This window comes from Prescottella equi (assembly GCF_020171745.1).
Lineage (GTDB): Bacteria > Actinomycetota > Actinomycetes > Mycobacteriales > Mycobacteriaceae > Prescottella > Prescottella equi_A.
Map to the genome: position 1 here is coordinate 57672 of NZ_JAIVAH010000022.1, position 57671 is coordinate 115342.

A 57671-nucleotide genomic window follows, 5' to 3' on the forward strand; every position below is an offset into this window, starting at 1 on the left:
CCTCGGTCAGGTGGTAGCCCTCGTCCGGTCCGCACGGCGGCTCCACGTAGGAGTTGTCCCGCACCAGCTCCGGCGCCCAGTGGTTGGCGTCGCCGCGCAGGAAGCCGTAGTAGCGCTCGAATCCGAGCCCGAGCGGCCAGCGGTCGTACGGGCCGGCGGCGGAGCGCTCACCGGACGGCGTCAGATGCCACTTGCCGACGGCCATCGTGTTCCATCCGGCGTCGCGCAGCACACGGGGGAGCGCGGCCGCCGTCGGCGGGATCTTGCCGGTGTAGCCGGGGTCGTCGGTGGGGACGTCGCACAGGAAGCCCATGCCGACGGAATGGTGGTTGCGGCCGGTGAGCAGCGCGGCGCGGGTCGGCGAACACAGTGCGGTCACGTGGAAGCGGTTGTACCGCAGACCGCCTCGCGCCAATCGGTCGATGTTCGGAGTCGCGATGTCCGAGCCGAAGCAACCGAACTGACCGAAGCCGAGGTCGTCGAGGAGGATCATGACGACGTTGGGTGCGCCGGCGGGCGCCTGTGCGGTGGTCATGTGGCGGAGGTCCTTTCGCGGTGGCCCGCTGGGTTCGGTGTCAGACCGCGGCGGGATGCCGGTCGGTCGAGTGGGCGTGGCGACGCGACGGATCGGCCAGCGGCACCGCGTCGATCAGTGCCCGGGTGTAGGTGTCGCGGGGCGCGGTGAACACGGTGTCCACCGGCCCCGCCTCGATCACCGACCCCGACCGCAGGACCGCGACCCGGTCGGCGACCTGGTGGACCACCGCCAGGTCGTGGCTGACGAACAGGCATGCGAAGCCCAGCTCCTGCTGGATCGCGGTGAACAGTTCGAGCACCTCGGCCTGTACGGACACGTCGAGCGCGCTCGTCGGTTCGTCCGCGATGAGCAGCTTCGGTCGCAGCGCGAGCGCGCGGGCCAACGCGACCCGCTGGCGCTGTCCACCCGACAGTTGGTGCGGGAGCCGGTCGGCGAAGGCGGCGGGCAACCGGACGGCCTCGAGCAGCTCGAGCACGCGACGGCGGCGATCGACCGCGGAGCCGACGCCGTGCACGTCGAGCGGCTCGCGGACACTGGCGGCGATCGTCAACCGGGGATCGAGCGATGTCGCGGGGTCCTGCTGGACGAACGCTACGTCGCGCCGCAGGTCGCGGAGGTGCCGGGCGGAGATCTCGCCGAGGTCGTGTCCCTCGACCAGCACCCGGCCGCCGGTGAGCGGCACCAGCCCGACGGCGGTCCGTCCGAGCGTGGTCTTCCCGGAACCGGATTCGCCGACGAGCCCGAGGACCTCGCCGCGACGGACCGTGAGGCTCACCTCGTCGACGGCGCGGAAGGCGGGACTCCCGTGACGCGCGGGGTACGTGACCGTGGCGGCGTCGAACTCGAGCACGACGTCGGTGTCGGGCATCGATGGCGGCGCCACGGCTGCCTGCTCGGGCAGTCGCGGAACCGCCGCCAGCAGCGATCGGGTGTACGGGTGGGTCGGGGCGTCGAACACCGAATGCACACCGCCGGTTTCGACGACGCGGCCGGCGCGCATGACGACGACGCGGTCGGCGTGCTGTGCCACGACGCCCATGTTGTGGGTGATGAGCAGGATGCCCATGCCGGTTCGGCGGCGGATGCGGTCGAGCAGCGCCAGGATCTCGGCCTGCACCGTGACGTCGAGAGCCGTGGTCGGTTCGTCGGCGACGAGCAGGTCGGGTTCGCCGGCGAGGGCGAGCGCGATCGCGACCCGCTGCTTCTGTCCCCCGGACAGCTGGTGCGGGTAGTAGTCCACGCGCCGGTCGGGGTCGGGGATCTCCACCTGCCGGAGCAGGTCGATTGCCGCCGCGCGTGCGTCCGCCTTCGAGATCTTCCGGTGCGCGCGGATCGCCTCCCGCAACTGCCACCCGATGCGGCGCACGGGGTTCAACGCGCTCTGCGGCTCCTGGAAGATCAACGACACCGTGGTACCGCGCACGCGGTCGAGATCGGCCTCGGGTGCGCCGATCAGTTCGGCGCCGTCGAGCACGATCGACCCCCGGACCGCGGCGCCGTCGGGCAGCAGACCGAGGATCGCGCGCGCGGTCATGGACTTGCCGGAGCCGGATTCGCCGACCAGGGCCACGACCTCACCGCGGGCGACCTCGAGTGAGGCGGAGTCGACGGCGGGTCGTGCCCGCCCGAAGGCGATGGTCAGGTCGCGGATGTCGAGTAGTCGAGTGGTCACGAGGAGTCCTTGGGATGGTGGGTCACCGCAGCCTCGACCGGGCGGCGAGGGCTTGCGAGATCAGGAGCAGTCCGAGCACGAGGACGACGACGACGGCGAGCGGGCCGACGACGAAGAACGGTGAGTGGTACGCGTTCTGCGTCCCCTCCTTGATGAGGGAGCCGAGCGACGGGGCCGGCGGAGTGATGCCGAGGCCGAGGAAACTCATGGCTCCCTCGATGAACACCCCCACCGACATCGCCAGCGCGAGTTGCACCGTCAGCGGTTCGAGGCAGTTCGGCAGGACGTGTCGGCGCAGGATCCACCCCTCGTCCGCGCCGAGCGTCCGCGCGGCTTCGACGTAGGGCGCCTGCCGCACCGTGAGCACCGAGGTTCGGGTCAGCCGTCCGAACACCGGGACCTCGGCGAGCACGATCACCGTCGCGATCGTCCAGACACCCGGCCCGATCACCATCGTGAGCGCGATCGCGAGGACGATGGTCGGGAACGCCAGGATCAGGTCGAAGGAACGCTGGAGAACGGTGTCGATCCACCCGATTCGCGTTGCGGCCAGGCCGAGCAGCGAGCCGATGACGGCGCCGAGCGGAACGGCCAGGAAGATCACGATCAGGTCGATCCGGATGCCGTACAGGGTGCGCGAGAGTACGTCGCGGCCGACCGAGTCGGTGCCGAACCAGTGGTCGCTGCTCGGACCGAGCAGGGTGGCGCCGGGCAACTGCGCGTCCGGCTCGAACGGGGCCAGCAGCGGGGCGAGAAGACCGGCCAGCACCACGACGCCGACGAGCGCCGCGCCGACGAGGCCACGACCGCTGCGCAGCGCCGCCCATCGACTGTCCCGGTCCGACCCGTCGTCGGTGGAGATCGAGTCGTCGAGTGCGGGCTCCGCAGTGGTGGTCATTCGTGGCCTCCCAGCCGGATTCGAGGATCGAGCGAGGCGTTGACCAGGTCGGTGACCAACTGAATGACGACGAACAGTCCGACCGAGAAGAGCAGCATCACCTGGACGACGGGATAGTCCCGGCTCGAGATCGCCCGCTCCAGGAGGTTGCCGAGGCCGGGCCACGCGAAGATGGCCTCGACGAGTACGGCGCCACCGAGTAGATGGCCGATCTGGATGCCGAGCACCGTCACCGTCGACGGCAGCGCGTTGGGCAGTACCTGCGTCAGGACGATGCGCCGCCGAGAGATCCCGAGGGCACGAGCGGTGGTGACGTAGGGCTCGGCAAGCTGACTGCGCAGCGACTCGGTGAGGAACCGGGTCAGTGCGGCCGCGATCGGCAGAGCGAGGCACACGGCGGGCAGCACCAGGTATTGCAGGGTGATGCCCGGATCGTCCAGAAAGCCCTTGCGGGGAATGCCACCCGCGGGCAGCACCGCCCACACCACCCCGAAGAGCACCATCAGGATCGCACCGGTGACGAAGTTGGGGATCGCGACGGCGACGGTGCCGAAGGCGGTGGCGAGGCTGTTCAGCCACGGCCGGTCGACGATCACCGAGACGGTGCTCAGGACGAACGAGATGACGAGCGCGAGCAGCAGTGCGGCCACGGCGAGGACCAGGGTGTTGCCCAGCGCGTCGAGCAGCAGTGTGCTGATGTCGCCGCCGAGGATGAGCGAGCGCCCGAGATCGAAGGTGGCAATCCCGCCGAGCCACGAGAAGTACCGGCCGAACTGTGATCCGGTCAGGCCGAGCTCGTCACGGATCGACTCGAGTGCCTCGGGGGAGGAGTCCGGGCCGGCCAGGATCACGGCCGGGTCGCCCGGCACGAGCCGTAGCAGGGTGAAGATCACCACCGAGCCGACGACGAGGACGATCAGAGCGGACGGGATCCGACGCAGGCTGTATCGCAGCACCGTTCGTCACCCGCCCAGGTAGGCGTCGCTCAGGTCGAGCTCGCCCTTCTTGGTCCAGCCCACACCGTGGACATCGGCGGACGTGGCCAGCTCGTTCTCGTGGTTGAACAGGCCGATCACGAAGGCGTTGTCGAGCAGCTCGGCGTTCAGTATCCGGTACGCGTCCTCGGCTTCGGCACTGCTCGGATCGGTTATTCTCCAGACCTTTTCGACGGCAGCCTGGTATGCGGGATCGATGAAGTTCGACGTGTTCTTGTTGGCGTTGTACACGTAGGCGCTGGTCGGCAGGGTGGCCGGGGTGTACTGCGCGAAGGTGTGTTCGGTGATCCACAGGCCGCCGTAGGTGCCCCCGATCAGGTTCTTGAGCGTGGTGGCCTGGTCCTGGGGCTGGAGCGTGGTCTCGATCCCGACCGCGGCGAGGTCGGCCTGCAGGATCTGCGCGACCGCCTCGGATTCGGTGGATCCCGCCGTGTACGCGACGGGGATGACCGGAACGCTGCCCGCCTCGGCGACCAGTGCCTTGGCCTTCTCGACGTCGTGGTCGTAGGTGTCGTTCAGGTCCGCGTCGAATGCGGGGGAGTACTCCGGCCAGGGCAAGGCGGCGACGTTCCCGTGCCCCTGGTAGACGTCGGCGACGATCCGATCACGGTCCACCGCATTGGCGATCGCCTGCCGAACCCGGATGTCGCTGAGCCCCGGAGCCTGCACGTTGGCGCCGATGTACGCGGTGCGCTGCACGCCGGTCTGGTCGATCACCTGGAAGCCGGCGTTGCTGCCCAGTTCGTCGGCGTCACGGGGCGCGACGTTGAGCAGCATGTCGAGTTGGCCGGATCGCAGCTGCGAGACCCGGGTCTGAGCGTCGGGGACGATGACGTACTCGACGCCGTCGAGGTGCGGCGCACCGCCCCAGTACCCCTTGTCTGCGTCGAACGTGATCGACACTCCCGGCTTCCAGGAGGTGAACCGGAACGCGCCGGTCCCGTTGTAGCCCTTGCCGGTACCGAGGTCGGGCAGGGTGTCCTGGTCGATGATCGGCATGACGTCGAGCAGGTCGAAGAAGTTGCCGGCGGGCTTGGCGAGCGTGAGCGTGATCGCGTGCGGGTCACTGGTGTCGAAGCCGGTGACGAGCGCGGCCGTCCGGGCGAGCTGTCCGGACCGGGTGGGGTCGGCGTACGTCCGGATACTGGCTTCCACGTCCGCCGAGGTGAACGGCTTTCCGTTGTGGAAGGTCACGTCGTCGCGCAGTGCCAGGTGCACCGACAGATCGTCCTCGGAGACCTCCCAGGACGTCGCCAGTCGTGGCTGCGGGTCGAGGCTGTCGGCGGGGTAGCGGATGAGGGTGTCGTAGACCAGACCGGTGATGGCGGCCTGCGCGGGGGCGCCCGAGTACAGGGACGCGGGGGTGAGATCGCCGCCGTCGCCGATCCGAAGGACGCCGCCCTCGGTGACCTCGGCGCCGGTGTCGGCGCCGGCCTGGTCGACCGCCGAGTTGCACCCCGTGACACCGAGGACGCCGACGACGGACAGGGCGAGGGCTCCCAGCAGGGAGCGGCGCCGGGGGAAGGCGGGGCGGCTGAACACAGGAGGTCCTTTCGGGGACGTGTGGAGGGTCGAACCTGTTGGGGTGGAGGTGGTTCGGGTAACCGGGCACGCGGTCGAGGGCGGCCCGGAGACGGTACGACCCCAAAGTAAGGGGGGCCAATTAAATTGGGGAGGTATCAGATCTCGATGCGTCGAACCCTTTGCAGGACTGCCGCTGTCGTTCGGCCGTCAGTGCGTGGAGAGCTCCGCTTCGAGCCGCTGGGCGCTGGTGGGCCGGCTGTCGGCGGCCTCGGTCTCGAGGGTGACCTCACCGACCCGGCCGGTGTACGGGTACTCACCGCCGCGGGCGTAGTCGGAGGTGACCGGCGTGCCGGGGTTCGCACCCACGGTCAGTCGACCGGATCCGAACAGGGCCGTGCGCTCGACGCGACCCTCCCCGACGATCCGACCGTCGATCAGGACCTGGCCGGTGCCGCCTCGCCCGATGCCGCCCCCGTCGTAGGTGAACAGGTACTCGACCAGGTGCTCGCCTGCGGTCAGTGGCTGGGTGGCGCGCACGTGCGTGGTAGCCACGCTGCACAGGTTGTGGGCGAACGTCACCAACCCTTCGCGGACGTAGAACGAGAGTCCGTTGAAGGAGTTGCCCAGGCTCACCAGGACGCCGTCGGACCCGTCGCTGTCGGCCACCACAGGCACGCTCACCCGGAACGACGTGTTCGACGTGCTGGGAAACGCCGCGGTCGGCAGCCGGCGAGTGCTTGCCGGCACGGTGACCCGGCCGCCCAGCTCGGGGCTGCGGCGTCCGGCGACGGCCGCGTCCATCCGCTCGATGCCGCGGTCGTCCAGCGGCAGTACCTGGTGCAACCGCGCCTGCTCCAGGAACAGCTCCTGCAGTGCGGCCAGCCGGTCCGGGTACTCGGAGGCCAGGTCGGTGGCCTGGGAGAAGTCGCGGGTGATGTCGTAGAGCTCCCACACGTCCTGGTCGAACGGGATGGGGTCGGTCCGCGACAGGTCCCACGGCGAACGGTGCTTGGTGACCGCGGTCCAGCCCTCGTGGTAGATCCCACGGTTGCCGAAGATCTCGAAGTACTGGGTGAGGTGCTCGTCGGGCGCGTCGCCGTCGCGCAGTGCGTACAGCATCGAGGTGCCCTCGATGGGGCGCTGGTCGATCCCGTCGACGCGCTCCGGCTGCGGGATCCCGGCGGCCTCCAGGATCGTCGGTGCCACGTCGATGACGTGGTGCCACTGGGTGCGGACGTCACCGCGCGCAGAGATCCCCCTAGGCCAGTGCACAACGAGTCCGTTGCGGGTGCCCCCGAAGTGCGATGCCACCTGCTTGGTCCACTGGAACGGGGTGTCCATCGCCAGGGCCCAGCCGACCGGGTAGTTCACATAGCTGGTCGGCCCCCCGATCTCGTCGAGGCGACCACGGATCTCGGCGGCGGTCTCCGGCAGACCGTTGTAGGTCCGCGACTCGTTGAACGTGCCCGTCAGGCGGCCCTCGCAGGAGGCGCCGTTATCGCCCAGGATGTAGAAGACCAACGTGTTCTCGAGCTCCCCGCCGGCGCGGAGGAATTCGACCAGCCGACCGACCTGCGCGTCGGTGTGCTCGGCGAAGGACGCGTACACCTCCATGAGCCGCTCCGCGACGACGCGCCCGTCGTCGTCGAGTTCGTCCCAGTGCGGAGCACCGTCGGGCCAGGCCGACAGGAGGGTGTCGGGCGGGACGACGCCGAGCTCCTTCTGCCTCGCGAGGGTCTGCTCACGCTGCTCGTCCCAGCCGTGTCCGAACTTCCCGCGGTACCGGTCCCGCCAAGAGTCGGGAACCTGGAACGGCGAGTGGGTGGCGCCGAAGGGCAGGTACGCGAACCAGGGGCGCGACTTGTCGACGTCGCGGACCGAACGGATCCAGTCCCGGGCCTTGTCGACAAGGTCCTCGGAGAGGTGGTAGCCCTCCTCCGGCGTCGACGGCGGCTCCACCTGCGTGGTGCCGGAGTACAGGTTCGGGTGGAACTGGTCGTCGGCACCGCCGATGATCCCGTAGAAGGTGTCGAAGCCCTCCCCGGTCGGCCAATGGGTGAACGGGCCGACCGGCGTGATCTCGTCCTGCGGGATCTGGTGCCACTTGCCGAACACGCCGGTCGCGTAGCCGTTCTCCCGCAAGGTCCGTGCCAGCGGCGCGGCGTCCTGGGGACGGATTCCGGTGTAGCCCGGGGCGCTGGAGGAGAAGTCGGTGACGACCCCCATCCCCACGCTGTGGTGGTTGCGCCCGGTGAGCAGCGCGGCCCGCGTCGGCGAGCAGATCGCCGTGGTGTGGAAGCGGTTGAACCTCAGCCCGTCGGCGGCCAGCTGCTCGGCGACCGGCATCGAGCACGGTCCGCCGAAGGCCGACGAGGCACCGAAGCCCATGTCGTCGAGCAGGACCACCAGGACGTTGGGCGCGCCCTCGGGGGCGGTCACCCTCGGGGGTCCGGGGAAGGGTTTCTGCTGATGGCGGACGTCGTGCGCGGCTTCGACTGCTTCCTGGGTGAGGTGGATTGGCAACTGCGTGCGATCCATCGGGATTCTCCTCTGTTCTGTGTGGAGGGCATGCCGGTGGCCGACGAGATCGATGCGCACCTGCGGCGATCTCGTCGCCACCGTCGTCCTCGGCACCGCATGCTCCCTCGCGCTCGTCCAGCGGAGCAGCGTCGTGCACTGATCATGTGCGGCCGTGTGGACCCGATTGTCGTCGCCCGAATCGCCACTCGTGATGGACTTCTGCGACGCAGGTTGATCAGGCGTCGAAGCCGGGGAATCGCTCGGGGCTGTCGACGACCGAGAAGTGCGACGCGTCACCGACACGGATGCGGCTGGTCGTGCCGTCGACGGACACCGGGACGTCACCGGCGAGGGTCACGCGGTGGACGCTGCGCTTGTGGGCGCCGAAGTCCGCGATGCCGTAGTGCTGGGTGGCGCGGTTGTCCCAGATCACCAGGTCACCCGGCGTCCAACTCCAGCGCAGCGTGTTCTCGAGCCGGACGACCCGCTCCTGGAGGAGCTGGAACAACGCGGCCGACTCGGACGTCTTCAGTCCGACGAAGTTCTTCACGAAGTGGCCGAGCAGGAGCGACTTCTCGCCCGTCTCGGGGTGGACGCGGACCACCGGGTGCTCGATCTCGAAGCCGATGCGCGTGAAGTCCGTCATCCGGTCCTTCACCGCCACGGCGATGCCGCGCTTGTCGGCGTGCACGCCCGCGTAGTCGTACTCGTTGCTGTGTACCGCCCAGAGGTTGTCCACGAGAGCCTTCAGCGGCGCGGGCAGCTGGTCGTAGGCCGCGACTGTCGAGGCCCACGTGGTGGCACCGCCGTACGGCGGGATGTCGACCGCGCGCAGGATGGACGCCTTCGGGATCCGGTCGATGAAACTGACGTCGGTGTGCCAGCTGTTCGCGGCCCCCTCGATCACCAGTGTCCGGTTGTCCGCGGACGTCAGCGTGGGGTGTGTCGTGGTCGGGGATCCGAGGGCCGAGGCGAACCGGTACTGCACGTCGTCGTCGACGTGGTGCTGGCCGCGGAAGACGACCACCTTGTTGGCGGCCAGGGCGTAGCGGATGGCGTAGGCGGTCTCGGCGGCGATGTCGCCCGAGACATGGACGCCCTCGATGAGCGCGCCGATGTGCTCACCGAGTTTGGTGACGGTGATGCCGCCGGCGGCGTAGACATCGGACGCGGTGGACGGGCGAACCTCGGTAGTGGTCACGATTGCTCCTTTGCGGGACGGGACGGGACGTTCGGTGCGGGTGGGTGTGATTCAGCGGGCGGGGACCGGTGCCTCGGGAGCGACCTCGATGCGGTGGATCCGGCGCGGCTGATCGCCGTAGTCGTAGATGGCGTTGTGCTGGACGAAGTGGTTGTCCCAGATCGCGATGTCCCCGACGTTCCAGCGACGGCGGACGGTGAACTCGGGCCGGATCGACACGGACTTCAGTAGTCCGAGGAGCGCGCGGCTCTCGTCGTCCGTGACGTCGTTGATCGCGGACGTGAACAGGTCGTTGACGAACAGGGCCTCGCGGCCGGTGTCCGGATGGCGGATCACCAGCGGGTGAACCGCCTCCGGGACGTTCGGCAGCGGCGCGATGCGATGTGTGGCCGTCAGGCCGTACAGCGCTTCGCGGATCGGCGGGGACAGGGCGTCGAGCGCTGCGTACTGGTTGGACCACAGCGTGTCGCCGCCGACCTCCGGCAGCACCTGCATGTGCAGGATGCTGAAGCGCGACGGCTCCGCCCTCCACGCGACGTCGCAGTGCCAGCGATTGGCCTGGTAGGCGCTGCCGTTGTCGGTGCTGATGACGCTGATCTCGCGGTATCCCTCGTCGCCGAGGTGGGCCAGGTGCTCGTGCGGGTACACGATCTCGCCGAAGTGCCGCGCGAACTCCAGGTGGGTGGCCGGGTCGGCCCCCTGTTCGGGGAAGAACAGCACCCCGTGGCGGTGCAGCGACTCCCGGACCAGGTCGACGTCGGCGTCGGAGAGGGCCGCCACACGCAGGCCGCGCACCTCGGCGCCGATCGCGCCGGCCAGGGGCGCGACGGTCACGGTGGGGCGTTCGAGTGTCGTCATCGGTCGTCCTCGAATCTGTTGGGGGACTGGGATGACCGTCAAAGTAATGGCGAGCTATTAATTTCCGGAATGGATGCGATCCGCGTGCGCCCAGGGGTTTACAGATCGACGTCCGCGCGATAGCCGCGCGGGGAACAGTGCGGCGTCGGCGAGCCGGGCCGAGATCCGGCTCGACTAGGGTGAGCAGCCATGACCGCCAGACGCGGCCGCTACAGCGCCGGCCAGGAAACGCGCGTCCTCCTGGTGGATACGGCCGAACGGTTGTTTGCCCAGCGTGGCTACGAGGCCGTCACGCTGGCCGAAATCCGCAGTGCTGCAGGGCAGAACAATTCCTCGGTGATCAGCTACTACTTCGGTTCGAAGGAGAAGCTGCTCGAGGCGGTGCTCGAGCATCGCCTGCCCGCGATAAGTGCCGACCGGGAGGCCATGATCCGTGAACGGTGCGCGCCCGACGGGCGGCTGAGCGTTCGAGATGCCCTCTGGTGCCTGGTCCGCCCGCTCGCCGACAGCCTCCGCGACGGAAACCACTACGTCGGTCTGCTCGACCGGTTGCTGGAGTCGGAGATCCTGGGAACCGTATTCGGATCCGCGGACCCCGTGGTGACGTCGAGTGGGCTCGCGATCGATCAGGCCCTGCACGCCGCCCTCGACGACCTCCCGGAAGATGCGCGGCGGCAAAGGATCATGATCGTCTACGAGAGCGTGCTCGGCACGCTGTCGCGATATGGGCGCTCCGGCAGCCCTCCCGACCAGGCGGAGCTGTCCGCACTCATCGACGCCTGGGAAGGATTGCTCCGGGCACCCACGTCCGCCGAGACCCGCAGTGCGCGCGGTCACTCCTGAGTGTGGCCGGATCGGCGCGTCGGTGCCGGCTAGTAGCGTCGGGGCGTGACTGATTTCTTCGGCGACACGGACCCGGCCGACGATTCGGGCCTGTTCGAGGCGCCGGCCACCGACTCTGAGCCCGAACCGCTCACGTCGGTACCGCGCTCGGTGTCGGCGCCGCATCCCGGTGCGCCTTTGGCCGTGCGGATGCGGCCTGCGGCGCTGTCCGAGGTCGTCGGCCAGCAGCACCTGCTGGCGCCGGGGGCGCCGCTACGTCGGCTCGTCGAGGGCTCGGGAGCCTCGTCGGTGCTGCTCTACGGTCCGCCCGGCACCGGCAAGACCACGCTGGCATCGCTGATCTCCGGCGCGACCGGACGCAAGTTCGAGGCGCTGTCGGCGCTGTCGGCGGGCGTCAAGGAGGTGCGCGGCGTCATCGAGTTGGCTCGGCGCCGACTGCTGCAGGGCGAGCAGACGGTCCTGTTCATCGACGAGGTCCACCGGTTCTCCAAGACCCAGCAGGACGCGCTGCTCGCGGCGGTCGAGAACCGCATCGTGCTGCTCGTCGCGGCCACCACCGAGAACCCGTCGTTCTCGGTGGTCTCGCCGCTGCTGTCCCGGTCGCTGGTGCTACAACTGCAGTCGCTGACCTCCGACGACATCCGCCTGGTCATCGAACGCGCCCGCACCGACGAACGGGGGCTCGGCGGCGCCGTCGAGATCGACGACGACGCGCTCGAGCACCTGGTCCGGCTCGCGGCCGGTGACGCCCGCCGCGCGCTGACCGCGCTGGAGGCCGCCGCCGGGACGGCGCTCGACCGCACCGACGAGCGCCCGGCGCTGCTCGATCTCGAGACCGTCGAATCGAGCGTCGACAAGGCCGCCGTCCGCTACGACCGCGACGGTGACCAGCACTACGACGTCATCAGCGCGTTCATCAAGTCCATTCGCGGCTCCGACGTCGACGCCGCGCTGCACTACCTCGCCCGGATGCTCACGGCGGGGGAGGATCCGCGGTTCATCGCCCGTCGGCTCGTCGTCCATGCCAGCGAGGACATCGGCATGGCCGATCCCACGGCGCTGCAGACCGCGACCGCCGCCGCGCAGGCCGTGCAGCTGATCGGTATGCCGGAGGCGCGACTCGCGCTGGCGCAGGCCACGATTCATCTTGCGACCGCTCCCAAGTCGGGGGCCGTCATCGCTGCGCTGGGTGCCGCGATGGCCGACGTCGCGGCCGGGAAATCGGGCCTCGTGCCGCCGCACCTGCGGGACGGCCACTACGCGGGGGCCGCCCAGCTCGGGAACGCGGTCGGCTACAAGTACCCGCACGATCACGCCGACGGCGTCCTGCCGCAGCAGTACCCGCCGGACGAACTGGTCGGCGTCGACTACTACGACCCGACCACGCACGGTGCCGAACGGGAGATCGCGGCGCGGGTGGGGAAGTTGCGGAGGATCGTGCGGGGACGCTGATCCGCCCCTGAGATTCGTGTCACAATCCGGTTGTGTGCTTCAGCGCAACCGCGAGCTTCGTCGGGGCGGGTGTCGTCACCGCCGCCGGTGTCGTCGCGCTGTCACTCGTGCGCGAACCGCGTCAGATCCCGTTCGCCGCGTTGCCGCTGCTGTTCGGAATCCACCAGGCGCTCGAGGGCGTGACGTGGCTGGAACTCGGCGGGTCGCACTATTCCGAGCTTCGGGGCTGGGGAATTCACGCGTGGGTGATGTTCGCGTGGGCGATCCTGCCGGCCTACGTGCCGTGGTCGGTGCGGCTGATGGAACCCGATCGGCGGCGCCGGACGTGGCTGCTCGGGCCCGCTGTCGTCGGCTCGGTGCTCGCCGTCTACATGGCGTACCTGGCCGTTCAGCCGGTGATCGGCGTCGCGGATTACGGCCACAATCTCGACTACGAGTTGGGTGTGCCGTTCTCCCCGGTGCTGCTCGCGATTCCGTACGTGTTCGCGACCTGCGTCGGGCCGATGCTCAGTTCCTATCGATGGGTCATTGCACTCGGCGTGGGCAACTTCCTCGCGATGTCGGTCGCTGCCTACCTCGAGATCAACGACTATTCGTCGCTGTGGTGCACGTTCGCGGCGTTCCTCAGCCTCATCGTCGTCGGACATTTCGTCGAGGACCGCCGTCGACGCGACCGTCTGTCCCGGGACGCCGCATACGTCGAGTAAATGCATGCGCCGAATAAATGGGACGCGGCAGGGCGTTAAGCTTGCCAATGGCTGATTCGCACCTCGTAGGCGAAATCGGCGGACGAACACTGTTTCACTCGACGGACATACGTAAGGACGAACCCCGGTGCAGACCCACGAGATCCGTAGGCGCTTCCTCGACCATTTCGTCAAGGCGGGCCACACCGAGGTGCCCAGCGCCTCGCTGATCTTCGACGATCCGAACCTGTTGTTCGTCAACGCCGGCATGGTGCAGTTCAAGCCGTACTTCCTCGGCCAGCAGACGCCGCCCTACGACACCGCGACCAGCGTGCAGAAGTGCGTGCGGACCGGTGACATCGAGAACGTCGGCGTCACCACCCGCCACAACACGTTCTTCCAGATGGCCGGCAACTTCAGCTTCGGCGACTACTTCAAGCGCGGGGCGATCAAGCACGCGTGGGCGCTGCTGACCAACAGTGTCGAGGACGGCGGCTACGGCTTCGATCCCGAGCGCCTGTGGGTCACCGTCTACCTCGACGACGACGAGGCCCGCGACATCTGGAAGGAAGAGGCCGGCATCCCCGACGAGCGCATCCAGCGCCGCGGCATGGCCGACAACTACTGGTCGATGGGCGTCCCGGGCCCGTGCGGCCCGTGCTCGGAGATCTACTACGACCGCGGCCCCGAGTACGGCGCCGAGGGCGGCCCCGAGGCAGACGAGGACCGCTACCTCGAGATCTGGAACCTCGTGTTCATGCAGAACGAGCGCGGCGAGGGCTCCGGCAAGGACAGCTTCGAGATCCTCGGCCCGCTGCCCAAGCAGAACATCGACACCGGCATGGGCGTCGAGCGCGTCGCGTTCCTGCTGCAGGGCGTCGACAACGTGTACGAGACGGACCTGGTCCGTCCCGTGATCACCAAGGCCGAGGAACTGTCGGGCCGCACGTACGGCGCCGACCCCGAGGCTGACGTCCGCTTCCGCGTGATCGCCGACCACGCGCGCACCGCCGTCATGCTCATCGCCGACGGCGTCAACCCGGGCAACGAGGGCCGCGGCTACGTGCTGCGCCGCCTGCTGCGCCGCATCATCCGCTCGGCGAAGCTGCTCGGTGCCGAGAAGCCGAGCATGCTCGACTTCGTGACCGTCGTGCGCGACACGATGTCGCCGTCGTACCCGACGCTCGCCACCGACTTCGACCGCATCGCGGGCGTCGCGGTCGGCGAGGAGACCGCGTTCCTGCGTACGCTCGCGGCCGGCTCGAAGATGTTCGAGTCGGAAGCCGACGAGGTCAAGGCCGCAGGCAAGAAGGTCTTCGGCGGTAGCGAGGCGTTCGTGCTGCACGACACCTACGGCTTCCCGATCGACCTCACGCTCGAGATGGCGGCCGAGGCCGGCCTGAGTGTCGACGAGGCCGGCTTCCGCTCGCTCATGGCCGAGCAGCGCAAGCGCGCCAAGGAGGACGCGCAGTCACGCAAGCATGCGCACGCCGACCTGACCGTCTACAAGGAGTTCGTCGACCGCGGCGCCACCGAGTTCACCGGCTTCAACGAGCTGGTCTCCGAGGCGCACGTGCTGGCACTCATCTCGAACGGCGTGCGGGTCCCCACCGCGACGGCCGGCCAGGACGTCGAGGTCATCCTCGACCGCAGCCCGCTGTACGCGGAGGCCGGCGGCCAGATCGCCGACATCGGCACGATCACGGCGAACGGCCTGCGGGTCAAGGTCAACGACGTGCAGAAGATCGCCAAGAAGGTGTGGGTCCACAAGGTCACCGTCAACGAGGGCCAGATCACCGAGGGCGACGTCGTCCTCGTGCAGGTCGACCCGGAGTGGCGCAAGGGCGCGACGCAGGGTCACTCCGGCACCCACATGGTGCACGCCGCGCTGCGACAGGTGCTGGGCCCCAACGCGGTTCAGGCCGGCTCGCTCAACAAGCCGGGCTACCTGCGCTTCGACTTCAACTGGCAGGGCCAGCTGTCGGAGTCGCAGAAGCAGGAGATCGAGGTCGTCACCAACGAGGCCGTCGCCGCCAACCACTCGGTGAACACCTTCGTCACCGATCTGGACAAGGCGAAGCAGATGGGCGCGATGGCGCTCTTCGGCGAGAACTACGGCGACGAGGTGCGGGTCGTCGAGATCGGTGGACCGTTCTCGATGGAGCTGTGCGGCGGCACGCACGTGCAGACGTCGGCGCAGATCGGCCCGGTCACGCTGCTCGGTGAGTCCTCGGTCGGCTCCGGTGTGCGGCGCGTCGAGGCCTTCGTCGGCCTCGACTCGTACCGCTACCTGGCCAAGGAGCGCGCACTGCTCGCCGGTGTCGCGTCGTCGCTCAAGGTGCCGTCGGAAGAGGTTCCGGGTCGCGTCGAGGCGCTCGTCGAGCGACTGAAGGCTGCCGAGAAGGAACTCGAGGCGACCAAGGCGGCCGCGGTGCTCGCGTCCGCGGGCACCTTCGTCGACAAGGCCCACCGCTTCGGTGAGGTGTTGCTCGTCGCCGAGCAGGCACCCGACGGTGTCGCCGGCAACGACCTGCGCGGCCTCGTCACCGACATCCGCGGCCGTTTCGGCACGCAGCCCGCCGTGGTGGTGCTGCTCGGCAACGCCGACGGCAAGGTCCCGTTCGTCGTCGCCGCCACGAAGGCGGCCCAGGATCTCGGCATCAAGGCCGGTGAGCTGGTGTCGAGCTTCGGCCCGCAGATCGGTGGCCGCGGCGGCGGCAAGGCCGACATGGCGCAGGGCTCCGGCTCCGACGTCTCCGGTATCCCCGCGGCGCTCGAGGGCGTGCGGGGCCGGGTCGCCGAGCTGGCAGGAAACTCCTAGAGGTGCCCGCGGCCTCGTCGGGTCCCGACAAATCTGCCCTGTCGGGTCCCGACAAATCTGCCCTGTCGGGTCCCGATCGGCCCGGGAGCGATGATCCCGGGCGCGGACGACGGATCGCCGTCGACGTCGGGAGCGTGCGGATCGGGGTCGCCTCGTGCGATCCCGACTGCATCCTCGCCACGCCGGTGGAGACCGTTCCCCGGTCGAAGGAGAAGGGGCCCGACGCGCCGGACATCCGGCGGATTGTCGCGCTTGTCGAGGAGTACGAGGCCGTCGAGGTTATCGTCGGTCTGCCGCAGACCCTGCGCGGCGAACGCGGCAAGGCCGCGGACCTGGCGTCCGCGTTCGCGCGGCGACTCCAGCGCGCTATCGAGCCGATCCCGGTACGGATGGCCGACGAGCGCCTCACGACGGTCACGGCGTCGCGGGCACTGCGCGAGAGCGGTGTGAGGGCCAAGGGTCAGCGGCCGATGATCGATCAGGCCGCGGCGGTGGCGATCTTGCAGGGATGGTTGGACGAGCGGAGCAGAGCGGTGAACGTGTCGGATCCGGAAGGTGGCGATCGACCCACGGGAGACGCCCTGTGAGCGATCAGCGGCCGCCGTCGGGTCGTCCCGAGTACGAGTCGGACCCCCGGTACGCCGGTGATCGCGACGGCGACTACGGCTACGACCACGGCCAGCCGTACGAGCCCGGGTACGCCCCCGAGTACGGGCAGCCGTACGACGGGGATTACAACCAGGGCTACAACCAGGACTACACCTCGGACTACGGGTACGAGCCCCAGTACGACCGCTACGAGTACGACGACGGGCGTCGCGCGCTGCCGACCGCGGTCGGCACCCACCCGATCAGCCGGGGCGAGGCGCGCCGGCTGCAGGCGGCGGCGCGACGCAGGCGCCGCGGCCGGATCATCGGCGTGCTGGCCGGTGCCGTACTGCTCGGCGGCATGGGCGCCGCCGCGGTCGCGGTGTACGACAAGGTGTCCGGCCGTGACGTCGCCGACTACGCCGGTCCCGGTGGTCCCGAGGTGGTCGTGCAGGTCCATCCCGGGGATACGGCGAACCAGATCGCCGACGAAATGGCCGCCAAGGACGTCGTCAAGAGCGAGGCTGCGTTCTACCGCGCGGCGCTGCGCAACGACGCCATGAGCGCGGTCCAGCCCGGCTACTACTCGATCTCCACGCAGATCTCGGGCTCGGACGCGGTGTCGGCACTCGTGTCTCCGGACGCCCGTGTCGGCGCGCTGGTGATCTCGGAGGGGCGCCAGCTCCACGACACCCGCGACGTCCAGACCGGCGCGGTCAAGAAGGGCATCTACACGCTCATCGCCGAGGCCAGCTGTGTCGGTCCGGTAGAGGCGCAGAAGTGCCTCACCTACGACCAGCTCAACCAGGCGGGTGCGGGCCCGGACCTCGCGGCGCTCGGCGTGCCGGACTGGGCGCGCGCAGCCGTCGCGAACGTCCCGGACCGGGACCGTCAGCTCGAGGGTCTGATCGCCGCCGGCAGTTGGGACTTCGATCCCACGCAGACGCCTGCCGAGATCCTTCGCCAGCTCGTGAGCTCGAGCGCCGAGAGCTACGAGGCGACGGGACTCGAGACTGCCGGTGGCAACGTGGGACTCGCGCCCTACCAGATGCTCATCGTCGCGTCGCTCGTCGAACGCGAGGCGCTGCCCTCGGACTTCGACAAGGTCGCGCGCGTCGTGGTGAATCGCCTCGCGGTGAACCAGCCGCTGCAGTTCGACTCGACGGTCAACTACGCCCTCGACACGACCGAAGTCGCCACCACCGACGCCGACCGCGCCCGGGTGACGCCGTGGAACACGTACGCGATGCCGGGCCTGCCCGCGACGCCCATCGCGTCGCCGAGCATCAACGCGCTTCGCGCGGTGGAGAATCCGGCGCCCGGTGACTTCCTGTACTTCGTGACGATCGACAAGAAGGGCACGACGCTCTTCACCCGCAGCTACGACGAGCACCTCGCGAACATCGAGTTGGCTCAGAAGAGCGGCATTCTCGACAGTGGAAGGTGATCGACGTGTCTGCTCGTGAAGCCAGGAAGGCTCGGAAGGCTGCGGTGCTCGGGAGCCCGATCGCGCACTCGAAGTCCCCGAACCTGCACCTGGCCGCGTATCGCGCGCTCGGGCTGGTCGACTGGACCTACGAGCGGATCGAGTGCACCGGCGAGGAGTTGCCGGGACTGGTGTCGGGACTCGGACCCGAGTGGGTCGGGTTGTCGGTGACGATGCCCGGCAAGGTCGCGGCCCTCGAGTTCGCGACCGAGCGCACCGACCGCGCCGTCACGATCGGATCGGCGAACACGCTGGTGCGCATCGACGGCGGTTGGCGGGCCGACTGCACCGATGTGGACGGGGTCCGCGGCGCGCTCGTCGAGGGCGGGGTCGGTGACCTGACCGACGCGTCGGCCGTCGTGGTCGGTGCCGGTGGCACCGCACGGCCCGCGCTGGTGGCGCTCGCCGATCTCGGCATCGGCTCGGTCACCGTCGTGGCCCGCGATGCCGGCCGTGCCCGCGAGACCCTCGACTGCGCCGAGGCCGTCGGTCTGACCGTGCGGCACCTGACGTTCGACGACGACCGGCTCGGCGACGTGTGTGCGGGGTCCGCGGCCCTCGTGAGTACCGTGCCGGCCGGGGGTGCCGCGCCCTACGCCGCGTCGATCGGCCGGGCACCGTTCGTGCTCGACGCGATCTACAACCCGTGGCCGACGCCGCTGGCGGAGGCCGTCGAGCGGGCCGGTGGCACCGTGATCGGCGGGCTCGCGATGCTCCTCAACCAGGCGTACGGCCAGGTGGAGCAGTTCACCGGCATGCCGGCGCCCCGTGCGGCGATGGCCGCCGCGCTCGATTCCTGACTTCGCCGACGGCGCGGTCACCGCGTGACACCTGCCTGTGGCGGGTGTGACGAGTGCGACCGACGGCCCGCTGTCGAAGGTGACCCTACGGACGTGGAAAGATGCTGGATGTGTTGCGCTGGATAACTGCTGGAGAGTCCCATGGTCCCGCCCTCGTCGCGATGCTCGAGGGGATGGTCGCCGGTGTCGAGGTGACGTCCGACGACATCTCGGCGCAGCTGGCGCGCCGCCGTCTCGGCTACGGCCGCGGTGCCCGCATGAAGTTCGAGGCCGACAAGGTCTCGATCGTCGGCGGTGTGCGGCACGGTCGTACCCTCGGCGGCCCGATCGCGGTCGAGGTCGGCAACACCGAGTGGCCCAAGTGGGAGACCATCATGTCGCCCGACCCGGTGGACGAGGCCGAGCTCGCCGGTCAGGCGCGTAACGCGCCGCTGACGCGTCCGCGCCCCGGGCACGCCGACTACTCGGGCATGCTCAAGTACGGCTTCGACGACGCCCGCCCGGTCCTCGAGCGCGCCAGCGCCCGCGAGACCGCGGCCCGTGTCGCCGCGGGCACCGTGGCACGCCAGTTCCTCCGCCAGCTGTTCGGCGTCGAGGTGGTCTCGCACGTGATCTCGATCGGTGCGTCCGACCCCTACGTCGGCGTGGGCCCCGAGGCCGGCGACCTCGAGGCGATCGACGCCAGCCCGGTGCGGGCGTTCGACAAGGCCGCAGAAGACTCCATGATTGCCGAGATCGAGGCCGCCAAGAAGGACGGCGACACCCTCGGCGGCGTCGTCGAGGTCATCGTCCACGGCCTGCCGGTCGGGCTCGGCTCGTTCATCAGCGGCGCCGACCGCCTCGACTCCAAGCTGGCCGCGGCCCTCATGGGCATCCAGGCGATCAAGGGCGTCGAGGTCGGTGACGGCTTCGAGACCGCACGCCGTCGCGGCAGCGCCGCACACGACGAGATGCGTCCGGGCCCCGACGGCATCCTGCGCTCGACCAACCGCGCCGGTGGCCTCGAGGGCGGCATGACCAACGGCGAGGCCCTGCGGGTCCGCGCCGCGATGAAGCCGATCTCCACGGTCCCACGCGCGCTCTCCACGATCGACATGGCGACCGGTGAGGAAGCCGTCGCGATCCACCAGCGCTCCGACGTGTGCGCCGTCCCGGCCGCCGGCGTGGTGGCCGAGGCGATGGTCGCGCTGGTCGTGGCCCAGGCCGCGCTCGACAAGTTCGGCGGCGACTCGATCGCCGAGACCCGCTCGAACTTCCAGCGCTACGTCGACGGCATCGCGGCACGTCCGCCGCGGTGATCGGATGACACCCCGCGCGGTGCTGATCGGGCCGCCCGGTGCGGGCAAGTCGACCATCGGTCGACGGCTCGCGCAGGCGCTCGACCTGGAACTGCTCGACACCGACGTCGAGATCGAACGCCGGACCGGTCGCACCATCCCCGAGATCTTCGCGACCGACGGGGAGCCGCACTTCCGGGAGATCGAGGAGCAGGTCGTCGGGGAGGCGCTCGAGACGCACGACGGGATCCTGTCCCTCGGTGGTGGCGCGATCCTGTCCGAACACACCCGCACCCGGCTTGCCGGGCATACCGTGGTGTATCTGGAGATCAGTGTTGCGGAGGGGCTCAAGCGAACCGGCGCGACCACCGGTCGGCCGTTGCTCAACGGGGGCGACCCGAAGGCGAAGTACCACGCGTTGATGCGGCGGCGCAGGCCGCTGTACCGGCAGGTGGCGACCATCCGGATGCGAACCGACAGCCGGAGCCCGAGCAGGGTGGTCCAGCAGTTGGTGACGAAGTTGACCGACGGGCCCGCAGCGGGCGCCCCGGCACACGACGAGACAGAAGCGGAGCAGTAGAGAAGTGACCGAACCGGTACGCGTCGAGGTGGCCACGGCCGATCCCTACCCGGTGATCATCGGGCGGGGTCTGCTCGGTGACCTCGTCGAGGAGCTCGAAGGCACCCGCACGGTGGCGATCTTCCACCAGCCGCCGCTCGCCGAGACCGCGGAAGCGGTGCGAGCGGCTCTGGCGGAGAAGGGGATCGATGCACACCGCATCGAGATTCCGGACGCCGAGGAAGGCAAGGACCTCGCGGTCGCGGGCTTCTGCTGGGAGGTCCTCGGCCGCATCGGTCTGACCCGCAGCGACGCGATCGTCAGCCTCGGTGGCGGTGCTGCCACCGACCTCGCCGGTTTCGTGGCCGCGACGTGGATGCGCGGCGTGCGGATCGTGCACGTGCCGACGACCCTGCTTGCGATGGTCGACGCCGCCGTCGGTGGCAAGACCGGTATCAACACCGAGGCCGGCAAGAACCTGGTCGGCGCGTTCCACGAGCCGTCCGCGGTCCTGATCGACCTCGCGACGCTCGAGACGGTGCCGCGCAACGAGATCGTCGCGGGCATGGCCGAGGTCATCAAGACCGGCTTCATCGCCGACCCGGTGATCCTCGACCTCATCGAGGCCGACCCGGAGGCCGCCCTCGACCCGACCGGAACAGTGCTGCCGGAGCTGATCCGCCGCTCCGTCGAGGTCAAGGCCAAGGTCGTCGCCGCCGATCTGCGCGAGTCGGACCTGCGCGAGATCCTCAACTACGGTCACACCCTCGGCCACGCGATCGAGCGGCGTGAGCGCTACCGCTGGCGTCACGGCGCCGCGGTCGCCGTCGGCCTGGTGTACGCCGCGGAACTCGGTCGTCTCGCGGGTCGGCTCGACGACGCCACCGCCGACCGGCACCGGTCGATCCTCGAACTCGTCGGCCTGCCCACCACGTACGACGGGGACGCGTTCGCGGACCTGCTGAAGGGCATGCAGACGGACAAGAAGAACCGCGCCGGCCTGCTGCGTTTCGTCGTGCTCGACGGGCTCGCCAAGCCGGGCCGGCTCGAGGGTCCGGATCCGTCGCTGCTCGTCGCGGCCTACGGTGCGATCGCGCGTGACGCGAGCCCGAGCGGCGGGACGGTACTGCTGTGAGGGTCCAGGTCGTCAACGGCCCCAACCTCGGCCGTCTCGGGAAGCGTCAGCCGGAGGTCTACGGCTCGACCACGCACGACGACCTCGTCGCGCTGTGCGAGCGGACCGCGAAGGAACTCGGCATCGAGGTCGTCGTCCGGCAGTCCGACAGCGAGGGTGAGCTGCTGGGCTGGATCCACGACGCCGCCGACGCGGGCGAACCGGTGATCCTCAACGCCGGGGGCCTGACCCACACGTCCGTCGTCCTGCGCGACGCGTGCGCCGAACTCACGGCCGGCCTGGTCGAGTTGCACATCTCGAACGTCCATGCGCGCGAGGAGTTCCGGCACCACTCCTATCTGAGCGCGGTCGCGACCGGGTCGATCGTGGGCCTGGGTGTAGCGGGTTACGCGCTGGCGCTGCGGTTCCTCGCCGAACGAGGCTGACCGAGCCGACAGATTTCCGAGTCCGACGAGAACGGGCCGGGGCGGTGAATCCGCCCCGGCCCGTCCTCGTCCTGTTCTCGTCCGGTCCGCCCGTCGCTGCTACTTGCCCGCGCGGTGTGCCCCGCCCTGCCCGCCGTCCGGATCGACCGGGCTGAAGACCTCGGTGGCGGATTCGTCGGCCGCGGGGTTGTAGCCGCTCTCGGTGCCGTGCTCGTACGACCACTCGCTGCCGACATGGTTCTCGGCCGCGTCCTCCTCGACTGCGAGGTCCGCGTCGTGCTCGTACGCCACCGAGTCGTGGGCGTCCTTCGATTCGCGGCCGGCGAGGAAACGGCCCAGTGCCACGGCGATCGACGCGGGAACGAAGACCAGCAGGACCGTGAACGCGGCGCCGGAGGTGACCTCGAAGAACAGCGAGCCGTTGGTGACAGCGATGTCGAAGACGAGTCCGACGAACCACGACACCGCCCCGGCGAGGATGCCGGCCACGAAGGCCGCCTTGAGCCACATCATCGTGAGATCCGCGGAGTCGTCGGGATCGGGATGGGCGCGCCGGTCCCGAATGCCGTCCAGGGCGCCCCACAGGAAGGCGGCGAGGATCACGACGATCAACGAGAACCACCGCAGGATGCTGCCCTGCTGGGGCCACTGCGTCACCGCGGCGCCCAGGAAAGTGCGCACCACAGCGTGTACCAAAGCCAGACCGAGACCACGTACGACCCACCCATTCATGTGACACAGCGTAACCAGCAGGATTCCGTGCTTGTGTCGTAACCCACACAAACGCCTCGAAGAGGCGTCGGACACGTCAGGGTGTCGGGGTAGTTTCGGTACATGTCGATCCATGAGGTGACCACGTCGACCGCGGCGCGTCGGGCCAGGCTCCGGGCGATCCTGCGGGAGCGGGAACTCGATGCGCTGCTCGTGACCGACCTGCTCAACATCCGGTACCTGACAGGGTTCACGGGATCGAATGCCGCGCTGATCGTTTCGGCGTCCGACGAGGCCGGGTCCGAGGATCGGACCGTCATCGCCACCGACGGCCGGTACCTCGTGCAGGTGGGGGAGCAGGTCGCCGATCTGCGTGCCGAGATCGCCCGGGCGTGTGCGCCGGGTCTCCTGGAACTCGCGACATCGTGGGGCGCCGGCCGACTCGGGTTCGAGAGCCATGTGGTCACCGTCGATCAGCACGCCGCGTGGCGCGACACGGCGCCGCGGGTCGAACTTGTGCGCTCACCCGGGATCGTCGAGCGACTGCGCGAGGTCAAGGACGAGGACGAGGTCGACCTGTTGCGGCGCGCGTGTGCGGCCGCGGACGCTGCGCTCGCTGCGCTGATCGAGCGCGGGGGACTCCGTCCCGGTCGTACCGAGCGGGAGGTGGCTCGCGAACTGGAGTGGCTGATGTTCGAACGGGGCGCCGACGGCATCTCGTTCGAGACGATCGTTGCCGCCGGTCCCAACTCCGCCGTGCCGCATCATCGGCCCACGGGAGCGGTGCTGGCCTCGGGCGACTTCGTGAAGCTGGACTTCGGCGCCCAGATCGGCGGCTACCACTCGGACATGACTCGCACGTACATCCTCGAGAAGGCAGCCGACTGGCAGCGCGACCTCTACGACCTGGTCGCGCGGGCGCAGGCGGCCGGTCGCGCGGCTCTGACGCCGGGCGTGCCGGTCGGTTCGGTGGACGCGGCGGCCCGGTCGGTGATCGAGGACGCCGGATACGGTGACCTGTTCCTGCACGGATTGGGGCACGGCGTCGGACTCGAGATCCACGAAGCGCCCGGGATCGGCAAGCTCGGCACCGGTACACTGCTTGGCGGTGCGGTGGTGACCGTCGAGCCGGGTGTGTACTTCTCCGGGCGCGGTGGCGTCAGGATCGAGGACACGCTCGTCGTTCGCGAGCAGGGGCCGGAACTCCTCACTCTCACCAGCAAGGATCTCGCAATCGTCTGAAGGAGACGCGAACTAAGTGGCAGACACCAGTGATTTCAAGAACGGGCTCGTACTGAAGATCGAGGGCCAGCTCTGGCAGATCATCGAGTTCCAGCACGTCAAGCCGGGCAAGGGCCCTGCGTTCGTGCGCACCAAGATGAAGAACGTCCTGTCCGGCAAGACTGTCGACAAGACCTTCAACGCGGGTGTCAAGGTCGAGACCGCCACGGTCGACCGCCGCGACATGACCTACCTGTACCACGACGGTAGCGACTACATCTTCATGGACGGCGACACCTACGACCAGATCCCGATCAGCGAGGGCACCGTCGGTGACGGCGCGCGCTTCCTGCTCGAGAACATGCAGGTCCAGGTCGCCACGCACGAGGACGCCCCGCTGTTCGTCGAGCTCCCGGTCACGGTCGAGCTCGAGGTCAAGCACACCGATCCGGGTCTGCAGGGCGACCGCTCCACGGGTGGCACCAAGCCGGCCACGCTCGAGACCGGCGCAGAGATCCAGGTTCCGCTGTTCATCAACACGGGCGACAAGCTCAAGGTCGACTCGCGTGACGGCAACTACCTCGGGCGCGTGAATTCCTGAGTGTCGGGCACGCATAAGAAACTCGGAGCACGTCACAAGGCCCGCAAGCGGGCCGTCGACTTCCTGTTCGAGGCCGAGGCGCGCGACGTCGATCCGGTCGACCTCGCGGACGAGCGGTCGGATCTGGCGGGCCGCGACGATTCGGTGGCGCCCGTCGCCCCGTACACGGTGACGGTCGTCCAGGGTGTCGCGGAGAACCTGGACCGGCTGGATCAGGTGATCGAGTCGCACCTGCAGGACTGGACTCTCGACCGCCTGCCTGCGGTGGACCGGGCGATCCTGCGGATCGCCGTGTGGGAGCTGTTCCATGCAACCGACGTGCCGCCCGTCGTGGCCGTCGACGAGGCCGTCGAACTGGCCAAGGAACTCTCCACCGACGATTCGCCGGGCTTCGTGAACGGGGTGCTGGGCCAGGTCGTCCTGGTCGCCCCCCAGGTTCGGGCTGCTGCTGCCGCGACCTCGCAGCGCTCGAACACCGAGAACACCGAAGACGACGAGTCCTGACGTGTCGACGCTGCCGCCCATTCCCGTCACGGGGTGGGCGGCAGCGTCGTCCGTACGACCCTGGGCGTAGTGGCGTCCGGGGCCGTGGAGTCGCACTACCCGGAATCTGGCGCGGCCGCGGCCGCTGATAGGCTGAGCCGCGTCAGACATCCTTTAACGATCCGTCCAGAGAGGCGGAGAAGGAGGTCGCTGTATGCCTACGCCCGAAGGGCCCTCGTCCGGCATTCCTGCGAACGCTCGCGAGTTGTTGTCCCCGGCCGATGTCGGCAGGACCATCGCCCGTATCGCACACCAGATCATCGAGAAGACCGCTCTCGACGCCACAGACGGCTCCGCCCCGCGCGTCGTCCTGATCGGAATTCCCACCCGCGGCACGACGCTCGCCGCCCGCCTCGCCGACAAGATCGAGGAGTTCGCGGGTGTCCGTCCGCCGGTCGGTTCCCTCGACATCACGCTCTACCGTGACGACCTGCGGACCAAGCCGCACCGTCCGCTCGAGCGGACGTCGGTGCCGGACGGCGGCGTCGACAACGCGCTCGTCGTCCTCGTCGACGACGTCCTGTTCTCCGGCCGCACGGTCCGCTCCGCACTCGACGCGCTGCGCGACCTCGGCCGACCGCGCGCAGTCCAGCTGGCGGTCCTGGTCGACCGCGGTCACCGTGAGCTGCCGCTGCGCGCCGATTACGTCGGCAAGAACGTGCCCACCGCACGCACCGAGGACGTCGCCGTGCTCCTGGCCGAGCACGACGGCAAGGACGGCGTCGTGCTGTCGAGTGGGAACGCAGAGGAGATCGAGAAGTGAAGCACCTGCTCTCCATCGCGGACCTGAACCGGGATTCCGCGACCGAGCTACTCGACGAGGCCGAGCGTTTCGAGCAGGCCCTGCTCGGGCGTGAGGTCAAGAAGCTGCCGACCCTGCGCGGCCGGACGGTGATGACGGTCTTCTTCGAGAATTCCACCCGCACGCGGGTGTCGTTCGAGGTCGCCGGCAAGTGGATGAGTGCCGACGTGATCAACGTCAGCGCGTCCAGCTCGTCGGTCTCGAAGGGCGAGTCGCTGCGCGACACCGCGATGACGCTGCGCGCGGCCGGCGCCGACGCGCTGATCGTCCGGCATCCGGCGTCGGGTGCGGCGCACCAGATCGCGGCGTGGACCGGTGCGGCCGAGGACGGCGGCCCCGCGATCATCAACGCCGGCGACGGCACGCACGAACACCCCACGCAGGCACTGCTCGACGCGCTCACCCTTCGTCAGCGTCTCGGTGGCATCGAGGGCCGCCGCATCGTGGTCGTCGGCGACATCCTGCACAGCCGGGTGGCGCGGTCGAACGCGCTGCTGCTGTCGATGCTCGGCGCCGAGGTGGTCCTGGTGGCCCCCCGGACGCTGCTGCCCGCCGGTGTCGAGACGTGGCCGGTGCGGGTGTCGCATTCCCTCGACGCGGAACTGCCCGGTGCCGACGCGGTCCTGATGCTGCGCGTGCAGGCCGAGCGGATGAACGGCGGGTTCTTCCCGTCGCCGCGCGAGTACTCGATCACGTACGGACTCAACGAGAAGCGTCTCGGGCTGCTCGACGATCACGCCGTGGTGCTGCACCCCGGTCCGATGCTGCGCGGCATGGAGATCGCGTCGTCGGTGGCTGATTCGCCGAAAGCTGCCGTGCTGCAGCAGGTCACGAACGGTGTCCACGTCCGGATGGCAGTGCTGTTCCGGTTGCTGGTGGGAACGGAAGAGGTCGCGTGAGCGACCTGAACACAACAAGTATCGAAAAGACGAGAAACGAGAAGGTGGCGCCGCAGATGTCCGCGAGCGGGAACGTGTTGATCCGAAACGTTCTGGTGTACGGGGAGGGCGAGCCGACCGATCTGCTGCTGGGCGGCGGCCAGATCCTCGAGATCGGCACCGGTCTGAGCGCAGGCGACGACGTCGAGGTGATCGACGGCGCGGGCCAGATCCTGCTGCCCGGCTTCGTCGACATGCACACGCACCTGCGTGAGCCGGGGCGCGAGGACACCGAGACCATCGACACCGGTTCCGCGGCGGCGGCCCTCGGTGGGTACACCGCGGTCTTCGCGATGGCGAACACCAGCCCGGTCGCCGACTCGGCCGTGATCACCGATCACGTGTGGCGTCGCGGCCAGGAGGTCGGCCTCGTCGACGTGCACCCGGTCGGTGCGGTCACGGTCGGCCTCGCGGGCAAGCAGCTCGCCGAGATGGCGACGATGGCCGCCGGTGTCGGCAAGGTGAAGCTGTTCTCCGACGACGGCCACTGCGTCGCCGACCCGCTGATCATGCGCCGCGCGCTCGAGTACTCGGCCTCGCTCGGTGTCCTCATCGCGCAGCACGCGGAGGAGCCGCGCCTGACCGTCGGTTCGGTCGCACACGAGGGACCGACCGCGGCGCGTCTCGGCCTGACCGGCTGGCCCCGCGCCGCCGAGGAGTCGATCGTCGCGCGCGACGCGCTACTGGCCCGCGATGCCGGTGCTCGCGTGCACATCTGCCACGCCTCCACCGCGGGCTCCGTCGAGCTCGTCAAGTGGGCGCGCGGTCAGGGCATCGCCATCACCGCCGAGGTCACCCCGCACCACCTGCTGCTCGACGACTCGCGTCTCGAGACTTACGACGCGGTCAACAAGGTCAACCCGCCGCTGCGCGAGGCCTCCGATGTCGCTGCGCTGCGCAAGGGTCTGGCCGAGGGGATCATCGACTGCGTGGCCACCGATCACGCGCCGCACGCCGAACAGGACAAGTGCTGCGAGTTCTCCCAGGCGCGTCCCGGCATGCTCGGGCTCGAGACGGCGCTGTCCATCGTCGTGGACACGATGGTCCGTCCCGGTCTGCTCGACTGGCGCGGCGTCGCCCGCGTGATGAGCGAGCGTCCCGCCGAGATCGTCGGACTCGACGACCAGGGCCGCCCGATCGCGGTGGGTGAGCCGGCCAACCTGGTGCTCGTCGACCCCGACACAGAGTGGACGGTGCACGGGCCGGAACTGGCCAGCGTCGCGAACAACACGCCGTACGAGTCGATGACCCTGCCGGCGAAGGTCACCGCTACCGTGCTGCGCGGCCGCGTCACGGCTCGCGACGGCAAGGTGCGGCCGCTCGGAGAGGCTCGGTAGTCATGGAACGAATCCTGTGGGTGGTCGGCTGCATCGCGGTATGGGCACTGCTGGTGTTCCTGATGTATCGCGGGTGGAAGGGCCGGGCCAGGCGCCAGGCCGACCGGATCGGCGAGCTGCCGCAGGTGCCCGCGGATCTCGGTGATCGGTTGATCGCGCCGAGCACGGGCCTGTACGTGGGCAGCACACTCGCCCCGAGCTGGCAGGACCGCGTCGCGGTCGGTGATATCGGATTCCGGGCGACCGGCGAGATCAGCCGGTGGTCGCGAGGCATCCTGCTCGAGCGCGACGGCGCGTCGGCGATCTGGATCCCGGAGGCGTCGATCCGGGCGATCCGGACCGAACGCGGACTGGCCGGAAAAGTTATGACGAAGGACGGAGTCCTGGTGATCCGGTGGGAGTTGCCCACCGGCACCGAGATCGATACGGGATTCCGTGGAGACGACAAGACGGTGTACCCGGACTGGGTGCGCGAGACAGACAGTGATGACACAGCGAATGCGGCGGGCTCTGGTGAGGTCGAGCAGAACGGAGAAGACGCATGAGCGGCTTTGACAGCAATACAGCGGTCCTGGTTCTCGAGGACGGCCGCGTCTTCCGCGGGACCACCTTCGGCGCCGTGGGACAGACCCTGGGCGAGGCGGTCTTCAGCACCGGCATGACCGGCTACCAGGAGACCCTGACCGATCCCAGCTACCACCGTCAGATCGTGGTGTCGACGGCACCGCAGATCGGCAACACCGGCTGGAACCAGGAGGACAACGAGTCGGTCGGCCCGACCGGCAAGTCCTCCGAGTCGAAGATCTGGGTGGCGGGCTACGTCGTGCGCGATCCCTCGCGCCGCACCTCCTCGTGGCGCGCGACCGGCTCGCTGCAGGACGAGCTCGAGCGTCAGGGCGTCGTCGGCATCGCGGGCATCGACACCCGCGCGCTGGTCCGCCACCTGCGCACCCGCGGCTCGATGCGCGCCGGCGTCTTCTCCGGCGAGGCCCTGGCCGACGTCGACGTCCTGCTGGATCGGGTCAAGACTCAGCCGTCGATGCTCGGCGCCGACCTGGCCGGCGAGGTGTCCACCCCGAACGGCTACATCGTCGAGCCCGCCGGCGGCGAGGCCCGCTTCACCGTCGCGGCCATCGACCTCGGCATCAAGACCAACACCCCGCGGATGTTCGCCGAGCGCGGCATGCGGGTGCACGTGCTGCCGTCCACCGCGACGCTGCACGACATCCTCGACATCAAGGCCGACGGCGTCTTCCTGTCCAACGGCCCGGGCGACCCGGCCACCGCGGACGGTGCGGTCCACCTCACCAAGGAGGTGCTGGGCCAGGGGCTGCCGCTGTTCGGCATCTGCTTCGGCAACCAGATCCTCGGCCGGGCGCTGGGCATGAGCACCTACAAGATGAAGTTCGGTCACCGCGGTATCAACATCCCGGTCGTCGAGCACGAGACCGGCCGTATCGCGATCACCGCGCAGAACCACGGCTTCGCCCTCGAAGGTGAGGCCGGCCAGGAGTTCGACACCCCGTTCGGTCGCGCCGTGGTCAGCCACACGTGCGCCAACGACGGCGCCGTCGAGGGCGTGCGCCTGCTCGACGGCTCGGCGTTCTCGGTGCAGTACCACCCCGAGGCCGCGGCCGGTCCGCACGACGCCGCGTACCTGTTCGATCGTTTCGCCACCATGCTCGAGGGAGTCAAGAAGTAATGCCACGTCGTACAGATCTCGAGCACATCCTGGTCATCGGCTCCGGCCCGATCGTCATCGGACAGGCCTGCGAGTTCGACTACTCGGGCACACAGGCGTGCCGCGTCCTCCGTGAGGAGGGCCTGCGCGTGAGCCTGGTCAACTCGAACCCCGCCACGATCATGACCGACCCCGAATTCGCCGACTCCACGTACGTCGAGCCGATCACGGCCGAGTTCGTCGAGAAGGTCATCGCCCGTGAGGCCGCGAACGGCCACAAGATCGACGCGGTCCTCGCGACGCTCGGTGGCCAGACGGCGCTCAACACCGCCGTCGCACTGCACGAGCAGGGCATCCTGGAGAAGTACGACGTCGAGCTGATCGGCGCCGACTTCGACGCGATCCAGCGCGGCGAGGACCGTCAGAAGTTCAAGGACATCGTCGAGAAGGTCGGCGGCGAGTCCGCGCGCTCGCGGGTCTGCTACACGATGGAAGAGGTCAAGGCCACCGTCGCCGAGCTCGGCTACCCGGTGGTCGTGCGCCCGTCCTTCACGATGGGCGGCCTGGGCTCGGGCATGGCGTACGACGAGGTCGACCTCGAGCGCATCGCCGGCGGCGGCCTGGCCGCGTCGCCCACCGCGAACGTCCTGATCGAGGAGTCCATCCTCGGCTGGAAGGAATACGAGCTCGAGCTGATGCGCGACGGCCGCGACAACGTCGTGATCGTCTGCTCCATCGAGAACGTCGACCCGGTCGGCGTCCACACCGGTGACTCGGTCACCGTCGCCCCGGCGATGACTCTGACCGACCGCGAGTACCAGGACATGCGCGACCTCTCGATCGCGATCCTGCGCGAGGTCGGCGTCGACACCGGCGGCTGCAACATCCAGTTCGCGATGGATCCGAAGGACGGCCGCCTCGTCGTCATCGAGATGAACCCGCGCGTGTCGCGTTCGTCGGCGCTGGCGTCGAAGGCGACCGGTTACCCGATCGCGAAGATGGCGGCCAAGCTGGCCATCGGCTACACGCTCGACGAGATCGTCAACGACATCACGAAGGAGACGCCGGCCTGCTTCGAGCCGACGCTCGACTACGTCGTCGTCAAGGCCCCGCGCTTCGCGTTCGAGAAGTTCCCCGGCGCCGACGGCACGCTGACCACGACGATGAAGTCGGTCGGCGAGGCCATGTCGATCGGCCGCAACTTCACCGAGGCGTTCGGCAAGGTCCTGCGCTCGCTCGAGACCAAGCGGGCCGGCTACTGGACGGGCCCCGAGGTCGAGGGCACCCTCGACGAGCTGCTCGAGGCCATCAAGGTCCCGACCGACGGCCGCATGTACCAGATCGCGCAGGCCTTCGAGCTGGGCGCGACGCTCGAGCAGCTGTTCGACGCCACCAAGATCGATCCGTGGTTCCTCGACCAGATGCAGCAGATCATCGAGCTGGGGGACAAGGTTCGCGCCGCGGAGACGTTCGGCGAGACCGACCTGCGGTTCGCCAAGCACCACGGCTTCTCGGACCGTCAGATCGCCGCGCTGCGCCCGCAGCAGTTCGGCGGCGACGGACAGTCGGGGGAGGACGCGGTCCGCGCACTCCGCAACGAGCTGAACGTCCACCCGGTCTACAAGACCGTCGATACGTGTGCCGCCGAGTTCGAGGCCAAGACCCCGTACCACTACTCGACCTACGAGCTCGATCCCGAGGCCGAGACCGAGGTCGCGCCGCAGACCGAGCGCCCCAAGGTCCTGATCCTCGGCTCGGGCCCGAACCGCATCGGTCAGGGCATCGAGTTCGACTACTCGTGTGTCCACGCCGCGCAGACGCTGTCCGAGGCCGGCTACGAGACCGTCATGGTCAACTGCAACCCCGAGACCGTCTCGACCGACTACGACACGGCCGACCGCCTGTACTTCGAGCCGCTGACGTTCGAGGACGTGCTCGAGGTGTACCGCGCCGAGACCCTGTCCGGCACCGTCGCCGGCGTCATCGTCCAGCTCGGTGGCCAGACGCCGCTGGGCCTGGCCAAGCGTCTCAAGGCCGCCGGTGTCCCGATCGTCGGCACCAGCCCCGAGGCCATCGACCTGGCCGAGGACCGCGGCGAGTTCGGCCGTGTCCTCACCGAGGCCGGTCTGCCGGCGCCGAAGTTCGGCACCGCCACCACCTTCGAGGGTGCGCGCGACATCGCGTCGGGCATCGGGTACCCGGTGCTGGTGCGTCCGTCGTACGTGCTCGGCGGCCGCGGCATGGAGATCGTGTACGACGAGAAGTCGCTCGAGAACTACATCTCCCGCGCCACCGAGATCTCCGACGACCGGCCGGTGCTGGTCGACCGCTTCCTGGAGGACGCGGTGGAGATCGACGTCGACGCGCTGTGCGACGGCACCGAGGTGTACCTCGGCGGCGTGATGGAGCACATCGAGGAGGCCGGTATCCACTCCGGTGACTCGGCCTGTGCGCTGCCGCCGATCACCCTCGGCCGCGCCGACCTCGAGAACGTGCGCCGCTCCACCGAGGCGCTCGCCAAGGGCATCGGCGTCAAGGGCCTGCTCAACGTGCAGTACGCGCTCAAGGACGACATCCTCTACGTCCTCGAGGCCAACCCGCGCGCGTCGCGGACCGTGCCGTTCGTCTCGAAGGCCACCGCGGTGCAGCTGGCCAAGGCGTGTGCTCGGGTCATGCTGGGCGAGTCGATCGCCGACCTGCGGGCCAACGGCATCCTCCCGGCCGAGGGCGACGGCGGCCACGCGCCGATCGACGCTCCGGTCGCGGTCAAGGAAGCGGTGCTGCCGTTCAACCGGTTCCGTCGCGCCGACGGCACCGGCATCGACACGCTGCTGAGCCCGGAGATGAAGTCCACCGGTGAGGTCATGGGCATCGACGCGGACTTCGGTACCGCGTTCGCCAAGAGCCAGACCGCGGCGTACGGCTCGCTGCCGACCAGCGGCTCGGTGTTCGTCTCGGTCGCCAACAAGGACAAGCGTTCGCTGATCTTCCCGGTCAAGCGCCTCGCCGACCTCGGCTTCCGGATCCTGGCCACCGAGGGCACCGCGGACGTCCTGCGCCGCAACGGCATCACGTGCGAAGAGGTGCACAAGCAGTCCGGTGAGGACCTGCCCGAGGGCGCCCGCACCATCGTCGACCAGATCAAGGCCGGCGAGGTCGACATGGTGATCAACACCCCGTACGGCAACTCCGGCCCGCGCGTCGACGGCTACGAGATCCGCAGCGCCGCGGTGTCGAAGAGCGTTCCGTGCATCACCACCGTGCAGGGTGCGTCGGCGGCCGTCCAGGGCATCGAGGCCGCCATCCGTGGCGACATCGGCGTCCAGTCGCTGCAGGACCTGCACTCGCGCCTGCGTCAGCCGGCGTCGCAGTGATGACCGCTCACAAGTCGTTCGGGGCGCGGCTCCACGAGGCGACGGGCCGGCACGGCTCGCTGTGCGTCGGCGTGGACCCGCACCCCGAGTTGCTCGAGGCGTGGGGTCTGCCCGACAGCGTCGAGGGTCTCGAGCAGTTCAGTGAGATCTGCGTCGAGGCGTTCGTCGGGCAGGTGGCGCTGGTGAAGCCGCAGGTCGCATTCTTCGAGGCGTACGGTTCCGGCGGCCTGGCAGTCCTGGAACGGACCGTCTCGGTGCTGCGGGAGGCCGGGACGCTCGTGCTGTCCGACGCCAAGCGGGGCGACATCGGGACCACCATGAACGCGTATGCGCGGGCATGGCTGGGCGCGGGGTCGCCGCTCGAGTCGGACGCGGTGACGGTGTCGCCGTATCTGGGATTCGGGTCGCTCGAGCCTGCGCTGGAGTTGGCGGAGCGCAACCACGGCGGACTGTTCGTCCTGGCGGCGACGTCCAATCCGGAGGGCGCGCAGGTCCAGCTGTCCACCGCGGCGGACGGCCGCAGGATCAGTCAGGTCATGGTCGACGAGGCCGCCGCCCGCAACGCCGGCGCGGACGTCCTCGGATCGATCGGTGTCGTCGTGGGCGCGACGCTGACCGAGGCACCCGACCTCGGTGCACTTCACGGCCCGATCCTGATGCCCGGCGTCGGGCATCAGGGCGGCACCGCGGACGACGTCCGACGACTCGCGGGCGCCAGCCTGCGCTCAGTCGTCCCGAGCGTCTCGCGTGAGGTTCTGCGTGCGGGACCGTCCGTGACGGCGCTACAGGAGGCCGTGGGCCGTTCGGTGGACGCCTTCGCATTCCTCCAGGACTGACCGCGCCGATTCGAGCGTGAAATCCGGCAGGGGCCGGGCCCGGTGAACTCACCGGGTCCGGCCCTTTGTCGTTGTGGGGGTGTCGTTTCCGGCACGATGCGGACGCGCGACACGCACACCGGCCGACGGATTTCCGTGATTTCTTCCGAATTTTTCCGACACGTCGTGCCGTTGTGACCCAACTGTGTGCCACGCCACGTCGAAAAGTCGGGTCTCGGGCGGTCCGGCGGTCGCAAAACACCACTTCACCTGCGATGTTGTTGTCAAACAGACTTTCGGGTCCGGCGTCGATGCGTGAATCGGCCGGCGTGTGGACAGCCATTCGAACACGCCATCGAACGGACACATATCCCACCCGAATCGGGCGTCTACGTCGGGGGGTGGGTTAGCAATCGTCGCCCCACGTGGGTACGGTCGCTATCGCCCCTGGTTATCCGGGGGTTGTAGACCATATGTGCACACGATGAGACGGAGGAACCGTGGCCCTTCCCCAGTTGACCGATGAGCAGCGCGCTGCTGCTTTGGAGAAGGCGGCTGCCGCCCGTAAGGCCCGGGCTGAGCTCAAGGAGCGCCTCAAGCGCGGCGGCACCGACCTGAAGCAGGTCCTGAAGGATGCCGAAGAGGACGAGATCCTCGGCAAGATGAAGGTCTCGGCACTGCTCGAGGCTCTGCCCAAGGTGGGCAAGGTCAAGGCTCAGGAGATCATGACCGAGCTGGAGATCGCCCCGACCCGCCGCCTGCGTGGTCTCGGCGACCGTCAGCGCAAGGCTCTGCTGCAGCGCTTCGATTTCGAGGCCTGAGCGCGACACGTGAATTCTGACGCAGAAAACGTGTCAGGCGGCAGTGTCGTCTCGGTTGAGTCCGAGACAGGCAGCGCAGTGCGGAGGGGTCGGCTGGTAGTACTGGCCGGCCCCTCGGCCGTGGGTAAGTCCAGCGTCGTGCGGCTGCTGCGGGAGCGTTTCCCCGAGGTTGTCTTCAGCGTCTCGGCCACCACCCGCGACCCGCGTCCGGGCGAGGTGGACGGTCAGGACTACCACTTCGTCACGCGCGAGGAGTTCGACCGCATGATTGCGGCGGGTGACCTGCTCGAATGGGCGGAGATCCACGGCGGTCTGCAGCGTTCGGGAACGCCGGCCGAGCCGGTTCGCCGGGCGCTGAGCGAGGGCAAGCCGGTTCTGCTCGAGGTGGATCTGGTGGGTGCGCGTTCGGTGCGGGCCGCGATGCCGGAGGCAGTGCTGGCGTTCATGGCGCCCCCGAGCTGGGACGTGCTGGTCGCTCGTTTGACGGGCCGTGGAACCGAACCCGCCGACGTCGTCGAGCGCCGACTCCAGACCGCGAAGGTGGAACTCGCCGCGCAGGACGAGTTCGACACGGTCATCGTGAACGAGGACGTCAGCGACGCCTGCGACGAGTTGGTATCCTTGTTGGCTGGACGACAGGTCTAGGCACCGTCGCCCCTATTTCCGACATTTCGATTTGCCAGTTACCCAGTCCAGTTCAGGAGAAACCGAGTGAGCAGCACCGAAGCAGTTGTGTCCGACACCGCAGGTCGGGGCGCCCTGCCTGCCTACGACACCCCGCTCGGCATCACCAACCCGCCGATCGACGAGTTGCTCGAGCGCACGTCGTCGAAGTACGCCCTGGTCATCTACTCGGCCAAGCGCGCACGGCAGATCAACGACTACTACAACCAGCTCGGTGACGGCATCCTCGAGTACGTCGGCCCGCTCGTCGAGCCGGGTCTGCAGGAGAAGCCGCTGTCGATCGCGCTGCGCGAGATCCACGCCGACCTGCTCGAGCACACCGAAGGCGAGTGAGCGGAGTAACGCCCGTGTCAGATCGGGAAGCCGATTCGGCGACCGACGAGTCGGGGGTTTCCCCGGCGCGCAAGCGGATCGTCGTCGGCGTCGGTGGCGGTATCGCCGCGTACAAGGTGTGTGCGCTCATCCGCAGCTTCACCGAGAGCGGCCACAGCGTCCGGGTGATCCCCACCGAGGCCGCGCTGCAGTTCGTGGGCCGCGCGACGTTCGAGGCTCTGTCGGGCAACCCGGTGCAGACCGGGGTGTTCGCGGACGTCCCGGAAGTGGCGCACGTGCGCCTCGGTCAGGAAGCCGACCTCGTCGTCATCGCTCCGGCCACCGCGGACCTCATGGCCCGCGCCGTGGCGGGCCGTGCCGACGACCTGCTGACCGCGACGCTCCTCACGGCGCGTTGCCCGGTGGTGTTCGCGCCCGCGATGCACACCGAGATGTGGGAGCACGCGGCGACCGTGTGGAACGTCGCGACGCTGCGTGAACGCGGCAACGTCGTCATCGAACCGGCTTCCGGCCGGCTCACCGGCAAGGACACCGGCGCGGGCCGGATGCCCGAGCCCGAGGAAATCTTCGCGCTGGCCTCCCTGCTCCTCGAACGGACCGAGGCGCTGCCGCGGGATCTCGAGGGCCACCGACTGGTCGTGTCGGCCGGCGGGACGCGCGAACCTCTCGACCCGGTCCGTTTCCTCGGAAACCGCAGTTCCGGCAAGCAGGGCTACGCGATCGCGCGCCTCGCCGCCCAGCGCGGCGCCCAGGTGACGCTCGTCGCGGGTGCGGTTGCCGATCTCGGGGACCCTGCCGCGGTCGACGTCGTCCGCGTCCGCACCGCCGAGGAGATGCGCGAGGCGGTCATGAAGCATGCCGTCGAGGCAGACGCCGTGATCATGTCGGCGGCCGTTGCGGACTTCCGTCCCGCAACCGTGGCCGCCAGCAAGATCAAGAAGGGTGCGGCGGACGAGCCGGATTCGATTCCACTGGTCCGGAACGAGGACATCCTTGCCGGACTCGTGCAGGCCCGTCGCGAAGGCACGATCGCGTCGTCGACAGTGATCGTCGGATTTGCGGCCGAGACCGGTGACGAGACCGGCGGGGTGCTCGACCACGCCCGCACCAAACTCGCCCGCAAGGGTTGCGATCTGCTGGTCGTCAATGCGGTCGGCGACGGCAAGGCGTTCGAGATGGACCACAACGACGGCTGGCTGCTCGGTGCCGACGGCACCGAGACGACGATCGAACCGGGTTCGAAGTCGCTGATGGCAAGTCGCGTCCTCGACGCGCTGGCCGGTCTGCTGGTCCCCGAGTAACACACTGCGCGAGCAGTTGCCGCCGGGGACGGCTTCCTGGCACTAGGGTCGTCCGCGGTATTGAATAGAAGTCGAAATCAAAATCAGCTCAGGTGTCGTATCGAGTCCCCGGAATCCGGTAGCCCGGGTTCGGCGAGGTGAGATTCGGGCAGAACGTCGAGAGGGAGATCTGTGAGCACGTCCGGCAAGCGGCTATTCACCAGTGAGTCCGTGACCGAAGGTCATCCGGACAAGATCTGTGATGCGATCAGTGACTCCATCCTCGACGCGTTGCTCGAGAAGGATCCGCGCAGCCGCGTCGCGGTCGAGACCCTGGTGACCACCGGGCAGGTTCACGTCGCCGGCGAGGTCACCACGGCCGCCTACGTCGACATCCCGAAGATCGTGCGCGACAAGGTGCTCGAGATCGGCTACGACTCCTCGGCCAAGGGCTTCGACGGCAACTCGTGCGGTGTCAACATCGCGATCGGCGCCCAGTCGCCCGAGATCGCCCAGGGTGTCGATCACTCGCACGAGGCCCGCGTCGACGGTGTCTCCGACGACGAGATCGACCGCCAGGGCGCCGGCGACCAGGGATTGATGTTCGGGTACGCGTGCACCGACACGCCGGAACTGATGCCGCTGCCGATCGCGCTGGCACACCGCCTGTCGCGTCGACTGACCGAGGTCCGCAAGACCGGCGTGCTGCCGTACCTGCGCCCGGACGGCAAGACCCAGGTCACGATCGAATACGACGGTGACCGTCCGGTTCGCCTCGACACGGTGGTCATCTCGACTCAGCACGCCGCCGACATCGATCTCGACAACCTGCTGACCCCGGATCTGCGCGAGAAGGTCCTCGGCCACGTCCTGTCGGAGCTGACCATTCCGCTCGATACCTCCGACGTCCGACTGCTGGTCAACCCGACGGGCAAGTTCGTGCTCGGCGGTCCGATGGGCGACGCCGGTCTGACCGGCCGCAAGATCATCGTCGACACCTACGGCGGCATGGCCCGCCACGGCGGCGGCGCGTTCTCCGGCAAGGATCCGTCGAAGGTGGACCGCTCGGCCGCGTACGCGATGCGCTGGGTCGCCAAGAACGCCGTCGCGGCCGGTCTCGCCGATCGCATCGAGGTCCAGGTAGCCTACGCGATCGGCAAGGCCGCCCCGGTCGGCCTGTTCGTCGAGGCGTTCGGCACCGAGAAGGTCGACATCGCGAAGATCCAGCAGGCGATCAGCGAGGTCTTCGACCTGCGTCCCGGCGCGATCATCCGGGACCTGGACCTGCTTCGCCCGATCTACTCGGACACCGCGGCGTACGGCCACTTCGGTCGCACCGACGTGGACCTGCCCTGGGAGCGCACCGACCGCGCGGAGAAGCTGCGCGCGGCCGCCGGCCTCTGATCGCGACCGAGAGATCGGTTCGCTGACCGGCACCGACAAGACAGCGGCAGCACACGCGCCCGTGGCGCGAGTGCTGCCGCTGCTTCCTGTTGCGCACCTGGACCGGGAGTTCGACTACCTGATTCCCGCCGAGCTCGACGATCAGGCACAGCCAGGAGTGCGGGTGCGGGTCCGGTTCTCGGGCCGCCTGGTCGACGGCTACCTCCTCGAACGGATCGAATCCAGCGATCACCCCGGCAAACTCGGCTGGCTGGACCGCGTCGTCTCGGCCGAACCCGTCCTCACCACCGAGGTTCGGGGCCTGGTCGACGCGGTGGCCCAGCGGTACGCCGGCACCCGGACCGACGTCCTGCGGCTGGCCGTCCCGCCCCGACACGCCAAGGTCGAGTCGGAGGAGTGGGCCCCGCGGCCGGCGCCGGAGCCCCCGAAGGCGGACCGGGAACCGTGGTCCGTGTACACCCACGGCGTCAACTTCCTGGAGGCACTCGAGGCGGGGCGTGGGCCCCGCGCCGCATGGCAGGCCCTCCCCGGCGAGGACTGGACCGCGCGGTTGGCCGAACTGGCCGGCGTAGTCGCCGCGACCGGCCGCGGCGTGATCCTCGTGGTACCCGACCAGCGCGACCTCGACCGACTGCTCGCGGCGTGCGAGAGCGTCGTCGGCGCCGATCACGTCGTGGGACTCGCGGCGGGCCTCGGCCCGGCAGCCCGGTACCGCCGCTGGCTCGCCGCCCTGCGGGGCACGGCACGGATCGTCGTGGGCACCCGGGCCTCGGTCTTCGCGCCCGCACCGGATCTCGGTCTGATGGTGGTCTGGGACGACGGCGACAGCAGTCTGTCGGAGCCGCGCTCGCCGTATCCGCACGCCCGGGAGGTCGCGCTGTTGCGGGCCCACTCGACCGGGTGCGCCGTGGTGATCGCGGGTCACGCGCGGACCGCGGAGGCGCAGGCCCTGGTCGATTCCGGATGGGCACACGATCTCGTGGCGTCTCGGGACGTCGTGCGGGCACGGGCGCCGATGATCACCGCGCTCGCGGACAGCGATCATGCGCTGGCCCGCGACCCGGGTGCGCGCGCGGCCCGGCTGCCGGGCATCGCGTTCGCGGCGGCCCGTCAGGCCCTGGCCGCGGGACACGGTGTGCTGGTTCAGGTTCCGCGTCGCGGCTACGTGCCCTCGCTGGCGTGTGCCAAGTGCCGGGCGCCTGCACGATGTCGTCGGTGCAACGGCCCGCTGTCGTTGCCGGCGGCCGCGGGACCGGACGGCGCGGGCTCGCCGACCTGCAAGTGGTGCGGTGTCGCCGACACCAACCACCGTTGCCACGCGTGCGGTGCCCGGGCGCTGCGGGCAGTCGTCGTCGGCGCCGGCCGCACCGCCGAGGAACTGGGCCGGGCGTTCGCCGGGTTCGCGGTGCACACGTCCGGCGGATCCGACGTCAAGACCGAGATCTCACAGGGGCCCAAACTGGTCGTATCGACGGTCGGTGCGGAACCGGTGATGCCCGGCGGGTACGGGGCGGCACTGCTGCTCGACGGCTGGGCGCTGCTGGGCCGTGCGGATCTGCGGGCCGCAGAGGAGACGCTGCGCCGGTGGATGACGGCGTCGGCGCTCGTGCGGCCGCACGGTGACGGGGGACAGGTCGTGGTGGTGGCAGACTCCGGGATCCCCACCGTGCAGGCGCTGGTGCGTTGGGATCCGGTGTGGCATGCCCGCGCCCAACTCGAGGAACGGACCGAGGTCGGCTTCCCCCCGGCCGTGCACCTCGCGGCGATCGACGGGACCGTCGCGTCGATCGGGGAGATACTCGACCTCGCGGCGCTGCCCGAATCGGCAGAGGTGCTCGGGCCGGTGCCGCTGCCCCCGGGTGAACGACTTCCGTTCTCGAGCGACGAACCGGAACCGGAGGATGTGGAGCGGATGCTCGTCCGGGTGCCCCGCGCCGACGGGCGGGCGCTCGCGAAGGCGCTGGCCGAGGCGCGGGCGGTGCGCAGTGCTCGCCGATCGACGGGGCCGGTGCGCGTGCAGGTGGACCCGCTGCGGATCGGCTGAGATGATGTCCGGACGGCGAGGAGGTGCACCGATGAAGCGTCAGCGTTTACGTCGAGCGGTCGTCGTTGCCGGCGCCGCGGCCGCGCTGTCGTTCGTGGCACAACCGGCGACCGCCGCGCCGACCGACACTGTCTTCCCGATTCCCATTGCAGGGTTCGGAATCTCTTCGCCGGGCCTCCCGGCCGCGGGTGCCGGCTACTTGATCGCCGGCACCGACCCGGAGACGCCGGGAGTCACCCGGTTCCGCCCCGCCGGGACGTACTGCTGCGTCCTCGTCAATTGGCGCAACCTCTCGACCGGAGCTGCCGACACCGTGTACCTCGGATATCCGAGTGTCGATGCCCGCACCGGCTCCGGGATCGTGGTCGCGACCGTCACGGCACCACCCCCGGCGCCCGGGTACCAACTCCTGGCAATGCTCCCGGGCGCCGGCGTCTGGACGGTGCCCTGACCGTCAGAACTGTCCCGGTGGTGCCTCAGCCGACGTCCGGAATCCCGGGCATCCCATCTAGCTCTCGTGGACCTCGACGATGTACATGCGGTTGCGGGACCGATCGAGGAACTTCTCCTCGTCGGCCTCGATCGCCGCGGCCACCTCGGGCTGCGAGTGCGTGGCGATCATGGCGTCGTAGGCGGCCCGGTCGGCGAAGAAGAACTCGCTGATCACGTCGAAGTCCGGATCCGGGGCGCCGGCCGCGCCCAGCATGTTGCCGCGGTCGAGGTAGTTGCGGCGGTACTCGCCGATCTGCGGCAGCAGGCTCCGGATGAGCTTGGCGTGGTTGTTCTCGTAGTAGTCGACGAACTCCGCGTGCGTGAGTTCGGGCTTACGGGCCAGGAGCGCAACGGCTTTGATCATGTCGGCACGCTAGAGGCTTCACGGCAGCATCGGCAGGTGTGATCCCGCTCACCGGTACGGGCTACGTGTCAGAGCCAGCGCTGGCGTTTGAACACGAGATACAGCGTCACCGAGGTCGCGACCATGAGCAGGACGGCCATCGGATAGCCGAACTGCCAACCGAGTTCGGGCATGTGGTCGAAGTTCATCCCGTACACGGTGCCGACCAGCGTCGGTGCGAAAAGTATTGCGGCCCAAGCGGAGACCTTCTTGACCTCCTCGTTCTGGGCGAGGCTGGTGAGCGTGAGACGGCGCATCTCCTCGTTCTGCTGCTGCGCAACGAGGGTGGCGTGCACTGTCAGAGCGGTCTGCAGGTGGGCGCGTGACGAGTCGGCGCGCTCGACGATCCGGAGGGTGTGGTCCAGCACGTCGCGCAGGTGCCGTCGGAGTTCGAGATCGACGTGGTACTTGTCGGATCCGCGTTCGAGGGCCTCGAGGATCGACACGAGCGGATGGGTGGCGCGCTGGAAGTCGATCACCTCGCCGGAGAGGTCGTAGATGCGCCGGGCCACGGCGGGGTCGCCGGTGAAGACCTGGTTCTCGATCTCGTCGATGTCGTTCTCGAGGCCCGCCGCGACGGGCAGGTACTCGTCGACGACCTGGTCGAGGATCGCGTACAGGACCGCCTCGGGCCCCAGTTTCAGCAGGTCGGGGGAGCCTTCGAGGCGGTGTCGGACCTGCGCCAGGTCGGGGGACTCCGCGTGGCGGATGGTGACGACGAAATCCTGTCCGACGAACAGGTGCACCTCGCCGAACTCGACCTTCTCGACGTCGTCGAGGTAGCGGGCGGGGCGGAGCACCACGAACAGGGTCTGGTCGTAGCGCTCGAGTTTGGGACGTTGATGGGCGGCGATGGTGTCCTCGACCGCGAGGTGGTGCAGGCCGAATTCGTGGGCGAGCGAATCGACTTCGGCCGCGTCCGGGCGGTACAGGCCGATCCAGGCCATGCCGTCGTGGTCCCGCATGCTGCGGTAGGTGCAGTCGAGAGACGTCGGCGTGTCCACACGCTTGCCGTCGACGTACACGGCGTTGTCCACGATGGCCATCAGTGCCCCTGATTCTCTCGCGCAATGGCCATATTCCACCACGTTCAGGGTCCTGCCGGTCCGATCTCCGAGGGGTGGTCGTCGGTGCTGTGGTGTCGTTCCGCGATCGTGATCTCATCCACCGGCCTGCAATGCGGCACCACGGGAACGATCTTGATAGACACACACCAGGAGTTCCTGTCGGGGGAGGTGCGCATGGGCCGAGTGATGCGAATGGTCGCGGTGAACGTGGGATTCGTCCTCGCGGTCGGTGTCGGGGGCGCTGGTGCGACCGCCGCTGCGGATCCGGTCGGGTCCGCCTCAGCAGTACCGTCCTACGTCGTCCCCGTGGAACCGGGGCCCGTGCAGACCCGGCACGCGGCGGCGCTGGCGTACGCGGAGGAGCATCCGGACTCGGCGCCGCCCGGCGCGAACGACTTCGGGTGCCGTCCGGTGCCCGCGCACCCGAATCCGGTCGTCCTCGTCCACGGAAGCGATTCCGACTCGTACACCGATTGGGCGGCATTGTCGCCGATGCTCGCCGATCGCGGCGCCTGCGTGTTCACGCTCAACTACGGTTCCGACGGCAAGCCCGGCAAGTACGCGCGCGGCGACATGGCCGGCAGTGCCCGCGAGGTCGGCGAGTTCGTCGACCGGGTTCGTGCGGCGACGAACGCGACGAAGGTCGACCTGGTCGGCTACTCGCAGGGCGCCACCGTCGCGCGGTACTACGTCAACCGTCTCGGTGGTGCCACCGTCGTCGATCGGTGGGTGGGCGTTGCGTCGCCCACCTACGGCGGAAACATGTACGGCATCGTGACACTGCTCAAACTGTTGCCGCGCCCCGACCGCATCGTCGAGTGGCTCACCTCGGAGGCGATCAGTCAGCAGATGCAGGGATCGCCGTTCCTCGCCGCGCTCAACGCCGGCGGCGACACGGTGCCCGGCGTCCGGTACACGACGATCGGGTCGCGCTACGACGAGATGATCCAGCCCCACGGCAACATCGCGTTGCGGGACCCGGGCGCGACGAATCTGCTGGTGCAGGACCTGTGTTCCGAGAACCGGGGCGGGCACTTCAACATGGTCTACGACCCGTTCGCGCTCGCACTGGTGGCGCGTGAACTCGACCCCGCGGCACCCGCGCCGGTGTGCCGCCCGGTTCCGTTGGGCACCGGGATCCTCGAGATGATCGTCGTCAGCAACTCCTGACGATCAGCTTCCGGCGGCCGCTGCGGTCACTCGGCGAGTTTCGCCACGGCCTGTGCCCAGAGGAAGAACTTGTTGGTGCCCAGGTCTCGCACGGTCCGGATGCCGAAGGCGGCCAGCAGGTGTTCGGCGTCGGAGTCGCTGACCCCCTGCAAGGCCGAGACCGGTGCGTCGGCGAGGTCGTCGACCGAGCGTGATTCGAAGGCCTTGTCGAACTTGCTGGCGATTCCCGTCATTGTCGACCTCCACACGGTGGGTTACGGTCAGGTTCGGCACTCGCAGTAGAGCGCAGGACACGGCGGACGCGCCGAGGTTGCGGCGTCGAAACGGTGTCGAGGCCTTATCGTTCCGGCCATGACTGCAGCTATCCGGGCATCCGACCCGGGTGCGGACGGTGCCGACGGCACCGCGGACGCACCCGGCGACGACGGTGCCGCCACCTTGTCCGTGAGTCGTCGTGCCGTGAGGCGGCTGCGGGACTACGGACGCGGGCTGCACCCGGTGGGACTCGCTGTCGCGCTGGTGCTGTTCACGTGGTCGATCAGCCCGTCGCTGCTGCCCCGGGCCTGGTATCTGCAGGGGGTGGCGACCGGTATCTCGGTCGCCGCGGGCTACGGCTTCGGTTGTCTCGCCGCGTGGGTGGTGCGCTCGTGCGGCGTGCAGCCGGCCTGGTCGGCGCGCACCAAACGGATCGGCTGGTGGATTCTCGGCGCCGCCGCCGTGATCCTCATCCCCGTATTCCTGGTACTCGGAGGGGTGTGGCAGAACTACGTCCGTGACCTCGTCGGAATCGAGCGCACCAATCAGGCCAACGTGCTGCTGGTGGCGCTCATCGCTCTCGTGGTGTGGTTCGTGCTGCTCGAGGCGTCGCGGGGGATCCGGGTCGGGACCCGGAAGCTCGCCGCGCTGGCCCGGCGCCTGATTCCGCGTCCCGCGGCCAATGTGGCGGGCCTGACGGTCGCCGTCGTGCTTGCCGTCCTGCTCGTCAACGGCGCGCTCTACAACGGCCTGGTCGCGTTCGCGAACTGGAGCTTCTCGGGCGCCGACACCGCGACCGCTGCGGGCGTCGAACAGCCGACCGTGCCCGAACGGAGCGGGTCACCGGCGTCCGCGCAGGCGTGGGACACGCTCGGGCAGGAGGGACGCACGTTCGTCGGCCGTGGGCCGGGAGCCGCCGAGATCACCGCCGTCACCGGGCGTCCCGCGAAGGAGCCGATCCGGGTGTATGCCGGACGGGAGTCGGCCGAGTCCGTGCCCGCGGTCGCGAACCTGGTCGTCGCCGAACTGGATCGGACGAAGGCCTGGGAGCGAAAGGTCCTGGCCGTCAACACCACGACGGGACGCGGCTGGGTCAACCAGAGCGTGGCGTCGTCGCTCGAGTACATCGAGGCCGGCGACACCGCGATCGCGTCCATGCAGTACTCGTTCCTGCCCAGTCCGCTGGCGTTCATCGCCGACCGGGAGAGCCCGCAGATCGCCGGGCGCGCCCTCTTCAACGCGGTGTTCTCGCGGTGGATCGACCTGCCCGTCGAGACGCGGCCCAAACTCGTGGTGTTCGGCGAGAGCCTCGGGTCCTACGGTGGCCAGAACGCCTTCGCGGGCTTCCAGGACATGGCCGCCCGTGTCGACGGCGGACTGTGGGTGGGAACCCCGAACTTCACGCCGCAGTGGCAGGAGGTGACCGCCGAACGGGATCCCGGCTCGCCCGAGATCCTGCCGATCGTCGGGGACGGCGCTTCGGTGCGGTTCGCGTCAGATCCCGAGGACCTCGATCTCGGCACGCCGTGGAAGCCGCGGCGGATCGTGTACTGGCAGCACGCGAGCGACCCCATCGTGTGGTGGTCGCCGAGCCTGCTGTTCAACCAGCCCGACTGGCTGAAGGAGCCGCGGGGCCGCGACGTGGATCCCAACATGACGTGGATGCCGTTCGTGACCTTCTGGCAGGTGACGCTGGACATGGTGTTCTCCGCCGACGTCCCGGACGGGCACGGTCATTCGTACGGGCCCGAGGCCACCGGAATCTGGGCGCGAATTCTGCAGCCCGAGGGGTGGTCCGACGCCGACACCGCGCGGGTGCAGGCGGCGCTGACCGGCGAGGAGAGCGCTCCGTAGAATCGCGGGGTGAACCCTCTTCCGGCACCGCCGGGATTCGACGCTCCGGGAGCCGCCCTCGTGAACTCTGTGACCACCCGCCCTCCGTGCAGGGAGGTCCGGCGCTGATGCGGATCGTCTTCGCCGGGACACCGGAACCGGCCGTGCCGTCGCTGCGACGCTTGATCGACTCCGAGCGGCACGAGGTGGTCGCCGTCGTCACCCGGCCCGACGCCGTCGCCGGCCGGGGCCGCAAGCTGGTGCGCTCGCCCATCGGGCAGCTCGCCGACGAGCACGGCATCGAGGTGCTCACCCCGAAGTCGGCGTCCGACCCGGAGTTCCTGGCCCGACTGCAGGAGCTCGCGCCCGACGCCTGCCCGGTCGTCGCGTACGGCAACCTGCTGCCGCGCCCGGTGCTCGACGTCCCGCGCTTCGGGTGGATGAACCTGCACTTCTCGCTGCTGCCCGCGTGGCGCGGAGCGGCGCCGGTGCAGGCCGCCATCAACGCCGGGGACGAGATGACGGGTGCGACCGTGTTCGCGCTCGACGAGGGCATGGACACGGGACCGGTGTACGGCGTGGTCACCGAGGCCATCCGCACCACCGATACCGCGGGCGTGCTGCTCGGCCGGCTCGCGGAGAGCGGTGCGATTCTGCTCGAGAGCGTGCTCGACGGCGTCGAGGACGGTGCGCTGCAGGCGGTCCCGCAGCCGCGCGACGGTGTCTCCCACGCCCCGAAGGTGTCGGTCGAGTCGGCGCGGATCCGCTGGGATCAGCCCGCGCTCGCGGTGCACCGCCACGTGCGGTCGGTGACCCCGGCGCCGGGCGCCTGGACCATGATTGGTGACCTCCGGGTGAAGATCGGTCCCGTGACGCTGGCGCAGGAGACGCTGCCGCCCGGCCGGATCGAGGTCCGCAAGGACGGCTTCTACGTCGGGACGTCGACGACCGCGGTTCGGCTGGATCAGGTGCAGCCGCAGGGCAAGAAGCAGATGGCGGCAGTGGACTGGGCGCGCGGTGCGCGCCTCGACGGAGAGGTTCGGGCACAGTGAGCGACGAGAAGCGGCCGGCACGGCGATCCGGTGGATCGGGCGGTCAGGGTGGTCGGGGCGGACGCCCCACGGGACAGGGACGGCGCAACGAGCGTCCCAAGCAGGCCCGTCGCCCGGATCCCGCGCAGGCCGGGATCGATCAGCCGCGCCGCGCGGCGCGTGATGTGCTGCGCGCCGTCCGTGAACGTGACTCGTACGCGAATCTGGTTCTGCCGGGTCTGCTTCGGGATCGTCGGATCGACGGCCGCGATGCCGCGCTGGCCACCGAACTGGCGTACGGCGCGGCCCGGGCCCGTGGCCTGCTGGACGCGGTGATCGCGCAGTGCGCGGGCCGTCCGGTCGACGAGATCGACGGGCCGCTGCTCGACGTGCTCCAGCTCGGCGCGTACCAGCTGCTGCGGACTCGCATCGCCCCGCACGCGGCCGTCGCCACGTCGGTGGACCTGGTCCGCGCGGAGGCCGGCCCCGGCAAGGCCGGGTTCGTCAACGCAGTGCTGCGCCGGGTGTCCGAGAAGACCGAGGACGAGTGGGTCGAGGCGCTCGCCCCGGACGCCGTGGCCGATCCGGTGGGCCATCTCGCGTTCCGTTACGCGCACCCGAAGTGGATCGCGCAGGCGTTCGCGGACTCGCTCGGCGCCGACGCCGCCGAGTTGCAGGACGTGCTGATCGCCGACGACGCACGTCCGGGCGTGCATCTCGTCGCGCGTCCGGGTGAGATCTCCGCCGAGGAGCTCGCCCTGGTCACCGGCGGCGAGGTGGGCCCGTACTCGCCGTATGCGGTGCACCTCGACGGCGGTGATCCCGGTCTGCTCGACGCCGTCCGTGAGGGACTGGCCGGTGTGCAGGACGAGGGCAGCCAGCTGGTGGCCCGCGCGCTGACGCTGGCGCCACTGGAGGGTCCCGACGGTGGCCGGTGGCTCGACCTGTGCGCCGGACCCGGCGGCAAGGCGGCCCTGCTCGGTGCGCTGGTGGGCATCGAGGGCGGCCGGCTGGACGCGGTGGAGCCGTCGGAGCACCGCGCGGATCTGGTGCGCAAGACGACCCGGGACCTGCCGGTCGACGTGCACGTCGCCGACGGCCGCGACCCTGGTCTGGAAGGCGGCTACGACCGGATCCTCGTCGACGCTCCCTGCACCGGCCTGGGTGCGCTGCGCCGGCGCCCGGAGGCGCGGTGGCGGCGACAGCCGTCGGACGTGGCCGGCCTGGTGAAGCTACAGCGGGAACTGCTGGCGTCGGCGCTGCAGCTGGTCCGACCCGGTGGCGTGGTGCTGTACTCGACGTGCTCACCGCACGTGTCCGAGACGGTCGCGGTCGTCGCCGACGCGGTCCGCCGCCACGGTGCCGTCGCGCTCGACACGCGCGAACTGGTGCCCGGCGTGCCGAACCTGGGTGACGGCCCGGGCGTCCAGCTGTGGCCGCACCGGCACGGGACGGACGCGATGTTCATGGCGGCGCTACGCCGGCCTCTGGACAGCTGAGCCAGCTGACGAACCCCGGTCGGGCAGGCGCGTTCTGCCCGACCGGCGACCGTGCGGAGATCAATTCGTCAGTGCGCGATAACCTTTCGCTCCGGCGCGGTCGACGGCAGCCTTGACGACGGCGAAGACGGCGCCCTGGAGCGCTGCGGCGACGAGGACTTCGCGGTTGGACCGTGCGAGGTCCTTGGGATCGGGAGCGTGGTCGTCGTCTCCGACGCGCTTCCAGATCTGACGGAACGCGGCGCCGGCCAGGATTCCCCCGAGCACGCCGGTGGCGAGGGACAGCGGCTTGTACAGCGCCTTCGCGGTGGTCTTGTTCATGTCGTTCTCCTCGTCGTTGTTGCGTATCGGTCGTATGCGGTGGTGGGAATGTGGCGGGTCACCCGAGCAGTCCTTCCCTGGCTGCGACGGATCCTGCATCCGGGGCCTGCGGTTCGAACGTCTCGACGAGGACGTCCGGATCGGCGTATCTGGCCGTTCGAACCAGATCGGATCGGGCGGCCAGAAGCTCGTGGACGGCGTCGCCGGTCTGGGGATACTCGGGGACCGCATGGCGCCAGTGCACCGCGAGGACGACGCCGTCGTCGGCCAGGTGTTCCCACAGCTCGTCGAGCGCCCGGTCCAAGGCCTCCGGCGAGAGGTAGTACGCGACTTCGCTCAGGACCACGAGGTCGAAGGTCGCGTCAGGCCAGGGATCGCCGAGGGCCCAGCGACGGAACGTGACATCGGCTCCTTCGAGTCGTGCCCGTGCACGTTCGAGTACGTCGTCGACGATGTCGGTTGCGAGGACGTGATCACAACGTGGTGCGAGCACCTCGGTGAGGTTGCCGATGGAGCACCCGGGTTCGAATGCCGACCGGAATCGTCTGCGGGGCAGAACGGCCGCGGTGAGGGCGCGCTTGCGTTCCTCGTACCAGCGCTCGTCGAAGCCCCACGGATCCGGGGATTCCGAGTACATGTCGGTGAAGTACTCGTCGGGCAACCGGTTCACGGGACGAACACCGTCTCGTGGTCCCGCAGCAGTCGGTCGAGGACGTGCCGCGGGAGGATGGCCCGATCGGCCGGCGCAGGGGACAGATCGGCAGTCTGACTGGTGAACTCCGACACGGCATCGCGCTTGCGCTGTTGCCGGTGCCGAGTCGGGTGGAAGGTCCGGGCGCGCGGCCACGGCACCGACGGATCGCGCGGATTCGACCAGTGCCACATCCACACCGGGTACTCGATCAACACGGCGCCGGAGCGTCGCGCGGCCTCCGCCGCGGCGCGCCCCGAGGCCTCGTGATCGGGATGCCCGTCGTGTCGATACGGTGCAGCGCACCAGGTGCCGCGGTGCAGGCGTTCGGCGATCGTCGTCGCAAGGTCCGTCTCGTGGTCGGCGACTCGACCGTCGGGCAGTCCGAGTGGGATCGCGGTGGGCAGCCCGAGACGCTCCGCCGCGCGGACGGACTCTGCGCGTCGAATCCCCGCCAGCTCGGTGGGCGTGAGGGTCGGCGAATCCGGATGTGACGCTTCGCCGTCGGTGACGGAGAGGATCGTGACCGGGACGCCGCGCGCCGCGAGTTCCGACGCGAGCGCCCCGACTCCGAGGACTTCGTCGTCGGGGTGCGGCGCGACGACGAGCAGCTCCGGACACGTGTGAACGTCGAGTTGAGCGAACGAGGTGTGCCCCGCCCACATCGACTCGGGGGTTCCTTCGGATTCGACAGGTGTGGCGGCGAATCTTTCGGCGGCGCTACCGGATCGGTCCGTCACGGAATTCTCTCTTCGTTGCGGCTGACAGCGGATCCCAGATCTGCGAGGTCGTGTTCGGCGTGGCTCTGCCGGAGATAGACGGTGAGGTCCGCGACCAGTTGGGCGTGCGTCGGATCGCCGCACAGTGGACCCGCGCCGAGTGCGCGTCCCACCCGATCGACGGTCTCGGTCGCGGCCGCCTCCACGACCGCCCTGACGCGGCGGGCACGGATGCGGGCTGCGTGATCGTCGGCAGGATCGCGGTCCAGTTCCTCTGCGGCGACGTCGAGAACACAGTTCGCCGCGTACAGTGCGGCGTCCACCGCGCCGAGATGTGCAAGCCGGTGGGGATCGTCGCCCGTGTTTCGCCGGAGTGCGTCCGCGACGGCCACCGCGCCGCCGTACCAGCACGCGGCCACACCGATCGCCCCGTGCCAGAAGCCGGGCCGAGTGAGATACGCGCCGGGTTCGCCGACCCGGACGGCCGCGGCGCCGACGAAATCGACGGCGCCGGAGTCGCTCGCGCCCATCCCGACCGCGTGCCACGTGTCGGGTACGGCGGCCGTCCCGGGGCCGCGGAGATCGACCGCGAAGAGTGCCCGTTCTTCTCCGGTACGGGCCGTCACGAGAGCGTGCGTGCAGGAGTGGGCGCCCGAACACCACAGCTTCCGGCCGTCGAGCACGTATCCGGTGTCGCTCTCGCGCGCAGTGAGTGCGGGCGACGGCGGCTCCGCGGCCCACACGCCCCACAGCTCGCCCGGCCGGGGTCGCGGTCCCTGCAGCTCGGCGAGTATCGCGACGGCGTCCGCGTGCGCCTCGAGAAGGCGTCCACCGACGAGGTCACGCCGGGCCGCATTCGCCAGCTCGGTCCACCGTGTCCTCGTCTCGCCCGATCCGGGCAGCGGCCACCGGGCGGCGTCGTCGGGAGAGACCGCGGGATGCACTGTCGCCGGACTCGTGGTCATCCCTCCTCCGAAGACGTTGCCGTGCCGACCAGGGTCGAACCCGAGCAGCCGGACCCGGCTGCGACGGAGCGCAGGTGATCACCGAATCCGCGGGGTGCGCGTGGGTCGCGCCGATCCGATGTCGTCACGACGGTGTGCTCGTCCCACGCGATGCGGTGTCCCGCACTGTCGAGACGAGCGACGAGGTCCACGTCCTCACCCGTCACGAGATGGCGAAATCCGCCGACGGCGTGATAGACGTCGGCGCGGACACCGAGGTTCGCGCCGTGGACGTGACCGTGTACCGGACCCCGGCGCCGCCGGTAGCCGCGGTCGTATCGTGTGCGGGTCTCGTCGTCGTACGCGGCCCAGTCGACGCGTACGGTGCCGGCCATCGCGTCGTGATCCGCCCAGTAGGCCAATTGGTCGAGGAACCAGGTTTCCGGAACGACGGAATCGGCGTCGGTCGTGGCGAACCACACGTCGCGTCGGCCGGACAGCCCGCTCGCTGCGAACCCGGCGGCCCGCGCGGCGCCGACGTTGCGGCGCTGCAGGTCCAGGCGGGCCATTCCGGCGGGGACCACCAGTTCTGTGCCGTCCGTGCAGGCGTCGAGCACGACCGTTGTGCGGACCGGCACCGGGGAGCGCCGTGCGGCAGCCTCGAGCGCACTCAGGCATCGGGGGAGGAGGTCGCGTTCGTCGTGGGCCGGGACGACCGCGACGATGCACGTCGGCGCGGGTGCGGCGCCCGTGGTGGGAGTGGGTCTCGGGTGAGTGCTTGCCATGTCGGACACAGGGACTCCTGTCGAGGCGATCTGGTGCATCTACGGGAGATAATCTGTGTCAAATGTTGCATATCGCAGTCGTCGGCGCACGGCAACGGGTGTGGTCACACCGGTTCGGGCCACACCCAGTTCCGGACCTCGGGCATGTCCTCGAGGTGCTCGCGCACGTAGCCGTGGTGGCGTTCGAGCATGCGCTCGCAGTAGCCGGTGAGGTCGTCGGCGCCGTCGGGGGTCCGGCGGGATCGGCGCAACGCCTCGATCGCCAGGTGGTAGCGGCTCATGTGGTTGAGCACGACCATGTCGAACGGCGTCGTCGTCGACCCCTGTTCGGTGTAGCCGCGGACGTGGAACCGGTTGGGCCGCATCCGCCCGTGCAGCAGCTGGTGGAACGAGCGGGCGTAGCCGTGCCATGCCACCACGACGTCGACGTCCTCGGTGAACAGGCGCGCGAAGTCCTCGTGCGAGCGACCGTGCGGGTGCACGTCGGGCGGGGCCATCGACATCAGGTCGACGACGTTGACGACCCGCACCCGCAGATCGGGGACGTGGCCGCGGAGCAGGGCCGCGGCCGCGAGGGTCTCCTCGGTCGGCACGTCGCCGACGCAGGCCAGCACGATGTCGGGTTCACCGGCCGCGGTCGTGTTCTCGGTGCCCGCCCAGTCCCAGATCGAGGCGCCGGCGCCGACGTGTTCGCGGGCCTGCTCGAGCGTCAGGTACTGCGGGTGTGACTGTTTGTCGACGACCAGCAGGTTGACGCAGTCCCGCGCCCTGAACACGTGCTCGGCCACCACCAGCAGCGAGTTGGCGTCCGGTGGCAGGTAGACGCGGGTGACCCCACCGGACAGCGAGAGCACCGTGTCGATCAGGCCGGGGCCCTGGTGCGAGAACCCGTTGTGGTCGTTGCGCCAGCAGGTGGAGGTGAGCAGGATGTTCAGGCTCGCTACGGGCGCCCGCCAGTCGAGGGACCGGGCGCGTTCGAGCCACTTGGTGTGTTGGATGGTCATGGACGCGCTCACCATCGCGAACGCCTCGTACGTCGCGAACAGCCCGTGCCGACCGGTGAGAAGGTAGCCCTCGAGCCAGCCCTGGCACAGGTGTTCCGACAGCACCTCCATCACCCGGCCGTGGTGACCGACGTGATCGTCGTCGGGAATCAGGGTGCCGGCGGAGCACCGGTCGGTCACCTCGAACACTGCACCGAGCCGGTTGCTGTTCGTCTCGTCCGGGCAGAACAGCCGGAAGTCGTCGGGGTCGGCGATGTAGATGTCGCGCAGCATCTCGCCGAGGGGGCGCGTCGTCTCGTGGTGGATCGCGCCCGGCGCCGGGACGTCGAGGGCGTAGCGGTCCGGCGCCGGGAGATTCAGGTCGCGCAGCAGGCGGCCGCCGTTCGCATGCGGGTTCGCGCCCATCCGCTTGTCGCCCGTCGGGGCCAGCGCCGCGAGTTCCGGCACCAGACGTCCCTGCGGATCGAACTGGTCGTCCGGCGCGTACGACCGCATCCACTGCTCGAGCATCTGCAGGTGCTCGGAATTCTCGCGGACGTCGGCGACCGGCACCTGGTGAGCGCGGAACGTCCCCTCGATCTGGAGGCCGTCGACGACGTCCGGTCCCGTCCAGCCCTTCGGGGTGCGCAGCACGATCGCCGGCCACCGCGGTCGGTCCGTCAGCCCGGACTCGCGGGCGTCCCGCCGGATGCGGGTGATGGCGGTGTGGGCGCGGTCGAGCGTCTCGGCGAGGTCGCGGTGCACCTCCATCGGCTCGTCACCCGCGACGAGCACCGCGTCCCAGCCGAACGCGCGCAGCACCGCGAGCACCTCGTCGTCGGTGCGGCGCCCCAGCACCGTCGGGCCGGAGATCTTGTAGCCGTTGAGGTGCAGGATCGGCAGGACCGCGCCGTCCCGGGAGGCGTCGAGGAAGAACGGCACCTTCCACGACGCGGCCAGCGGGCCGGTCTCGGCCTCGCCGTCGCCGACGACGCACGCGACGATCAGGTCCGGATTGTCCATCGCGGCGCCGGCCGCGTGCGCGAGGGAGTACCCGAGCTCGCCGCCCTCGTTGATCGAACCGGGCGTCTCGACCCCGGAGTGGCTCGGGATCCCGCCCGGCGTCGAGAACTGACGGGCCAGCCGGCGCAGCCCGGCCTCGTCGGGCGTGACGTCCGGGTACAGCTCCGAATACGTGCCCTCGAGATACGTGTTGGCGACGACTGCGGGGCCACCGTGCCCGGGGCCCGCGACGAACAGCACGTCGGCGTCGGTCTGCCGGATCAGCCGGTTGAGGTGCGCGTACACGAGCGACAGCCCTGGGCTGGTGCCCCAGTGTCCGAGCAGTCGGGGTTTGATGTCCGGCGGCACGAGTGGCCGTCGCAGCAGGACGTTGTCGCGCAGGTAGATCTGCGCCACCGTCAGGTAATTGGCCGCCATCCAGTACCGGTGCAGCAGGCGGAGTTCGTCGTCGGTCGCGGGGTCGTCCGGGCGTGGGGCCATCGAGCGAGTCCTCCGTTCGGGGGCGAAGGTGACTCCATCCTGACTGCTGGTTGCAGTCCGCGCACGGGAACTGCCGTCGAGCCGACCGGTTCCTCCGGTTCCCCCTTGTTGTGGGCGTGTCGAAGCAGGCATCCTGGTAGGTGGCGACCGCGGCACCGTCCGACGATGCCGTGTTCCGGTTCCGCCGGCGCCTCAGCGACGAAGTACGGATCTTGTATGCGGACGGACAACTCGCGCACCTCGGCAACGACGATGCCGGCCACCACTATGCGGGCCTGGCGGACGACGAGACCGGGCCCACTCACCGACCGTCCGCTCGAGCTGGGGCGTGAGCTGCTGCCCCGCCCGACGAGCAAGGACCTGTTGGTCAAGGTTCTGGCGTGTGGCGTCTGCCGGACCGACCTGCACGTCGTCGAGGGTGAGTTGCCACCGCACCGGCTCAACGTGGTGCCCGGGCACGAGGTGATCGGTGAGGTGGTCGGGGTCGGTGACGAGGCCGGTGGCCGTTTCTCGGTGGGGCAGCGGGTGGGTGTCGCGTGGCTGCGGGGCACGTGCGGACACTGCCGGTACTGCGTGCGCGGCGACGAGAACCTGTGCCCCTATTCGACGTACACCGGCTGGGATGCGGACGGCGGCTACGCCGAATACACGACGGTGCCCGCCGACTATGCGCTCGAACTGCCCACGGGCTATCCGGTCGTCGAGTTGGCGCCGCTGCTGTGCGCGGGCATCATCGGCTACCGCTCGCTGCAGCGGGCGGAGCTGCCCGAGGGCGGTCGGCTGGGGATCTACGGGTTCGGGGGGAGCGCCCACCTGACCGCGCAGGTCGCCCTCGCCCGCGGCGCACGGGTGCACGTGATGACCCGGGGCGAGGAGGCCCGCGAGCTGGCGTTCAGTCTCGGTGCGGCGTCCGTGCAGGGGGCGGCGGATCCGCCGCCGGAACCGCTGGACTCGGCGATCCTGTTCGCGCCCGCCGGCGACCTCGTGCCGCCCGCGCTCGAGGCGCTCGACGCCGGCGGGACGCTCGCGCTCGCGGGCATCCACCTCAGCGACATCCCGCCGCTGAACTACCAGCGCGACCTGTTCCGGGAGCGGCAACTGCGCAGTGTCACCGCGAACACCCGCGAGGACGCGCGCGAGTTCCTCGCCTTCGCGCAGCAGCACCGGCTGCGGGTCAGCGCGCACCGATACCCGCTCGACTCGGCCGACAAGGCGCTCGCGGACCTCGCGGGCGGAGTGTTCGGCGGCGCCGCCGTTCTCGTGCCGTGAGCGCGTCGCTGTCCTAGCGTGGACTGAGCGGTCCGATCACAGCGGACCGTGCCCCCGAGTGGGAGGACGGCCGCATGATCACCCATCCCGCCTTCACCGTCGAACCGTGGAGCCTGCGCGCCACCAGCCTGGACCTCGACGTCCTGGCGCAGAGCGAGTCGCTGTTCGCGCTGGCGAACGGCCACCTCGGGTGGCGCGGCAACCTCGACGAGGGCGATCCGCACGGGCTCCCCGGCAGCTACCTGTCCGGCGTGTACGAGGTGCGGCCGATGCCGTACGCCGAACCCGGCTACGGCTACCCGGACTCGGGCGAGACGATCATCAACGTCACAGACGGCAAGATCGTGCGCCTGCTCGTCGACGACGAGCCGTTCGACGTCCGGCGCGGGAAACTGCTGCTGCACGAGCAGGAACTGGATCTGCGGGCCGGCGTGCTGCGGCGGAAGGTCGAGTGGCGATCGCCCGCGGGCAGAACCATCCGTCTCACCACGACGCGGCTGGTGTCGTTCACCCAGCGCACGATCGGAGCGATCGAGTACGTGGTGGAGCCACTCGACGGACCGACTCGGGTGGTGCTCCAGTCGGAACTGGTGGCGAACGAACCGATGCCCCAGCAGGAGGCCGATCCGCGCGCGGCGGCGGTGCTGGCGGAACCGTTGTGTGCCGAGGAGCATTTCGACCACGAGGCGCTCGTCCAACTGACCCACACGACCGCGGGTAGCGGCTTGCGGATCGCCGTCGCGATGGACCACGAGGTGACCGGGCCGGATGTGCAGATCGACGTCGAGAGCTACCCGGACCAGGGGCGGGTGACGATAAGTTCGGAACTGGCGAAGGGCGAGCGCGTCCGCATGGTCAAGTACGTCTCGCACGCGTGGTCGGCCCGCCGCACCCCGCCCGCGATGCGGGACCAGGTGGCGGGGGAGTTGACGCTGGCTCGCGAGAGCGGCTGGAGCGGACTGGTTTCGGAGCAGCGCGCCTACCTCGACACGTTCTGGGCACACGCGGACGTGACCGTCGGCGGCGATCCCGAGGTCCAGCAGGCGGTGCGCTTCGCGCTGTTCCACATCCTGCAGGCGTCGGCCCGGGCCGAGGGGACCGCGGTCGCGTCGAAGGGGCTCACCGGCCGTGGTTACGACGGTCATGCGTTCTGGGACACCGAGATGTTCGTGCTGCCCGTACTGACGTCGGTGCTGCCGCAGGCCGTCGCCGATGCGCTCGGCTGGCGGCACTCGACGCTCGATCAGGCCCGCGACCGCGCCCGGCAGCTGGGATTCGCAGGCGCGGCGTTCCCGTGGCGGACGATCACCGGCAAGGAGTGCAGCGGCTATTGGCCGGCCGGTGCGGCGGCATTCCACGTGAACGCGGCGGTCGCTCGAGCGGCGATCGGCTACATCCGGACCAACGGCAACGGCGAGTTCGAGCGGACCGTCGGCCTGGACCTGCTGGTGGAGACGGCGCGGCTGTGGCGTTCGATCGGCTACTTCGACGACAAGGGCGCTTTCCGTATCGACGGCGTCACCGGCCCCGACGAGTACAGCGCGCTGGTGCGCAACAACCTGTACACCAACCTGATGGCCCGGGAGAACCTCGAGGCGGCAGCCCTGGTGGTCGAGCGCCATCGGGAGCGGATGCCCGATCTGGGTGTCACCGACGAGGAACTCGGCGGGTGGCGCACCGCTGCGGAGCGGATGTACGTGCCGTACGACGAACACCGCGGGGTTCACCCGCAGTCCTCCGGGTTCACCGATCGGCAGGTCTGGGATTTCGCGGCGACGCCCGTCGAGCACTATCCGTTGCTCCTGCACTTTCCGTACTTCGATCTGTACCGCAAGCAGG

General features: G+C 69.5%; 52 protein-coding genes (2 of these 52 cut by a window edge). 34 read left to right on the forward strand and 18 right to left on the reverse strand.

Annotation, left to right across the window (positions count from 1 at the left end; all coding sequences use genetic code 11):
• From LCL87_RS18305 to LCL87_RS18340, 8 genes are all read right to left on the reverse strand, one after another.
• Nucleotides 1-535, reverse strand: the 5' portion of a protein-coding gene (locus LCL87_RS18305; RefSeq protein WP_225022258.1) for an arylsulfatase. Its footprint begins 1691 nt before the window's first position; the window shows 535 of its 2226 coding nt (coding positions 1-535); its start codon is at nucleotides 533-535; its stop codon lies beyond the left edge, outside the window.
• A 40-nt stretch (nucleotides 536-575) separates the two neighbouring features.
• Nucleotides 576-2210, reverse strand: coding sequence for an ABC transporter ATP-binding protein (locus tag LCL87_RS18310; RefSeq protein ID WP_225022260.1), 1635 nt, complete (start codon nucleotides 2208-2210; stop codon nucleotides 576-578).
• Between the two features lie 22 nt (nucleotides 2211-2232).
• Entirely contained in the window at nucleotides 2233-3108 is an 876-nt protein-coding gene (locus tag LCL87_RS18315; protein ID WP_225022262.1) for an ABC transporter permease, read from the reverse strand.
• Complete coding sequence (locus LCL87_RS18320) at nucleotides 3105-4064, reverse strand: ABC transporter permease (protein WP_225022264.1); 960 nt, start codon at nucleotides 4062-4064, stop codon at nucleotides 3105-3107. Before LCL87_RS18320 ends, LCL87_RS18315 begins: the two co-directional genes overlap by 4 nt.
• A 6-nt stretch (nucleotides 4065-4070) precedes the next feature.
• Entirely contained in the window at nucleotides 4071-5645 is a 1575-nt protein-coding gene (locus LCL87_RS18325; protein WP_225022266.1) for an ABC transporter substrate-binding protein, read from the reverse strand.
• Nucleotides 5646-5834: 189 nt separating this feature from the next.
• Nucleotides 5835-8165: an arylsulfatase gene (locus LCL87_RS18330; RefSeq protein WP_225022268.1), complete on the reverse strand. Its 2331-nt coding sequence runs from the start codon at nucleotides 8163-8165 to the stop codon at nucleotides 5835-5837.
• 217 nt (nucleotides 8166-8382) lie between these two features.
• Nucleotides 8383-9348, reverse strand: a complete 966-nt coding sequence (locus LCL87_RS18335; protein ID WP_225022270.1) for a TauD/TfdA dioxygenase family protein — start codon at nucleotides 9346-9348, stop codon at nucleotides 8383-8385.
• Between the two features lie 51 nt (nucleotides 9349-9399).
• Complete coding sequence (locus LCL87_RS18340) at nucleotides 9400-10206, reverse strand: TauD/TfdA family dioxygenase (protein ID WP_225022272.1); 807 nt, start codon at nucleotides 10204-10206, stop codon at nucleotides 9400-9402.
• 189 nt (nucleotides 10207-10395) lie between these two features.
• Between LCL87_RS18340 and LCL87_RS18345 the strand changes: the two genes are divergently transcribed.
• The 11 genes from LCL87_RS18345 to aroQ all read left to right on the forward strand — a co-directional run bounded on the left by LCL87_RS18345 (nucleotide 10396) and on the right by aroQ (nucleotide 22278).
• Complete coding sequence (locus tag LCL87_RS18345; protein ID WP_225022274.1) at nucleotides 10396-11049, forward strand: TetR/AcrR family transcriptional regulator; 654 nt, start codon at nucleotides 10396-10398, stop codon at nucleotides 11047-11049.
• A 45-nt stretch (nucleotides 11050-11094) separates the two neighbouring features.
• Nucleotides 11095-12501, forward strand: a complete 1407-nt coding sequence (locus LCL87_RS18350) for a replication-associated recombination protein A (protein ID WP_225022276.1) — start codon at nucleotides 11095-11097, stop codon at nucleotides 12499-12501.
• A 32-nt stretch (nucleotides 12502-12533) separates the two neighbouring features.
• A complete protein-coding gene (locus tag LCL87_RS18355; RefSeq protein ID WP_225022278.1) occupies nucleotides 12534-13208 on the forward strand; it encodes a DUF6629 family protein in 675 nt (224 codons plus the stop codon).
• A 127-nt stretch (nucleotides 13209-13335) separates the two neighbouring features.
• Nucleotides 13336-16008, forward strand: coding sequence for an alanine--tRNA ligase (alaS, locus tag LCL87_RS18360; protein WP_225022280.1), 2673 nt, complete (start codon nucleotides 13336-13338; stop codon nucleotides 16006-16008).
• 38 nt (nucleotides 16009-16046) lie between these two features.
• On the forward strand, nucleotides 16047-16595 hold the full coding sequence (gene ruvX, locus LCL87_RS18365) for a Holliday junction resolvase RuvX (protein ID WP_510850809.1): 549 nt from the start codon (nucleotides 16047-16049) through the stop codon (nucleotides 16593-16595).
• The gene (gene mltG / locus LCL87_RS18370) at nucleotides 16592-18043 is read left to right on the forward strand and encodes an endolytic transglycosylase MltG (protein ID WP_225022282.1); all 1452 of its coding nucleotides are present in this window, start codon (nucleotides 16592-16594) and stop codon (nucleotides 18041-18043) included. Before ruvX ends, mltG begins: the two co-directional genes overlap by 4 nt.
• Nucleotides 18040-18882, forward strand: coding sequence for a shikimate dehydrogenase (locus tag LCL87_RS18375; RefSeq protein WP_225022284.1), 843 nt, complete (start codon nucleotides 18040-18042; stop codon nucleotides 18880-18882). The genes mltG and LCL87_RS18375 overlap by 4 nt, the downstream gene beginning before the upstream one ends.
• Nucleotides 18883-18992: 110 nt before the next feature.
• Nucleotides 18993-20180 (forward strand): chorismate synthase, encoded by a 1188-nt coding sequence (gene aroC, locus LCL87_RS18380; RefSeq protein ID WP_510850810.1) that lies wholly within the window; start codon nucleotides 18993-18995, stop codon nucleotides 20178-20180.
• A gap of 4 nt (nucleotides 20181-20184) precedes the next feature.
• Nucleotides 20185-20739 (forward strand): shikimate kinase, encoded by a 555-nt coding sequence (locus LCL87_RS18385; protein WP_225022289.1) that lies wholly within the window; start codon nucleotides 20185-20187, stop codon nucleotides 20737-20739.
• 4 nt (nucleotides 20740-20743) lie between these two features.
• The gene (gene aroB, locus LCL87_RS18390; RefSeq protein WP_225022291.1) at nucleotides 20744-21853 is read left to right on the forward strand and encodes a 3-dehydroquinate synthase; all 1110 of its coding nucleotides are present in this window, start codon (nucleotides 20744-20746) and stop codon (nucleotides 21851-21853) included.
• A complete protein-coding gene (gene aroQ, locus LCL87_RS18395; RefSeq protein ID WP_225022293.1) occupies nucleotides 21850-22278 on the forward strand; it encodes a type II 3-dehydroquinate dehydratase in 429 nt (142 codons plus the stop codon). The genes aroB and aroQ overlap by 4 nt, the downstream gene beginning before the upstream one ends.
• A gap of 99 nt (nucleotides 22279-22377) precedes the next feature.
• Here the strand turns inward: aroQ and LCL87_RS18400 are convergent, their stop codons facing one another.
• Nucleotides 22378-23010, reverse strand: coding sequence for a B-4DMT family transporter (locus LCL87_RS18400; RefSeq protein ID WP_225022294.1), 633 nt, complete (start codon nucleotides 23008-23010; stop codon nucleotides 22378-22380).
• A 102-nt stretch (nucleotides 23011-23112) separates the two neighbouring features.
• On the opposite strand from LCL87_RS18400, the gene LCL87_RS18405 reads away from it, so the two are divergent.
• The 17 genes from LCL87_RS18405 (at nucleotide 23113) to LCL87_RS18485 (ending at nucleotide 41318) form a co-directional block, all read left to right on the forward strand.
• A complete protein-coding gene (locus tag LCL87_RS18405; protein WP_225022296.1) occupies nucleotides 23113-24231 on the forward strand; it encodes a M24 family metallopeptidase in 1119 nt (372 codons plus the stop codon).
• A gap of 16 nt (nucleotides 24232-24247) precedes the next feature.
• Entirely contained in the window at nucleotides 24248-24811 is a 564-nt protein-coding gene (gene efp, locus LCL87_RS18410; RefSeq protein ID WP_225022298.1) for an elongation factor P, read from the forward strand.
• Nucleotides 24812-25315 (forward strand): transcription antitermination factor NusB, encoded by a 504-nt coding sequence (gene nusB, locus LCL87_RS18415; protein ID WP_225022300.1) that lies wholly within the window; start codon nucleotides 24812-24814, stop codon nucleotides 25313-25315.
• A gap of 193 nt (nucleotides 25316-25508) precedes the next feature.
• Complete coding sequence (gene pyrR / locus LCL87_RS18420) at nucleotides 25509-26117, forward strand: bifunctional pyr operon transcriptional regulator/uracil phosphoribosyltransferase PyrR (protein ID WP_225022302.1); 609 nt, start codon at nucleotides 25509-25511, stop codon at nucleotides 26115-26117.
• Complete coding sequence (locus tag LCL87_RS18425) at nucleotides 26114-27055, forward strand: aspartate carbamoyltransferase catalytic subunit (protein ID WP_225022310.1); 942 nt, start codon at nucleotides 26114-26116, stop codon at nucleotides 27053-27055. Before pyrR ends, LCL87_RS18425 begins: the two co-directional genes overlap by 4 nt.
• Before the next feature lie 56 nt (nucleotides 27056-27111).
• The gene (locus tag LCL87_RS18430; protein WP_225022312.1) at nucleotides 27112-28431 is read left to right on the forward strand and encodes a dihydroorotase; all 1320 of its coding nucleotides are present in this window, start codon (nucleotides 27112-27114) and stop codon (nucleotides 28429-28431) included.
• Nucleotides 28432-28433: 2 nt separating this feature from the next.
• Complete coding sequence (locus tag LCL87_RS18435) at nucleotides 28434-28976, forward strand: PH-like domain-containing protein (protein WP_225022313.1); 543 nt, start codon at nucleotides 28434-28436, stop codon at nucleotides 28974-28976.
• On the forward strand, nucleotides 28973-30133 hold the full coding sequence (carA, locus tag LCL87_RS18440) for a glutamine-hydrolyzing carbamoyl-phosphate synthase small subunit (RefSeq protein ID WP_225022315.1): 1161 nt from the start codon (nucleotides 28973-28975) through the stop codon (nucleotides 30131-30133). Before LCL87_RS18435 ends, carA begins: the two co-directional genes overlap by 4 nt.
• Nucleotides 30133-33486 (forward strand): carbamoyl-phosphate synthase large subunit, encoded by a 3354-nt coding sequence (carB, locus tag LCL87_RS18445; protein WP_225022317.1) that lies wholly within the window; start codon nucleotides 30133-30135, stop codon nucleotides 33484-33486. Before carA ends, carB begins: the two co-directional genes overlap by 1 nt.
• A complete protein-coding gene (gene pyrF, locus LCL87_RS18450; protein WP_225022319.1) occupies nucleotides 33486-34322 on the forward strand; it encodes an orotidine-5'-phosphate decarboxylase in 837 nt (278 codons plus the stop codon). Before carB ends, pyrF begins: the two co-directional genes overlap by 1 nt.
• Before the next feature lie 479 nt (nucleotides 34323-34801).
• Nucleotides 34802-35122, forward strand: coding sequence for an integration host factor, actinobacterial type (mihF, locus tag LCL87_RS18455; protein ID WP_005513442.1), 321 nt, complete (start codon nucleotides 34802-34804; stop codon nucleotides 35120-35122).
• A gap of 78 nt (nucleotides 35123-35200) precedes the next feature.
• The gene (gene gmk / locus LCL87_RS18460) at nucleotides 35201-35767 is read left to right on the forward strand and encodes a guanylate kinase (RefSeq protein ID WP_225022321.1); all 567 of its coding nucleotides are present in this window, start codon (nucleotides 35201-35203) and stop codon (nucleotides 35765-35767) included.
• An 87-nt stretch (nucleotides 35768-35854) separates the two neighbouring features.
• Entirely contained in the window at nucleotides 35855-36139 is a 285-nt protein-coding gene (rpoZ, locus tag LCL87_RS18465) for a DNA-directed RNA polymerase subunit omega (protein ID WP_207390550.1), read from the forward strand.
• Between the two features lie 14 nt (nucleotides 36140-36153).
• Nucleotides 36154-37440: a bifunctional phosphopantothenoylcysteine decarboxylase/phosphopantothenate--cysteine ligase CoaBC gene (gene coaBC, locus LCL87_RS18470; RefSeq protein ID WP_225022323.1), complete on the forward strand. Its 1287-nt coding sequence runs from the start codon at nucleotides 36154-36156 to the stop codon at nucleotides 37438-37440.
• Nucleotides 37441-37611: 171 nt separating this feature from the next.
• Nucleotides 37612-38823, forward strand: a complete 1212-nt coding sequence (gene metK, locus LCL87_RS18475) for a methionine adenosyltransferase (RefSeq protein ID WP_225022325.1) — start codon at nucleotides 37612-37614, stop codon at nucleotides 38821-38823.
• A gap of 22 nt (nucleotides 38824-38845) precedes the next feature.
• Nucleotides 38846-40867, forward strand: a complete 2022-nt coding sequence (locus tag LCL87_RS18480; protein ID WP_225022655.1) for a primosomal protein N' — start codon at nucleotides 38846-38848, stop codon at nucleotides 40865-40867.
• Between the two features lie 31 nt (nucleotides 40868-40898).
• Entirely contained in the window at nucleotides 40899-41318 is a 420-nt protein-coding gene (locus LCL87_RS18485; protein ID WP_225022327.1) for a hypothetical protein, read from the forward strand.
• Nucleotides 41319-41375: 57 nt separating this feature from the next.
• Here LCL87_RS18485 and LCL87_RS18490 read toward each other — a convergent pair whose 3' ends face one another.
• The gene (locus tag LCL87_RS18490; protein WP_225022329.1) at nucleotides 41376-41723 is read right to left on the reverse strand and encodes an EthD domain-containing protein; all 348 of its coding nucleotides are present in this window, start codon (nucleotides 41721-41723) and stop codon (nucleotides 41376-41378) included.
• A 68-nt stretch (nucleotides 41724-41791) separates the two neighbouring features.
• Nucleotides 41792-42808: a magnesium/cobalt transporter CorA gene (corA, locus tag LCL87_RS18495; protein ID WP_225022331.1), complete on the reverse strand. Its 1017-nt coding sequence runs from the start codon at nucleotides 42806-42808 to the stop codon at nucleotides 41792-41794.
• A gap of 195 nt (nucleotides 42809-43003) precedes the next feature.
• On the opposite strand from corA, the gene LCL87_RS18500 reads away from it, so the two are divergent.
• Nucleotides 43004-43999 carry an esterase/lipase family protein gene (locus LCL87_RS18500; protein ID WP_510850811.1) on the forward strand — a complete coding sequence of 332 codons (996 nt, stop codon included), beginning with the start codon at nucleotides 43004-43006 and terminating at the stop codon, nucleotides 43997-43999.
• A gap of 26 nt (nucleotides 44000-44025) precedes the next feature.
• Here the strand turns inward: LCL87_RS18500 and LCL87_RS18505 are convergent, their stop codons facing one another.
• Nucleotides 44026-44232 carry an ATP-dependent DNA helicase RecG gene (locus LCL87_RS18505; RefSeq protein ID WP_225022335.1) on the reverse strand — a complete coding sequence of 69 codons (207 nt, stop codon included), beginning with the start codon at nucleotides 44230-44232 and terminating at the stop codon, nucleotides 44026-44028.
• A gap of 118 nt (nucleotides 44233-44350) precedes the next feature.
• Here LCL87_RS18505 and LCL87_RS18510 point away from each other — a divergent pair, with 118 nt between their 5' ends.
• From LCL87_RS18510 to LCL87_RS18520, 3 genes are all read left to right on the forward strand, one after another.
• Nucleotides 44351-46108 carry an alpha/beta-hydrolase family protein gene (locus tag LCL87_RS18510; protein WP_225022337.1) on the forward strand — a complete coding sequence of 586 codons (1758 nt, stop codon included), beginning with the start codon at nucleotides 44351-44353 and terminating at the stop codon, nucleotides 46106-46108.
• Between the two features lie 107 nt (nucleotides 46109-46215).
• Nucleotides 46216-47139, forward strand: coding sequence for a methionyl-tRNA formyltransferase (gene fmt / locus LCL87_RS18515; RefSeq protein ID WP_225022339.1), 924 nt, complete (start codon nucleotides 46216-46218; stop codon nucleotides 47137-47139).
• The gene (locus tag LCL87_RS18520; protein ID WP_225022341.1) at nucleotides 47136-48617 is read left to right on the forward strand and encodes a transcription antitermination factor NusB; all 1482 of its coding nucleotides are present in this window, start codon (nucleotides 47136-47138) and stop codon (nucleotides 48615-48617) included. Before fmt ends, LCL87_RS18520 begins: the two co-directional genes overlap by 4 nt.
• A gap of 60 nt (nucleotides 48618-48677) precedes the next feature.
• Here LCL87_RS18520 and LCL87_RS18525 read toward each other — a convergent pair whose 3' ends face one another.
• From LCL87_RS18525 to LCL87_RS18550, 6 genes are all read right to left on the reverse strand, one after another.
• On the reverse strand, nucleotides 48678-48938 hold the full coding sequence (locus LCL87_RS18525; RefSeq protein ID WP_225022344.1) for a DUF4235 domain-containing protein: 261 nt from the start codon (nucleotides 48936-48938) through the stop codon (nucleotides 48678-48680).
• A gap of 58 nt (nucleotides 48939-48996) precedes the next feature.
• Entirely contained in the window at nucleotides 48997-49608 is a 612-nt protein-coding gene (locus LCL87_RS18530; protein ID WP_225022346.1) for a class I SAM-dependent methyltransferase, read from the reverse strand.
• Nucleotides 49605-50294, reverse strand: coding sequence for a PIG-L family deacetylase (locus tag LCL87_RS18535; RefSeq protein WP_237692443.1), 690 nt, complete (start codon nucleotides 50292-50294; stop codon nucleotides 49605-49607). Before LCL87_RS18535 ends, LCL87_RS18530 begins: the two co-directional genes overlap by 4 nt.
• A 71-nt stretch (nucleotides 50295-50365) precedes the next feature.
• Nucleotides 50366-51313, reverse strand: coding sequence for an acyl-CoA dehydrogenase family protein (locus LCL87_RS18540; protein WP_225022350.1), 948 nt, complete (start codon nucleotides 51311-51313; stop codon nucleotides 50366-50368).
• A complete protein-coding gene (locus LCL87_RS18545; RefSeq protein ID WP_225022352.1) occupies nucleotides 51310-52077 on the reverse strand; it encodes a glycosyltransferase in 768 nt (255 codons plus the stop codon). Before LCL87_RS18545 ends, LCL87_RS18540 begins: the two co-directional genes overlap by 4 nt.
• Before the next feature lie 104 nt (nucleotides 52078-52181).
• Nucleotides 52182-54563: a phosphoketolase family protein gene (locus tag LCL87_RS18550; protein WP_225022354.1), complete on the reverse strand. Its 2382-nt coding sequence runs from the start codon at nucleotides 54561-54563 to the stop codon at nucleotides 52182-52184.
• Between the two features lie 252 nt (nucleotides 54564-54815).
• Here LCL87_RS18550 and LCL87_RS18555 point away from each other — a divergent pair, with 252 nt between their 5' ends.
• On the forward strand, nucleotides 54816-55832 hold the full coding sequence (locus LCL87_RS18555) for a zinc-binding alcohol dehydrogenase family protein (protein ID WP_225022657.1): 1017 nt from the start codon (nucleotides 54816-54818) through the stop codon (nucleotides 55830-55832).
• 74 nt (nucleotides 55833-55906) lie between these two features.
• Nucleotides 55907-57671 carry the 5' portion of a glycosyl hydrolase family 65 domain-containing protein gene (locus LCL87_RS18560; RefSeq protein WP_225022356.1) on the forward strand. 611 nt of this gene lie beyond the right edge of the window, so 1765 of the gene's 2376 nt are visible here — the first part of the coding sequence; the start codon lies at nucleotides 55907-55909; its stop codon lies beyond the right edge, outside the window.

Coding starts and splice junctions, on each gene's coding strand:
- LCL87_RS18315 (WP_225022262.1), bottom strand. CDS start 3,108: ATGACCACCACTGCGGAGCCCGCACTCGACGACTCGATCTCCACCGAC.
- LCL87_RS18330 (WP_225022268.1), bottom strand. CDS start 8,165: ATGGATCGCACGCAGTTGCCAATCCACCTCACCCAGGAAGCAGTCGAA.
- LCL87_RS18340 (WP_225022272.1), bottom strand. CDS start 10,206: ATGACGACACTCGAACGCCCCACCGTGACCGTCGCGCCCCTGGCCGGC.
- LCL87_RS18345 (WP_225022274.1), top strand. CDS start 10,396: ATGACCGCCAGACGCGGCCGCTACAGCGCCGGCCAGGAAACGCGCGTC.
- LCL87_RS18385 (WP_225022289.1), top strand. CDS start 20,185: ATGACACCCCGCGCGGTGCTGATCGGGCCGCCCGGTGCGGGCAAGTCG.
- LCL87_RS18400 (WP_225022294.1), bottom strand. CDS start 23,010: ATGAATGGGTGGGTCGTACGTGGTCTCGGTCTGGCTTTGGTACACGCT.
- LCL87_RS18405 (WP_225022296.1), top strand. CDS start 23,113: ATGTCGATCCATGAGGTGACCACGTCGACCGCGGCGCGTCGGGCCAGG.
- pyrR (WP_225022302.1), top strand. CDS start 25,509: ATGCCTACGCCCGAAGGGCCCTCGTCCGGCATTCCTGCGAACGCTCGC.
- LCL87_RS18430 (WP_225022312.1), top strand. CDS start 27,112: ATGTCCGCGAGCGGGAACGTGTTGATCCGAAACGTTCTGGTGTACGGG.
- LCL87_RS18435 (WP_225022313.1), top strand. CDS start 28,434: ATGGAACGAATCCTGTGGGTGGTCGGCTGCATCGCGGTATGGGCACTG.
- carA (WP_225022315.1), top strand. CDS start 28,973: ATGAGCGGCTTTGACAGCAATACAGCGGTCCTGGTTCTCGAGGACGGC.
- carB (WP_225022317.1), top strand. CDS start 30,133: ATGCCACGTCGTACAGATCTCGAGCACATCCTGGTCATCGGCTCCGGC.
- pyrF (WP_225022319.1), top strand. CDS start 33,486: ATGACCGCTCACAAGTCGTTCGGGGCGCGGCTCCACGAGGCGACGGGC.
- LCL87_RS18485 (WP_225022327.1), top strand. CDS start 40,899: ATGAAGCGTCAGCGTTTACGTCGAGCGGTCGTCGTTGCCGGCGCCGCG.
- LCL87_RS18490 (WP_225022329.1), bottom strand. CDS start 41,723: ATGATCAAAGCCGTTGCGCTCCTGGCCCGTAAGCCCGAACTCACGCAC.
- corA (WP_225022331.1), bottom strand. CDS start 42,808: ATGGCCATCGTGGACAACGCCGTGTACGTCGACGGCAAGCGTGTGGAC.
- LCL87_RS18500 (WP_510850811.1), top strand. CDS start 43,004: ATGGGCCGAGTGATGCGAATGGTCGCGGTGAACGTGGGATTCGTCCTC.
- LCL87_RS18505 (WP_225022335.1), bottom strand. CDS start 44,232: ATGACGGGAATCGCCAGCAAGTTCGACAAGGCCTTCGAATCACGCTCG.
- LCL87_RS18510 (WP_225022337.1), top strand. CDS start 44,351: ATGACTGCAGCTATCCGGGCATCCGACCCGGGTGCGGACGGTGCCGAC.
- fmt (WP_225022339.1), top strand. CDS start 46,216: ATGCGGATCGTCTTCGCCGGGACACCGGAACCGGCCGTGCCGTCGCTG.
- LCL87_RS18525 (WP_225022344.1), bottom strand. CDS start 48,938: ATGAACAAGACCACCGCGAAGGCGCTGTACAAGCCGCTGTCCCTCGCC.
- LCL87_RS18535 (WP_237692443.1), bottom strand. CDS start 50,294: ATGTGGGCGGGGCACACCTCGTTCGCTCAACTCGACGTTCACACGTGT.
- LCL87_RS18540 (WP_225022350.1), bottom strand. CDS start 51,313: ATGACCACGAGTCCGGCGACAGTGCATCCCGCGGTCTCTCCCGACGAC.
- LCL87_RS18545 (WP_225022352.1), bottom strand. CDS start 52,077: ATGGCAAGCACTCACCCGAGACCCACTCCCACCACGGGCGCCGCACCC.
- LCL87_RS18550 (WP_225022354.1), bottom strand. CDS start 54,563: ATGGCCCCACGCCCGGACGACCCCGCGACCGACGACGAACTCCGCCTG.
- LCL87_RS18555 (WP_225022657.1), top strand. CDS start 54,816: ATGCCGGCCACCACTATGCGGGCCTGGCGGACGACGAGACCGGGCCCA.